The sequence below is a fragment of the Bradyrhizobium cosmicum genome, from assembly GCF_032290525.1.
Classification (GTDB): Bacteria; Pseudomonadota; Alphaproteobacteria; order Rhizobiales; family Xanthobacteraceae; genus Bradyrhizobium; species Bradyrhizobium cosmicum_A.
This window is the reverse complement of record NZ_JASXTA010000012.1, coordinates 219,656-264,078: the sequence shown is the minus strand read 5'-3', so window position 1 is coordinate 264,078 and position 44,423 is coordinate 219,656. Positions and strand designations below refer to the sequence as shown.

At 64.1% G+C, this 44,423-nt stretch carries 50 protein-coding genes, 4 tRNA genes and 3 pseudogenes (1 of these 57 cut by a window edge); 38 read left to right on the top strand and 19 right to left on the bottom strand.

Going from position 1 to position 44,423, the window contains the following annotated elements; translation table 11 throughout:
- Positions 1-69: 69 nt before the first annotated feature.
- Together QSV46_RS22815 and QSV46_RS22810 are read right to left on the bottom strand one after the other, a co-directional pair.
- Positions 70-831, bottom strand: a pseudogene (locus QSV46_RS22815) (serine hydrolase domain-containing protein); the annotation flags it as partial.
- 109 nt (positions 832-940) lie between these two features.
- On the bottom strand, positions 941-1,483 hold the full coding sequence (locus tag QSV46_RS22810; RefSeq protein WP_314956988.1) for a tetratricopeptide repeat protein: 543 nt from the start codon (positions 1,481-1,483) through the stop codon (positions 941-943).
- A 249-nt stretch (positions 1,484-1,732) separates the two neighbouring features.
- Between QSV46_RS22810 and QSV46_RS22805 the strand changes: the two genes are divergently transcribed.
- The 4 genes from QSV46_RS22805 to QSV46_RS22790 all read left to right on the top strand — a co-directional run bounded on the left by QSV46_RS22805 (position 1,733) and on the right by QSV46_RS22790 (position 4,220).
- Positions 1,733-2,113: a His-rich protein BRANT gene (locus QSV46_RS22805; RefSeq protein ID WP_314956986.1), complete on the top strand. Its 381-nt coding sequence runs from the start codon at positions 1,733-1,735 to the stop codon at positions 2,111-2,113.
- A gap of 210 nt (positions 2,114-2,323) precedes the next feature.
- On the top strand, positions 2,324-2,746 hold the full coding sequence (locus QSV46_RS22800; RefSeq protein ID WP_409997195.1) for a hypothetical protein: 423 nt from the start codon (positions 2,324-2,326) through the stop codon (positions 2,744-2,746).
- Between the two features lie 285 nt (positions 2,747-3,031).
- Entirely contained in the window at positions 3,032-3,739 is a 708-nt protein-coding gene (locus QSV46_RS22795; RefSeq protein ID WP_314956982.1) for a porin family protein, read from the top strand.
- Positions 3,740-3,977: 238 nt separating this feature from the next.
- Complete coding sequence (locus tag QSV46_RS22790) at positions 3,978-4,220, top strand: DUF6719 family protein (protein ID WP_314956980.1); 243 nt, start codon at positions 3,978-3,980, stop codon at positions 4,218-4,220.
- 57 nt (positions 4,221-4,277) lie between these two features.
- Here QSV46_RS22790 and QSV46_RS22785 read toward each other — a convergent pair whose 3' ends face one another.
- Together QSV46_RS22785 and QSV46_RS22780 are read right to left on the bottom strand one after the other, a co-directional pair.
- Complete coding sequence (locus tag QSV46_RS22785) at positions 4,278-4,535, bottom strand: hypothetical protein (RefSeq protein ID WP_314956978.1); 258 nt, start codon at positions 4,533-4,535, stop codon at positions 4,278-4,280.
- Positions 4,536-4,873: 338 nt separating this feature from the next.
- On the bottom strand, positions 4,874-5,263 hold the full coding sequence (locus QSV46_RS22780; RefSeq protein ID WP_314956976.1) for a hypothetical protein: 390 nt from the start codon (positions 5,261-5,263) through the stop codon (positions 4,874-4,876).
- Positions 5,264-5,364: 101 nt separating this feature from the next.
- Between QSV46_RS22780 and QSV46_RS22775 the strand changes: the two genes are divergently transcribed.
- Entirely contained in the window at positions 5,365-5,529 is a 165-nt protein-coding gene (locus tag QSV46_RS22775) for a hypothetical protein (RefSeq protein ID WP_314956974.1), read from the top strand.
- A gap of 3 nt (positions 5,530-5,532) precedes the next feature.
- Here the strand turns inward: QSV46_RS22775 and QSV46_RS22770 are convergent, their stop codons facing one another.
- A complete protein-coding gene (locus QSV46_RS22770) occupies positions 5,533-5,751 on the bottom strand; it encodes a hypothetical protein (RefSeq protein ID WP_314956972.1) in 219 nt (72 codons plus the stop codon).
- Between the two features lie 219 nt (positions 5,752-5,970).
- Here QSV46_RS22770 and QSV46_RS22765 point away from each other — a divergent pair, with 219 nt between their 5' ends.
- From QSV46_RS22765 to QSV46_RS22745, 5 genes and pseudogenes are all read left to right on the top strand, one after another.
- Complete coding sequence (locus tag QSV46_RS22765) at positions 5,971-7,668, top strand: HAMP domain-containing methyl-accepting chemotaxis protein (protein WP_314956970.1); 1,698 nt, start codon at positions 5,971-5,973, stop codon at positions 7,666-7,668.
- Between the two features lie 240 nt (positions 7,669-7,908).
- On the top strand, positions 7,909-8,628 hold the full coding sequence (locus QSV46_RS22760) for a class I SAM-dependent methyltransferase (protein WP_314956968.1): 720 nt from the start codon (positions 7,909-7,911) through the stop codon (positions 8,626-8,628).
- A gap of 72 nt (positions 8,629-8,700) precedes the next feature.
- Entirely contained in the window at positions 8,701-9,447 is a 747-nt protein-coding gene (locus tag QSV46_RS22755) for a class I SAM-dependent methyltransferase (protein ID WP_314956966.1), read from the top strand.
- A 67-nt stretch (positions 9,448-9,514) separates the two neighbouring features.
- Positions 9,515-11,350, top strand: a complete 1,836-nt coding sequence (locus QSV46_RS22750) for a PQQ-binding-like beta-propeller repeat protein (protein ID WP_314956965.1) — start codon at positions 9,515-9,517, stop codon at positions 11,348-11,350.
- A 73-nt stretch (positions 11,351-11,423) separates the two neighbouring features.
- Positions 11,424-11,838, top strand: a pseudogene (locus QSV46_RS22745) (GFA family protein).
- Between the two features lie 17 nt (positions 11,839-11,855).
- On the opposite strand, the gene QSV46_RS22740 reads toward QSV46_RS22745, so the two are convergent.
- Both QSV46_RS22740 and QSV46_RS22735 read right to left on the bottom strand, forming a co-directional pair.
- A tRNA-Thr gene (locus QSV46_RS22740) sits at positions 11,856-11,930 on the bottom strand.
- A 167-nt stretch (positions 11,931-12,097) separates the two neighbouring features.
- Positions 12,098-12,577: a hypothetical protein gene (locus tag QSV46_RS22735; RefSeq protein WP_314956963.1), complete on the bottom strand. Its 480-nt coding sequence runs from the start codon at positions 12,575-12,577 to the stop codon at positions 12,098-12,100.
- Positions 12,578-12,857: 280 nt separating this feature from the next.
- On the opposite strand from QSV46_RS22735, the gene QSV46_RS22730 reads away from it, so the two are divergent.
- Both QSV46_RS22730 and QSV46_RS22725 read left to right on the top strand, forming a co-directional pair.
- A complete protein-coding gene (locus QSV46_RS22730; RefSeq protein ID WP_314956961.1) occupies positions 12,858-13,343 on the top strand; it encodes a hypothetical protein in 486 nt (161 codons plus the stop codon).
- Between the two features lie 70 nt (positions 13,344-13,413).
- Complete coding sequence (locus QSV46_RS22725; protein ID WP_314956959.1) at positions 13,414-13,914, top strand: hypothetical protein; 501 nt, start codon at positions 13,414-13,416, stop codon at positions 13,912-13,914.
- A gap of 61 nt (positions 13,915-13,975) precedes the next feature.
- On the opposite strand, the gene rlmB is transcribed toward QSV46_RS22725, so the two are convergent.
- Positions 13,976-14,806: a 23S rRNA (guanosine(2251)-2'-O)-methyltransferase RlmB gene (rlmB, locus tag QSV46_RS22720; RefSeq protein WP_314956957.1), complete on the bottom strand. Its 831-nt coding sequence runs from the start codon at positions 14,804-14,806 to the stop codon at positions 13,976-13,978.
- Between the two features lie 207 nt (positions 14,807-15,013).
- On the opposite strand from rlmB, the gene QSV46_RS22715 reads away from it, so the two are divergent.
- Together QSV46_RS22715 and QSV46_RS22710 are read left to right on the top strand one after the other, a co-directional pair.
- Positions 15,014-15,099, top strand: a tRNA-Tyr gene (locus tag QSV46_RS22715).
- A gap of 95 nt (positions 15,100-15,194) precedes the next feature.
- On the top strand, positions 15,195-15,437 hold the full coding sequence (locus QSV46_RS22710) for a GIY-YIG nuclease family protein (protein WP_314956956.1): 243 nt from the start codon (positions 15,195-15,197) through the stop codon (positions 15,435-15,437).
- Between the two features lie 16 nt (positions 15,438-15,453).
- Here QSV46_RS22710 and QSV46_RS22705 read toward each other — a convergent pair whose 3' ends face one another.
- Together QSV46_RS22705 and QSV46_RS22700 are read right to left on the bottom strand one after the other, a co-directional pair.
- On the bottom strand, positions 15,454-16,485 hold the full coding sequence (locus tag QSV46_RS22705; RefSeq protein ID WP_314956955.1) for an LLM class flavin-dependent oxidoreductase: 1,032 nt from the start codon (positions 16,483-16,485) through the stop codon (positions 15,454-15,456).
- 87 nt (positions 16,486-16,572) lie between these two features.
- Positions 16,573-18,630 (bottom strand): ATP-dependent helicase, encoded by a 2,058-nt coding sequence (locus QSV46_RS22700; RefSeq protein WP_314956953.1) that lies wholly within the window; start codon positions 18,628-18,630, stop codon positions 16,573-16,575.
- A gap of 125 nt (positions 18,631-18,755) precedes the next feature.
- On the opposite strand from QSV46_RS22700, the gene QSV46_RS22695 reads away from it, so the two are divergent.
- A complete protein-coding gene (locus QSV46_RS22695; protein ID WP_314956951.1) occupies positions 18,756-19,346 on the top strand; it encodes a TMEM175 family protein in 591 nt (196 codons plus the stop codon).
- Positions 19,347-19,355: 9 nt separating this feature from the next.
- Here the strand turns inward: QSV46_RS22695 and QSV46_RS22690 are convergent, their stop codons facing one another.
- On the bottom strand, positions 19,356-19,736 hold the full coding sequence (locus QSV46_RS22690) for a YciI family protein (RefSeq protein WP_314957005.1): 381 nt from the start codon (positions 19,734-19,736) through the stop codon (positions 19,356-19,358).
- Positions 19,737-19,919: 183 nt separating this feature from the next.
- On the opposite strand from QSV46_RS22690, the gene QSV46_RS22685 reads away from it, so the two are divergent.
- The 3 genes from QSV46_RS22685 to QSV46_RS22675 all read left to right on the top strand — a co-directional run bounded on the left by QSV46_RS22685 (position 19,920) and on the right by QSV46_RS22675 (position 20,804).
- On the top strand, positions 19,920-20,141 hold the full coding sequence (locus QSV46_RS22685; protein WP_314956949.1) for a hypothetical protein: 222 nt from the start codon (positions 19,920-19,922) through the stop codon (positions 20,139-20,141).
- Positions 20,142-20,170: 29 nt separating this feature from the next.
- Positions 20,171-20,374, top strand: coding sequence for a hypothetical protein (locus QSV46_RS22680; RefSeq protein WP_314956947.1), 204 nt, complete (start codon positions 20,171-20,173; stop codon positions 20,372-20,374).
- Between the two features lie 356 nt (positions 20,375-20,730).
- Positions 20,731-20,804 (top strand) — tRNA-Gly (locus tag QSV46_RS22675).
- 124 nt (positions 20,805-20,928) lie between these two features.
- On the opposite strand, the gene allE is transcribed toward QSV46_RS22675, so the two are convergent.
- Positions 20,929-21,726 (bottom strand): (S)-ureidoglycine aminohydrolase, encoded by a 798-nt coding sequence (gene allE / locus QSV46_RS22670; protein WP_314956945.1) that lies wholly within the window; start codon positions 21,724-21,726, stop codon positions 20,929-20,931.
- Positions 21,727-21,986: 260 nt separating this feature from the next.
- Here allE and gmd point away from each other — a divergent pair, with 260 nt between their 5' ends.
- The 6 genes from gmd (at position 21,987) to QSV46_RS22640 (ending at position 26,280) form a co-directional block, all read left to right on the top strand.
- Entirely contained in the window at positions 21,987-23,057 is a 1,071-nt protein-coding gene (gene gmd, locus QSV46_RS22665; protein ID WP_314956943.1) for a GDP-mannose 4,6-dehydratase, read from the top strand.
- A complete protein-coding gene (locus QSV46_RS22660; protein ID WP_314956941.1) occupies positions 23,038-23,997 on the top strand; it encodes a GDP-L-fucose synthase in 960 nt (319 codons plus the stop codon). Before gmd ends, QSV46_RS22660 begins: the two co-directional genes overlap by 20 nt.
- Positions 23,998-24,119: 122 nt before the next feature.
- Positions 24,120-24,512: a DUF2231 domain-containing protein gene (locus QSV46_RS22655; RefSeq protein ID WP_409997197.1), complete on the top strand. Its 393-nt coding sequence runs from the start codon at positions 24,120-24,122 to the stop codon at positions 24,510-24,512.
- Positions 24,509-25,846 (top strand): sorbosone dehydrogenase family protein, encoded by a 1,338-nt coding sequence (locus QSV46_RS22650; RefSeq protein WP_314956937.1) that lies wholly within the window; start codon positions 24,509-24,511, stop codon positions 25,844-25,846. Before QSV46_RS22655 ends, QSV46_RS22650 begins: the two co-directional genes overlap by 4 nt.
- Positions 25,847-25,864: 18 nt before the next feature.
- Positions 25,865-26,068, top strand: a complete 204-nt coding sequence (locus QSV46_RS22645) for a hypothetical protein (RefSeq protein ID WP_314956935.1) — start codon at positions 25,865-25,867, stop codon at positions 26,066-26,068.
- 41 nt (positions 26,069-26,109) lie between these two features.
- The gene (locus tag QSV46_RS22640; RefSeq protein WP_314956933.1) at positions 26,110-26,280 is read left to right on the top strand and encodes a hypothetical protein; all 171 of its coding nucleotides are present in this window, start codon (positions 26,110-26,112) and stop codon (positions 26,278-26,280) included.
- Positions 26,281-26,353: 73 nt separating this feature from the next.
- Here QSV46_RS22640 and QSV46_RS22635 read toward each other — a convergent pair whose 3' ends face one another.
- Together QSV46_RS22635 and QSV46_RS22630 are read right to left on the bottom strand one after the other, a co-directional pair.
- A complete protein-coding gene (locus tag QSV46_RS22635) occupies positions 26,354-26,737 on the bottom strand; it encodes a type II toxin-antitoxin system VapC family toxin (protein WP_314956931.1) in 384 nt (127 codons plus the stop codon).
- Positions 26,734-26,991: a type II toxin-antitoxin system prevent-host-death family antitoxin gene (locus tag QSV46_RS22630; RefSeq protein ID WP_314956929.1), complete on the bottom strand. Its 258-nt coding sequence runs from the start codon at positions 26,989-26,991 to the stop codon at positions 26,734-26,736. The genes QSV46_RS22635 and QSV46_RS22630 overlap by 4 nt, the downstream gene beginning before the upstream one ends.
- A gap of 180 nt (positions 26,992-27,171) precedes the next feature.
- Here QSV46_RS22630 and QSV46_RS22625 point away from each other — a divergent pair.
- The 4 genes and pseudogenes from QSV46_RS22625 (at position 27,172) to QSV46_RS22610 (ending at position 30,655) form a co-directional block, all read left to right on the top strand.
- Positions 27,172-28,364: pseudogene (locus tag QSV46_RS22625) on the top strand (MFS transporter).
- Positions 28,365-28,543: 179 nt separating this feature from the next.
- Positions 28,544-29,773: a CaiB/BaiF CoA-transferase family protein gene (locus QSV46_RS22620; RefSeq protein WP_314956926.1), complete on the top strand. Its 1,230-nt coding sequence runs from the start codon at positions 28,544-28,546 to the stop codon at positions 29,771-29,773.
- A gap of 163 nt (positions 29,774-29,936) precedes the next feature.
- Positions 29,937-30,152: a hypothetical protein gene (locus QSV46_RS22615; protein ID WP_092192602.1), complete on the top strand. Its 216-nt coding sequence runs from the start codon at positions 29,937-29,939 to the stop codon at positions 30,150-30,152.
- A 110-nt stretch (positions 30,153-30,262) separates the two neighbouring features.
- Positions 30,263-30,655 (top strand): RidA family protein, encoded by a 393-nt coding sequence (locus tag QSV46_RS22610; RefSeq protein WP_314956924.1) that lies wholly within the window; start codon positions 30,263-30,265, stop codon positions 30,653-30,655.
- A 2-nt stretch (positions 30,656-30,657) separates the two neighbouring features.
- Here QSV46_RS22610 and QSV46_RS22605 read toward each other — a convergent pair whose 3' ends face one another.
- Positions 30,658-31,320 carry a TetR/AcrR family transcriptional regulator gene (locus tag QSV46_RS22605; protein WP_314956922.1) on the bottom strand — a complete coding sequence of 221 codons (663 nt, stop codon included), beginning with the start codon at positions 31,318-31,320 and terminating at the stop codon, positions 30,658-30,660.
- 214 nt (positions 31,321-31,534) lie between these two features.
- On the opposite strand from QSV46_RS22605, the gene QSV46_RS22600 reads away from it, so the two are divergent.
- Complete coding sequence (locus QSV46_RS22600) at positions 31,535-32,770, top strand: acyl-CoA dehydrogenase family protein (RefSeq protein WP_314956920.1); 1,236 nt, start codon at positions 31,535-31,537, stop codon at positions 32,768-32,770.
- Between the two features lie 161 nt (positions 32,771-32,931).
- Positions 32,932-33,990 (top strand): phosphotransferase family protein, encoded by a 1,059-nt coding sequence (locus tag QSV46_RS22595; RefSeq protein ID WP_314956918.1) that lies wholly within the window; start codon positions 32,932-32,934, stop codon positions 33,988-33,990.
- Positions 33,991-34,052: 62 nt separating this feature from the next.
- Here the strand turns inward: QSV46_RS22595 and QSV46_RS22590 are convergent, their stop codons facing one another.
- From QSV46_RS22590 to QSV46_RS22580, 3 genes are all read right to left on the bottom strand, one after another.
- A complete protein-coding gene (locus QSV46_RS22590; RefSeq protein ID WP_314956916.1) occupies positions 34,053-34,349 on the bottom strand; it encodes a GIY-YIG nuclease family protein in 297 nt (98 codons plus the stop codon).
- 239 nt (positions 34,350-34,588) lie between these two features.
- Positions 34,589-35,761 carry an acetylornithine deacetylase gene (gene argE, locus QSV46_RS22585; protein ID WP_314956914.1) on the bottom strand — a complete coding sequence of 391 codons (1,173 nt, stop codon included), beginning with the start codon at positions 35,759-35,761 and terminating at the stop codon, positions 34,589-34,591.
- Positions 35,762-36,675: 914 nt separating this feature from the next.
- On the bottom strand, positions 36,676-37,461 hold the full coding sequence (locus QSV46_RS22580; RefSeq protein WP_314956912.1) for an SDR family oxidoreductase: 786 nt from the start codon (positions 37,459-37,461) through the stop codon (positions 36,676-36,678).
- Between the two features lie 132 nt (positions 37,462-37,593).
- On the opposite strand from QSV46_RS22580, the gene QSV46_RS22575 reads away from it, so the two are divergent.
- The 3 genes from QSV46_RS22575 to QSV46_RS22565 all read left to right on the top strand — a co-directional run bounded on the left by QSV46_RS22575 (position 37,594) and on the right by QSV46_RS22565 (position 41,263).
- Positions 37,594-38,292, top strand: a complete 699-nt coding sequence (locus QSV46_RS22575) for a histidine phosphatase family protein (protein WP_314956910.1) — start codon at positions 37,594-37,596, stop codon at positions 38,290-38,292.
- Positions 38,293-38,407: 115 nt separating this feature from the next.
- Positions 38,408-39,175, top strand: coding sequence for an SDR family oxidoreductase (locus QSV46_RS22570; protein WP_314956908.1), 768 nt, complete (start codon positions 38,408-38,410; stop codon positions 39,173-39,175).
- Positions 39,176-39,295: 120 nt separating this feature from the next.
- Positions 39,296-41,263, top strand: coding sequence for an AI-2E family transporter (locus tag QSV46_RS22565; protein WP_314956906.1), 1,968 nt, complete (start codon positions 39,296-39,298; stop codon positions 41,261-41,263).
- A 4-nt stretch (positions 41,264-41,267) separates the two neighbouring features.
- Here QSV46_RS22565 and QSV46_RS22560 read toward each other — a convergent pair whose 3' ends face one another.
- Entirely contained in the window at positions 41,268-42,491 is a 1,224-nt protein-coding gene (locus QSV46_RS22560) for a serine hydrolase domain-containing protein (protein WP_314956904.1), read from the bottom strand.
- A gap of 165 nt (positions 42,492-42,656) precedes the next feature.
- Between QSV46_RS22560 and QSV46_RS22555 the strand changes: the two genes are divergently transcribed.
- The 5 genes from QSV46_RS22555 to rplA all read left to right on the top strand — a co-directional run.
- Positions 42,657-42,732: transfer RNA gene (locus tag QSV46_RS22555), tRNA-Trp, on the top strand.
- A 341-nt stretch (positions 42,733-43,073) separates the two neighbouring features.
- A complete protein-coding gene (gene secE, locus QSV46_RS22550) occupies positions 43,074-43,265 on the top strand; it encodes a preprotein translocase subunit SecE (protein WP_007602984.1) in 192 nt (63 codons plus the stop codon).
- Positions 43,265-43,822, top strand: a complete 558-nt coding sequence (nusG, locus tag QSV46_RS22545; protein WP_015685389.1) for a transcription termination/antitermination protein NusG — start codon at positions 43,265-43,267, stop codon at positions 43,820-43,822. The genes secE and nusG overlap by 1 nt, the downstream gene beginning before the upstream one ends.
- Before the next feature lie 129 nt (positions 43,823-43,951).
- On the top strand, positions 43,952-44,380 hold the full coding sequence (gene rplK / locus QSV46_RS22540; protein ID WP_007602986.1) for a 50S ribosomal protein L11: 429 nt from the start codon (positions 43,952-43,954) through the stop codon (positions 44,378-44,380).
- 6 nt (positions 44,381-44,386) lie between these two features.
- Positions 44,387-44,423: the beginning of a 50S ribosomal protein L1 gene (rplA, locus tag QSV46_RS22535; protein WP_314956894.1), read on the top strand. It continues 656 nt past the right edge of the window; only the first 37 of its 693 coding nucleotides appear in the window; it begins with the start codon at positions 44,387-44,389; the stop codon falls past the right edge of the window.

Genomic DNA, 44,423 nt, shown 5'->3' with positions numbered 1-44,423 from the left:
CCAGCCAGCATGGTGAATCAGAAATACACTGATTTGGGAATCCCAAATCGATTCAGACTAAACTCATCCCGCTTTAGGCGCGAGCTGCGCGAAGAAGCGGGCGGTATCGCCGGCGGTGGCGACGAAGCCCGCGGCTGATGCCATCGCTTGGGCCGGATTGTCACCCGGGATCACGCAGCGCTCGCCCAGCGGCACCTTTCGCGTATGGCCGCGCGCGAACGCCGCGCTCTTGGGAAGCGGCGCGTCCGGCTCGGTCTCGCGCAGGCCTGCCGGCTCGATGATCTCGCGCTTGATCCAGGCGGAGTAGGGCTCCTTCGTCACGGCTTCGATGACGAGGCCGATCAGGCCAAAGCCGTGATTTGAATATTTGAAGCGCGTGCCGGGCTCGATCGCGGTCGGCAGCTTCAATTCCGCGAGCAGCTCCCTGGCGTCGAGATAGGGACGGCTGTCAATGAACTGGCCGGAATCGGCGCCGTCGCGCGTCAGCCCGGCGCTGTGCGAGAGCACTTGCGCAATCGTCGTCTCGGCGACGCGCGGATGCAGGCCGCCGACATATTGGCCGATGGGATCGTCGAGCCGGAGCTTGCGCTGCTCGCGCAGCTTCATGATGGCGGCCGAGGTAAAACTCTTCGAGTGCGAGGCGATGCGGAAGCGGTGGCGCGGGGTGAGCTTTTCGCCGGTGTCGAGATTGGCGAGGCCGAACGCACGCTCGGCGACGACCTCGCCGCGATGGACGAATGCGACGATCACGCCCGGCTGCTGGATTGTCGTGTGCTGGAATTCGATCCAGGAGCCGATGTAGTCGATCGCGGATCGCAGCCACGTGTCCATTGCGCACCAGTTTGCAGGGGGAAGATGGTGCGAGAGGCTAACCGAGAAAACCGAACGGGCACAACCCGAAAGGTCGTGCCCGTTCGTTTCGTTCGAAGATGCGATGTCTTCAGTAGACCAGCGTTGCGCCAGTTGGCTTGTCGAGCGCCGCGGCGAGCGAGCGATATTCGGAGCTGTCGGTGCCGGCGAGTGAGGCGATCTTGTTCAGATGATACTGCGCCTGTTCGCGGTTGCCCTGCTCGAGCTGCCAGAGGCCGTAATACTGCCAGGTGCGGACATGGTTCGGGTCGTCCTTCAGCGCCAGCTCGTAATAGACCTTCGAGGACCGGTAGTCGCCGAGCTTGCGATAGGAGTAGCCGATCAGGTTCGCAACATCGGCGACGTCGTCGCGCTTGAGCGACTTCAGTTGGCCGATCGCGCCGGTGTAGTCGTGGTTGTCGTAGATCGTGGTGTAGGCTGTGCGATAGGCCGCGAGGAATTTGGGATCGCTGACGGAGGAGCTCTTCTTCTTTTTTTCCTTCTTCGTCGAACTGTCCGACTTCGGCGGCGAGGGCTCGTCGCTGCCCGCGGCATAGGCGCTGGTCAGCACCGGCCCGGCTGCCAGCGTCATGGAAACGAGTCCCGGCACCAGAAGCATTGAGAATTTGCGCATCTAAGTTCTCCCGTATGAAACGTGGCGATCCTACACGATTGCCCGAATACCGGAACACCCATCGGGCGAAAACATTCCCGGCTGGCCCGGTGTATTCGCCTGCCGTCAGATGACAAACGTGTCATCGAGATGAACGGAAGCCTGCTAGAGGCTTCAGACTGGGTTCAGTGCGCGCCGCCTAGGCTCCGACCCATGATCGAAGGGATGGCAAAGGGCGCCGCCTCGAGATCCTTCACAGAGGAGACCACCATGTTGAAGACCATTTCCGCAGCCTTGCTTGCAGCGTCCGTCATCGCAGCCCCGGCCTTCGCGGCCGAGACCGGCAAGACCACCACGACGGCGCCGGTGATCAAGGCGGACCAGAGCCAGACCAAGGCGTCGACCACCGCCGCGAAACCCGAAGCCGGCGTCAAGGCCGACACGAAAGCCGCCGACGTCAAGGCGGATGCCAAGGTGGACACCAAGACGGATTCCAAGTCGAAGGCGATGAACGCCAATGCCGCGGTCACGCCCGACGAGCACAAGGCCGTGCGCACGCATCGCCATCACCACAAGCATCTGTCGGCCAAGAAGTCGCTGAAGGCGCAGCCTGACGTGACCAAGCCGGCGACCACCGACAAGCGCAGCTGACGACTGATCCCGCGCGGCGGCGTCCAGCATTGCCCCGCCGCCGCGTGCGGAATCCAGGCCCGGCCCGTCCGTCATGCCCTGTGCGTAAGCGCGAGGTATCGACGGCGGGCCGGGTACGCCATTGGCCTCCGTGCGGGCATCGCAAGCGAATTCACTTCGCGCAACCTTGGGGCTAGAACGTCTCCGAGTCTGATCGGTGGAGTGAGGCCTGTGGGGCGGTTCGTGAGATATGCGGTGGTCCTGGCACTGCCGCTGGCGCTGGCGGGATGTTTCGGCGGCGAGGGCGATCGTCCGACCCTGATGGGCGGGGGCCAGGCCGGAGGGCCGCAGCCTTATCCCGACAATGTCCGCAGCGACACGCTCGCCTTGATGCGCGCCTATCTCAACAACCCGGTCGGGGTGCGCGAGGCTAGCATGGCCGAGCCGGTGCAGCGCGAGGTTGGCGGGAGACAGTTCTACGTGAGTTGCCTGCGCTTCACGCCGCGCGAGACGGACGGCAGCTACAAGGGTATGCGCGAGCGCGCCGTGGTCTTCGTCAACGGACGGGCGGATCGCGTCCTCGATCGCGCCAGCGAGCTCTGCGCCGGCGCGGTTTACGCTCCCTTTCCGGAATTGGAAAAGATGACGCGGTAGGGCAAAGCCCGCCTTCATGGCTTGCTGTTAGGACAGAAGGCGCCGGAGCCGCTGGATCACATTTTGGCGAGCTTTGAACGGGGCGGTGTCGCCTTGCGACAGATCGTTACGGCAGGTCTTGCGCCAACGACAAATCGGTCGGCGCAAGCAGCGGTGACGGAACAAGATCGCGATGTTGCCGTCCCGTCACAGTATCGAACGATCAACGTTCCGGCATCGCCGCGAAGCAACCTAATTCACGCCACGTTGTTTCCTGAGTGTCGATTTGAAAGAACGGGGATGACCATGAAAACGATTTTGCTGGGCGCTGTCGCTCTGCTGACGCTGGCTGCCCCGGCCGCGGCAGCCGACGTAAAGCCGCGCCCCTACACCAAGGCACCCGCCTATACGCCGCCGCAGGTGATCTACAACTGGACCGGTTTCTACATCGGCGGCCATGTCGGCGGTGCGTTTGCCGGCGACAGCAGCTTCCAGTCCAGCGACGCCCGCTTCCTGGGCGGCGTGCAGGGCGGCTTCGACTACCAGTTCGCGCCCAACTGGGTTGTGGGTATCGAGGCCCAGTATTCCTGGCTGCCGACCAATAATAATGGTGTCACGTTCCCGCTGGGCACCCAGGTGACGTCCAATACCGACCAACTCGGGTCGGTGACCGGCCGCGTCGGCTATACCTGGGGACCGGCGCTGCTTTACGCCAAGGGCGGTTATGCCTGGCGCAATGGCGGCCTTGGCGTGAACGTTGCCGGCGTGCCGCAGACTTTCACCACCACTGGCAATAGCAAGGACGGTTACACCGTCGGCGCCGGCCTCGAATACATGTTCGCGCCGAGCTGGTCGGCCAAGGCCGAGTACCAGTACTACAACTTTGGCAGCACGACCTTCACCTCCGGTCCGGCCGACATCGTCGGCGTCCGGGGCCGGGAGGACGAGCATACCGTCAAGGTCGGTGTGAACTACCGCTTCGGCTGGGGCGGTCCGGCAGCCTCGCGCTACTGACCGTCCGCGCATGACCACGATCTGACAAAGGCCGGCTTCTGCCGGCCTTTCGTTTGCCTGCCGCTTGTTAGCCTTGCGTGAACCATCTGGCGCGTCATTTGCAGGCAAACAGCCGGGCGCGCGCCCTTCTCACGGGCGTCATGGGACTGCCGTAAAGCAAAAATAATTTTTGCCGCTTACGGAACTGGCGCTCCGGAACACGTTATATGAGAATTACCGGGCTGGTGGGACGACGGACATGCGTATCTTGGTGTCGGCAGGTGTGCTCTCGTGCTTCATTTCCATGCCGTGCTCTGCACAGACAATCCTCAAATCCGAGCCTCTGATGTTGGCACCGTATGAGGTCGCCTTCGTCAAGGACGCCGCCTGCCCATCGGGCAAGGTGCTGAAGGTGACCGGCGCGATCCGCGGGCTGCACCGCCGCAAGGCCTGCGTGGCGATGGCCGGCGAGCAGGCTTCGCTCGCGACAGCGACTCCCTGATATTCCCTTCCCAGATCGCTCGGGTTGGCCAGATCGCTCGCGCTTGCCGGCCGGGCCTCAAGAACTCAGCTCAAGCTCCATCCTGGATTGCTGTTCGGCCTCCGCCTTGTTCTTGGCGGGATCTTCGCCTTGGGCTGCCCGGCAGGGCTTGATCTCGTAATCATTGTCGAGCACACGACGCGGCCCGGGGCGCTCGTCACCGTCGGCGCCGATGTCCACGACCAGTCCGCTCCGCTGCGCGAGCTTCCAGATGTCGGCCTCGTCAGGATAAGCCTTGCTGATTTGGGCGTCGTTGCAGAACAGGGCGTACGGCATTCTTTCCGCTCCGGGAGAACGCTTTAACGAGTTCTCGGGGCAAGGGGTTCCGACCGAGGAAAGGGGATCACGGGGCAGTGATCGGGCGACTGGACTCTGAGTCCTTAACGAGTCCTGAATCCTCCAAAAAAGAAACCCTGGGACTCCTTCGCCGGAATCAGCGGATGTTTCCGGCCATGACGACCGACCTCAAAACCTGCTGCGGGCACATGCTGCTGCCACTGACGCTGGCACTGTTCGGCGCCTGTGCGGCCAATCTCTGGCTGGTCTGGTCCTGGCTATAAGGCCCGTGGCCATAGGGCCTTGGTTATTGGCCTGGTTGCGAGGCGATAGCCGCCTCACTTCTTCGCTGCGGGACGGGGGGCGACGTCGCGGATGGCGGCTCGCAACTTGGTCAGAGTGGCCGCGCAATATTCTTCGCGCTCGCGCTCGAACCGCTCCTGATGCCTGCGGAAATTGGCGATGCGGGCCTGCATCTCGGAGCGGAAATCGCCGCTTGTCCGCGCCGGCGGAATCATGACGGGCGAAGGCGGGGCAGCCTGCCGCGGCTGGACCTGGATCGCGAAGGTCTCGACGGCAACGGTCTCGACGGTGACGCTTCCCACCGAGACTTCCGGTACGGCCGTAGGGGTCTCCGGTGGATGGAAGCCATCCTTTTTGCCGGTTACCGATTGGACGAAGGCCATTGTTTGCGCGATCAGTGCGTCGCGCTCTCTGATCCACTTCATGGTCCACCTCTGTTCGACCTATTCCAGCAAAGCCGGCCGGCCGAATCAAGAAGATCTCCGATGGGGATTGCATAATTTTCCCGCTCGCCCGACAGTGAGGAATGGACGCCAAAAGCAACCAGTCGGAGGAAGCGCAGGGCCTGAGGCTCGTCCGCGCGTTCTTGTCGCTGTCGCCCGAGAAGCGGGCGGAGGTCATCGCATTCGTCGAGGAATTGGCGCGTGCCCAGGGCCGGCCCGAAGCGGGCACGGAGGCATCGCCGAGGTGAGCGCTATCGCTCGCGCGGGTTGACGTTGGGCGCGAACGGCGCCCCGACCACCCGGACCGCTGTCGGAGCCGTCGCGTCGGCTGCCGCCCGCTCGGCGACCTGTGTTGCCGGAGCTTGCTCGAATGCCGGTTCGAACAGCGCAATGGTGCAGGCCACGGCGGCACAGCACAGCGTCACTGTCGCCAGCAGAACCATGTTTCGGTTGTCTTCCTTGATCCGCATGGGCCGGCAACGGCCGACGCCGGCGACCGGTTCCGGCCGTCCAGGCCGGATCTCGCCCCGAAAACAGGCCGAAGCTTACGCGAAGCTTACGTCGGCGCCCCAAATGGTTAGTTTTCCGTAAGACTACTCGGGGCATTCGGCATCAGATCTTAACGTCCGCCGGTTCCAATGCACGTCGCTAGGATTATGCATCGGCAGAAAATCGTTGAGGCGGCTGGAATGGGCTTTTTGAACAATCTGAAAATCGTCTGGAAGGTCGCACTGATCGTGGCCGTGATGGGCTGTGCGATGGTTGCCGTCGCCGCCTTCGGTACGCGCGAACTCTCCGCGACCGCCGACAGCTTCGCCGAGCTCTCCGCCTCGCAATCCTCGGCGCTCAACCTGGCGCGGGCCCAGCGCCGCGCCGAGACCTATCATGCCGCCCTCTATGCGGTCTTCACCGAGGCGACGGAGGCGGGTAACGCCAACCGCCTCAAGACCGCGACCCAGAACCGCGACGAAATCCGCCAATTCCTGGATGCCGCCGAGCAGGATGATCCGTCGCGCGCGAGCCAGATCAAGAGCATCGGCGACCAGTTGAAAGCGGTGTTCGCCGGCTGCGACCCGGTGCTGAAGGCCGGCTCGCAGGCGAGCAGCCCGGAAGAGAATGCCAGGGCGGCCGACCGCGCGCACAAGGAGTGCGATCCGCTGATCGACGCGGCCCTGGTGCGCATCGCCCAGTTCACGACCGAGACCGGCAAGCTGGTCGCCAAGCGCAAGGACGCCATCGAGCGGGATGCCAAATCCGCGACCTGGACCGTGGTCGGCGTCAGCGCCGGCGGCCTCATCGTCGGCATCGCGATTGCGCTGTTCGTCGGCCTCAAGGCAATGTCGCAGCCGGTCGCGCGGCTCAAGCTCGCCATGGAAAGCCTCGCCCGCAACGATTTCAAGATCGAGGTGCCCGAGAAGGATCGCCGCGACGAGATCGGCGACATGGCCAGGACCGTCGAAATCTTCAAGACCAACGGGATCGAGGTCGAACGTCTCAAGGCTGCGCAGCTCGAAGCGGAGAAGCAGGCCGCCGAGCAGCGCAAGCGCGACATGTTCAATCTTGCCGACGGCTTCGAACGTGCGATCGGCGAGATCATCGAGACGGTGGGCTCCGCATCCACCGAGCTCGAAGCTTCCTCCTCGACGCTCGCCACCACCGCGCAGCGTGCGCAGGAGCTGACCTCGGTCGTGGTGATGGCTTCGGGCGAAGCCACCGGCAACGTGCAGTCGGTCGCGACCGCCACTGAAGAGCTGTCTTCCTCGGTCAACGAGATCAGCCGGCAGGTGCAGGAATCCGCGCGGATGGCGGGCGAAGCCGTCACCCAGGCCCGCACCACGACCGAGCGCGTCAGCGAGCTCTCGGTCGCGGCAACGCGCATCGGCGACGTGGTCGAGCTGATCAACACCATCGCGGGCCAGACCAACCTTCTGGCACTGAATGCCACCATCGAGGCGGCACGTGCCGGCGAGGCGGGCCGCGGTTTCGCGGTCGTTGCCTCCGAGGTGAAGACGCTGGCCGAGCAAACCGCGAAGGCGACCGGCGAGATCAGTCAGCAGATTTCCGGCATCCAGACCGCGACCCAGGAATCCGTCAGCGCGATCCGCGACATCTCCGCGACGATCGAGCGGCTGTCGGAGGTCTCCTCCACCATTGCCGCGGCCGTGGAGGAGCAGGGCGCCGCGACCCAGGAGATCTCGCGCAACGTGCAGCAGGCCGCCCACGGCACCCAGCGGGTCTCCACCAACATCACCGACGTGCAGCGCGGCGCGGCCGAGACCGGCTCGGCCTCCTCGCAGGTGCTCTCGACAGCCAAGATGCTGGCGAGCGACAGCAACAGGCTGAAGGACGAAGTCGGGAAATTCCTGCGCACGGTGCGAGCGGCGTAAGGTTGCGCGGCGGCGATCGCCCGCCGCGCGTCCTATCGTGCCAGCAGGAAGCCGAGCGCGAGTACCAGCAGCACGGCGGTCATGACGACAGCCGTCACCGCTCCGGCGGCGATCCTGGCCTTCTCCCTGGCGGTGGTCGAGCGCATCGGCGCAATCTACCTCATGTTGAACTCTGGTCCAATCTGTGGTCAGTAGCGCGCCCGCGAGACGCGGCGCACATCAATTTCCGAAGGTGAATTCATGAGCGAGGATGTCAGCGACGGCTGGGCCGCGTCCGCGGCCGCCTGGATCGTCGAGCAGGGGGAGGACGGCGACTATGGCCGCCGTTTCGTGCTGGATGCGCCGATGCGGAGCCGGATCGAAGGACGCGGCTTTCGCAATGCGCTCGATGTCGGCTGCGGGGAGGGGCGCTTCTGCCGTATCATGCAGCGCGCCGGCATCCGCACCACGGGCATCGATCCGACTGAAGCGCTGCTCGCGCGTGCCAGGGAGTTGGACCCGAACGGCGATTATCGGCTCGGCCACGCCGAGACGATGGAGGCCGATGCGTCCTATGATCTCGTCGTCAGCTATCTCAGCCTGATCGACATTCCCGATCTCGCTGGGGCGATCGCGAAGATGGTGGCGGCGCTACGGCCTGGCGGCACGCTGCTGATCGCCAACCTGACCAGCTTCAACACCGCCGGTCCGCCCGAAGGCTGGATGCGTGACGGGGACGGCGCCTTGCGCTTCATCATCGATCATTACATGGACGAGCGGCCGAACTGGGTCAGCTGGCGCGGCATCCGCATTCAGAACTGGCATCGTCGGCTCAGCACCTACATGACGCTGCTGCTCGATCACGGCCTCCAATTGCGCCTGTTCATCGAGCCGCAGCCCACGGGCGGCGACCCCGACAGGAATGCCCTTCATCGGCGGGTGCCTTACTTCCACATCATGGAGTGGCAGAAGCCGGCTTGAGGAGGGGACGAGATTTCGGATCCAAAGCATGAGCTGTTAGTGTGCTCACGACGGAATGTTGAGGTCCGCCCGATGATCGCCAATCGTCCTCCCGTGCTCGCTCATGAACGCTTCGTCGCCGACCGCGACAATTTCGCCGGCCTCGACCTCGCCGCGCGGTTCGAGCGGATCCAGCGGACCAACCTGTGGGGCGCCGCCACTTCGGTGTCGGGCCTCGGCTCGGAGCACGGCGCCACCGCCGCGATCGGCGAGGCGCTTCCTGCACTGCTGCAACGGCTCGGCGCGCGCTCGCTGCTCGATGCGCCCTGCGGCGACGCGGGCTGGATCGCCCGCTTGAAGCTCGATCTCGATTACACCGGCATCGACATCGTGCCGTCGCTGATCGCGGCCAACCGTCAGCGTGTCGCGGACGGCGGAGCTTCCGGCCGGTTTCTCATCGCCGACGTCACGCGCGATGCGCTGCCGCGCGCGGATGTCATTCTCTGCCGGGACTGCCTGGTTCATCTGAGCTTCGACAATATCGCCCGCGCCGTCGCCCGCTTTCGGATCAGTGGCGCGCGCTTCCTGCTGGTCACGACGTTTCCCGAATGGCCCGACAACGGCGATTGCGAGGACGGCGACTGGCGCGCGCTCAACATGGAGAAGGCGCCGTTCAACTGGCCACCGCCGCACGCGTTGATCAACGAGCGTTGCGAGGAAGGCGGCGCCGGCTGGCACGACAAGAGTCTTGGGCTGTGGCGGCTGGATGAATTGCCCGATCGCGCCCGCATCGCCACGGCTATGTGGCAGACGCAGGCGGAAAGTCCGTTGCTTCGATAATAGCGGGCGCTGTATACTTATGGTTGTGGAAAGCCATCGCGCATTGCGATGACGATGGGAGCACGCCATGAGGCCGAGTGTTGTCGTAGCCGCCATGTTGATGTGCTGCTTCGCGCCGGCACTCGCGCAGCAGGACGGTGCTGCGCTCTACGCAACGCACTGTGCGCAATGTCACGATGCCGGCAGTGCCCAGAGCCGGGTGCCGGGCCGCAGCGCCATGCAGGCGATGTCGTTCGATCACGTGCTGGGAACGCTGACCTCCGGCAGCATGGTGGCGATGGCGAAGGAGCGCAGCGACGACGAACGCCGCGCGATCGCTGCCTTCGTCACCGGCAAGGCCGCAATCGGCGTCGCCGCCGACGTGAAGGGCCGCTGCACGCAGCAGGCCGGCGGCTTTCCGCAGCCGCTCGATGGCCCGCGCTGGAACGGATGGGGCGTCGATGTGGCCAACAGCCGTTTCCAGACGGCCGACATGGCAGGGCTGACCGCGGAGCAGGTGCCGCGCCTGCGGCTGAAATGGGCTTATGCCTTTCCCGGCGCCTCAGTGTCCTTTGCGCCGCCGACGATCGTGGGCGGCCTGTTGTTCATCGGCGGCACCGACCGCAAGGTGCACGCGCTCGACGCGCGGAGCGGCTGCACGCTATGGACGCTCGCGATCGACGCCGCGGTGCGCGCCGCGATCAGCTTCGCGCCGCTTCCCGGCTCCGATCAGTTCGCAATCTTCTTCGGCGATCTGCGCGCCAACGCCTACGCCGTGAACGCGCTGACCGGCGCACTGATCTGGAAGACCAAGGTCGAGGAGCACGCGGCCGCGCGCATCACCGGCGCGCCGACGCTGCATTCTGGCATCATCTACGTGCCGGTATCCTCGCTCGAGGAGGCCGCCGGCTCGCAACCCTCTTATGAGTGCTGCACCTTCCGCGGCAGCGTGGTGGCGCTGGAGGCTGCGACCGGTAAACCGGTCTGGCAGACCTATACGATCCCCGAACTGCCGCATCCAACCGGCAAGAACGCCAGGGGTACGCAGCTCCATGGTCCCTCCGGAGCCGCCGTCTGGTCGGCGCCGACGATCGATGTGAAGCGCAGTGCGATCTATGTCGCGACCAGCAATTCCTATTCCAACCCGCCGTCCACGACGAGCGACGCGATCCTCGCTCTCGATCTTGCGACGGGAAAGCTGCTCTGGAGCCAGCAGGCCACGCCGAAGGACGCCTATGTCGTCGCGTGCTACAGCGCGGACAAGACCAATTGCCCTGATGACCACGGACCCGACCACGATTTCGGCCAGTCACCGATCCTGGTGACCTTGCGCGACGGCCGACGCATTCTTGCCATCGCGCAGAAATCCGGCGTCGTGCACGCGCTCGATCCCGACGACGGCGGCAAGATCCTATGGCAGACGCGGGTCGGGAAGGGTGGTGCGCTTGGCGGCAGCGAGTGGGGCTCGGCCGCCGATCAGGATCGCATCTATGTCGCGAACTCCGACGTGCGCTTCAAACGCGACGGCACGCGTCAGCTCGATTCCACTCAAGGCGGCGGCCTGTTCGGCCTCGATCTCGCCAGCGGAAAGATCGCGATGGAGGTGCCTCCGGTCGCCTGTGGCGATCGCCTGCAATGCAGCCCCGCGCTTTCGGCGGCGGTCAGCCTGATTCCGGGAATCGTGTTCTCCGGCAGCGTCAGCGGCTTCCTGCGCGCCTACGCCACGGCCGACGGCAAGCTGTTGTGGGAGTTCGACACTGCGCAGGACTACAAGGCCGTCAACGGCGTGGCGGCCCATGGTGGGGCGATCGACGGTCCTGGGCCGGTCATTGCCGGCGGCATGCTCTACACCAATTCCGGCTACGGCCAGTGGAGCGGCGTCGCCGGCAACGTGCTGCTGGCCTTCGAGGTGGGAACGGAGTGAAGGCCATCACGCGTTCGCTCTCGTGTCCCGAACGCCACGCTTCCCCATCGAAACGAGAGAGGAGCGAATCCCGATGATCAATGCCCAATGCAACTGCGGCGCTCGAGCGCTCTCGTTGCCGGGACCATCCCGCCTCGTCGTTGCCTGTCATTGCATTGACTGTCAGCGACGAACCGGCGCGCCGTTCGGCGTCGGTGCCTTCTATCCCGCGGACGTCGTCACGGTCAGGGGAATGCCGAAGGAATACACTCGTGCCGCTGCGAGCGCCGGCACGGTCCATAACTGTTTCTGTCCCGACTGCGGCTCGACGGTGTATTGGACGGCGGACAATTTGCCTGCGATGATCGGTGTTGCCATCGGCGCGATAGCGGCCGCAGACAACCCAGCTCCCGTCAAAATCGGTTTTCGAGCACTCGAAGCATGCCTGGGTAGAGATCCCCGGCGCAGAGCACTTTCAGCAAAGCAGCGCGCCGAAGAATTCGAGTTGAAGCCGCGGGTCAAAAGCTGGTGCCGGCTGAGGGGATTGAACCCCCGACCTTCGGTTTACAAAACCGCTGCTCTACCGCTGAGCTAAGCCGGCGACGCCTGGAAGCGGGCAGGGCCGGCACGCGCCGAAGCCGTCAGTCCGCTCGCGCATCGCAATACCAGACTTGATCGGAAAGTGCCAGAACCCGCGATCACGGTCGCCGACATGAATCAGGCGGCCCCGAAGGGCCGCCTGACGTGTTGCGTTCGAGCTAACCCGCCTTACTGGCAGATGTGCCGGCGGCCGTCTGCACCCTTGAAATAGGTGCCTGGCTCGCAGACGAAGCCGTTACGCTGGGCGTAGGTGCGCGTGTCCCAGCTGCGATTGTCCCAGCCGCGGTTGTCCCAGGAATTATCGTAGGCATAGGAATTGTCCCAGGCGCGGAACGGCGCGGTAGCGATCGCGCCTGCCGTTCCGATGGCGGCACCGGCTACACCCGTTGCGACATCGGTCGGCCAGAAGCCGGTGCGGCTCCTGTTCCAGTCGTTATTCCAATCGCCATTGGTCTGGCGGTAGGAGACGCGGCGCTGGCGATAGCCGCTGTCGGTGTACGGGTTTCCCGCACCGAGATTCTGGCAGTTGGCGTTGGGGAATTGTGCCGAGCAGCGCGCCGGATTGTTCACCACGGCCTGCGCCATGGCGGGGCCTGCGAGAGTGGTCGCTGCGATCGCGGCCGCACCGAGGAGCTTCAGCTTTGTCATGGTTGTCTCCCTTCTGTTTGACGGGGAGCTAAACACTGGAGGCGCTCGCCGTTCCGGTGAAACAAGGGGATTTTCGCGACTCGAAGGTCAAACGGATGTGAGCGCGTGGAACGAGTTCCGGGCGCGAGCCGCGCACGTTAACGCTTCGCTAGCGCCTCATGCAGCATTTGAACGACGCGCAATCCTTACACATTAGGCTTACCGGAAGTTGGTGAGCGGGCCTTAACCCTCTCTGCGTCGCAATCGGATAGGTTGCCCCCGCATAATCGGGGTCCCTCTCATGCGCGCATTGGCGCTCGCCGCCTTTCTGATCGGATTGCCCGCGACGGCGTTTGCCGGCGGCGGCTTCGATATCGTCGTTCCCGGCCGCCCGGGCGTGCCGATCATCATCAACAATATCGATGCGTCCTACAGCGTGGTCGAGGGTGTCTGGGGCCTGGGGAAGAACGTCCAGGTACAGCCGACGATCTATGGCGGCCGTTACATCGCCGAGCGTCAGCCCGACGACGTCGGCCATTATTACCCCACGATGGGCCTGCGGCCCGGCTACGGCCGGCTCGAAGTGGAGCCGCCCGCGAACCGCAAATTGCCGAAGCCCGCCGAGAGCTACTACCAGAGCTGGGGCGCGCAATCGGCGCCGCTGCCGCCGCAGATGGACGTGCCCGTCAATCCGCCGCCGGTGATTCTCGCGCCTGAGATCTACGACCATCCGCGGCGGCCTCGGCCGCGGCCGCGTGCAGAAATGCCCGGCGGGCCGCCGGGATAAGAAACGTCAACGATCCAAGCTAAAAATCCAAGACAAGATCCAAAAATACGAAAATCAACAGGAGAGAGTAATGCGTCAGATGATTTCGGGACTGGTCGCGGCGGCTGCCGTGATGTTCGTGGGGGCTGCGCCCGCCGCGGCTTGCGGTTTCAACCCGTGCCAGCCGGTTGCGCCGGTCTATTCCGGCTGCAACACCGGGTGCGGCGGTTATGGCTACGGCGCCTATGAGCGTCTCGCCGAGCCGACCACGCAGTATTACTACGTCAACCAGGGCCCGACCTATACCGGTCCGGGCGCCTTCGCGCCGTATCCGACCTACCGTGAGGACGCGGTCGTTGCGCCCGCCAATTACGGCTACGGTCATGGCTATCGCGCCGCTGCGGTCGAAGCACCGGCGGCCTATCCCTATCGCCACCCGTATTACCGTCCGTATCGCTACGGCTATGGCCCGCGCGCCGGCTATCTGCCGCGCACGCATTACGGTTACGGTCCGCGCTATGGCTACGCCCAACGCCGCGCGCCGGCGCCGTACTATTACGGCGGCCACCGCGTGCTGCGCCGCTATTACTGATCTCTGATCGGCTGAGCCGACGAGACGCCCGTCCGCGCCATGCGGGCGGGCGTTTTGTTTGTTATCGCTTCATCAGCCCGAGCCGGCTCGCGCCGACATAGAGCGAGAGCACCGCGGCGTTGGACACGTTGAGGCTCTTGATCTCGCCGGGCATGTCGAGCCGCGCCACGACGCTGCAGGTCTCGCGCGTCAATTGCCGCAGGCCCTTGCCTTCGGCGCCCAGCACCAGCGCGAGCGGCTCGCGCAGCGTGACATCCGAGAGGTCCTCGGTGCCTTCGCTGTCAAGCCCAACGGTCTGGAAGCCGCGCTCGTTCAGCTCGGTGAGCGCTCGGGCGAGGTTCTGCACAGTGACCATCGGCACCAGTTCGAGCGCGCCCGAGGCGGCCTTGGCCAACACGCCGGTCGCTTCCGGACTGTGGCGCGCCGTGGTGACGATCGCCTTCACCGCGAACGCTGCTGCGGATCGCAGGATGGCGCCGACATTGTGCGGGTCGGTGATCTGGTCGAGCACCAGCACGATCCCGTCTTGCTCCAGGTCCTCGATATCAGGCGAGGGCAGGGGATCGGCCTCGGCGAGCAGGCCCTGGTGCACGGCGTCGGGCGACAGCAGGCGGTCGATCTCCGGGGGCCGAACGATCTCGGGGGTGACGCGGGTCTCAATGTTCTCGTCCGCCAGACGCCTTGCGGCGTTCTCGGTCAGCGTCAGCTTGCGGATCTGCCGCTGGGGGTTGGCGAGCGCCATGGTGACCGTGTGCCAGCCATAGAGGATGACGGGCCCGTCAGGGCCCGAATCGCGTTCGCGCCAGGCCGGCCGGCCTGTCGATTTTCCGGGCTTGTTGAAGGGCTTAGCCCCGCTGCGGGACCCCCTCGGGGTGAATTTTCGATCCTTCATGGGCTCGCTTGTGTCACGGGTCCCGGAATATGGCAATTTGGGTGCGACCGGGGGCGATTTTAGCTGTTCGCCTCGGTTGACTTTACCCCACCGCTTCGCCGATAACCGCGCCCGGTCGCGCCCCCATCCGGGCTGTCGCGGCCTTCACGTTCCATGGCCGTCTTCGGTCCGCCGGCAAGGTCCGGCCCGATTGTGCTGCCGTCGAGCGGGGGAGTGTCCCGAGTGGCAAAGGGAGCTGACTGTAAATCAGCCGCCTCATGGCTTCGCAGGTTCGAGTCCTGCCTCCCCCACCATCCTGCTTCGCGCTGACGCGCTTCGCAGGATTTGCAGCCTTTCACTGCGCGAAGCAGGATGCCCTCCGAAGCCTTGGCGAAGGAGGGCGGCGTCCATGCACTATGTCTATCTTCTGGAAAGCGAAGCTTTCGGAGGTCAGCGCTATATTGGCCTGACGACGGATCTCAGGCAGCGACTGGCGGATCACAATGCCGGTAAGTCTCCACACACCTCAAAGTACACTCCTTGGCGCCTGGTTACGTATGTGGCCTTTTCCGACATCGAGAAAGCGCGATCTTTCGAACGTTATTTGAAGTCCGGCTCGGGACACGCCTTCGCGAAAAAGAGACTCTGGTGAGCCGACGGACTGCCGCTCACCCCATCATCTCCCGCACCATCGGCACCACCTTCCGCCCGTAAAGCTCGATGCTCTGCATCAGCTTCTCATGCGGCAGCGGCCCCGCCGAATACTTCAACTGGAAGCGCGCAACGCCAAGCGCCTTTGCGGTTGCAGCGATTTTTCGCGCGACGGTTTCCGGCGAGCCGACATAGAGCGAGCCGTGCTCGGCTTCCCTGACGAACTCGTCGCGGCCCATCGGCGGCCAGCCGCGCTCCTTGCCGATGCGGTCACGCATCGCCTTGTAGTCGGGCCACAGCTCTTCGCGCGCCTGCGCATCCGTTTCGGCGACGTAACCGGGCGAGTGCACGCCGATCGGCTGTGCCGGGCGGCCGAATTCCTTGAACGCGCGGTGATAAAGATCGACGAACGGTGCAAAGCGCGCGGGATCGCCGCCGATGATCGCGAGCATCAGGGGCAAGTCGTAATGCGCGGCCCGCACCACCGATTGCGGGCTGCCGCCGACGCCGATCCAGGTTTTGAGCTGGCCGTTCTCGACCGGCGGATAGACCAGCTGGTCCTTCAGCGGCGGGCGCAGCTTGCCTTCCCAGGTCACCGGCTTCTGCGACAACAGCGCTGCAAACAGGTCGAGCTTCTCCTCGAACAGCGCTTCGTAGGCGCGCAGATCAAAGCCGAACAGCGGAAAGGACTCCGTGAACGAGCCACGGCCGAGGATGACCTCGGCGCGCCCGTTGGACAGTGCATCCAGCGTCGCAAAGCGCTGGAACACGCGGATGGGATCGTCCGAGGAGAGCACCGTCACGGCCGAGCCGAGATGGATGCGCCTGGTGCGCGAGGCGATCGCCGCCAGCACGGTCTCGGGCGAGGAGATCGCAAAATCAGTTCGGTGATGCTCGCCGAGCCCGATGAAATCGAGGCCGAGCTCGTCGGCCAGCACCGCCTCGTCGACGACGTTGCGGATCACCTGCGCATGCGCAAGCATGGCGCCGGAAGCGTCCTTGGTGACGTCGCCAAAGGTATCCAGTCCGAATTCAAGCGGTGCGGTCATCGATCAGGTCTCTGTGGGAGGATCGACCGGATTTAATGGACCGCAGCCTCGCGACAAGATGGCTTTCGGAAATGCTCGGTTTCCATTTTACCGCCACATCCCCCGCATCTTCGCCCCGATGTCGATCTTCGGCCCCTGCGCTGCATTGCGCGCTGCGCCGGCCGCGGCCTTCGGCCAGGCGGTACGCTCGAACAGATAGACCAGAGATTCCGGGATGAAGCGGGTGCGCGAGGCGTAGACATGGCGATCGCCCCTGGCGGCCTGGCCGTGGATGAAGAAGCGCTGCGGCACGACGAGGTGGAGATCGTCCTTGGCGCGGGTCATCGCGACATACAGCAGTCGCCGCTCCTCCTCGAGCTCGGCACTGGTGCCGGCACCGAGATCGGAGGGCATGCAGCCATCGACGACATTGAGCACGAACACCGACTTCCACTCCTGGCCCTTGGCCGAATGGATGGTGGAGAGAATCAGATAGTCCTCGTCGCGCAGGGGCAGTCCGGATTTGTCGCTGGTCGCATCCGGCGGATCGAGCGTGAGCTCGGTGAGAAACTTCTCGCGCGAGGCATAGCCGCTCGCGATCTGCTCGAGCTGCATCAAATCGGCGCGACGCGTCTCGGAATCCTCATGGATGCGGTCGAGATGCGGCTCGTACCAGAGCCGCACGCGCTCGAGATCGGCCGGCCATTCCGAATAGCGCAGATTCTGGGTCGTGCGGACGAAGTCGGTCCAGTCGGCGCCGGTGCGCGCCGGCACCGGAAGCTGGCCGAGCGCGGCGAGCGGATCGGCGCTCTCCGCCATCTGGTCGAGCACGCGCTGCGCGGTCGCAGGTCCAATGCCCGGGAGCAGATGCAGGATGCGGAAGCCGGCGACGCGGTCGCGCGGATTTTCGGCAAAGCGCAGCAGCGCCAGCACGTCCTTGACATGCGCGGCGTCGAGGAATTTCAGTCCGCCGAATTTTACGAACGGAATGTTGCGGCGGGTGAGTTCGATTTCGAGCGGGCCCGAATGCGACGAGGTGCGGAACAGCACCGCCTGATGCTTCAGCAGTGCGCCTTGCTCGCGGTTGGCCAGCACCTCCTCGACGATGTAGCGCGCCTGGTCTGCCTCGCCGTGCACCGTGACGAGCTGCGGCTTGTGCGAGGAGATGCGGTCGGTCCAGAGGTTTTTTGTGAAGCGCTCGCGGGCAAGACCGATGACGCCGTTGGCCGCCGCCAGCACGGGCTGCGTCGAGCGGTAGTTGCGGTCGAGCGTGATCATCTCGGCCCGCGGCGAGAAGCTTTGCGGGAAGTCCAGGATGTTGCGCACGGTGGCGGCACGGAACGAGTAGATCGACTGTGCGTCGTCGCCGACGACGGTGAGGCCGCGTCCGTCCGGTTTCAGTGCCAGCAGGATCGAGGATTGCAGGCGGTTGGTGTCCTGATATTCATCGACCAGCACGTGGTCGAAGCGGCCGCCGATTTCTTCCGCGATCAGCACATCGCCCATCATCTGCGACCAGTACAGCAGCAGGTCGTCGTAATCGAGCACGTGCTGGGCCTGCTTGGCTTCGACATAAGCGGCGAACAGGCCCTTCAGTTCGGCGGCCCAGCCCGCGCACCAGGGATAGTGCGCCCCCAACACCTTTTCGATCTCCATCTCGGCGTTGACGCAGCGCGAGTAGATCGACAGGCAGGTGCCCTTGGCCGGAAAGCGGCTTTCCGTTTTCGACAACCCGCGCTCGTGCCGGACCAGATTCATCAGGTCGGCGGAATCTTCGCGGTCGTGGATGGTGAAGGCGGGATCGACGCCGATCCGCTCGGCATATTCGCGCAAGAGCCGCGCGCCGATGCCGTGGAAGGTGCCGGCCCAGGTCAGGGCATCGCGCATGATCGCGGCGTTGTTCTCGCCCAGCACTTTTCGGGCGATGCGCTCGACCCGGCCGGCCATCTCGGCGGCGGCACGGCGCGAAAACGTCATCAGCAGGATGCGGCGCGGATCGGCGCCGGCGACGATCAGATGCGCGACGCGGTGGGCCAGCGTGTTGGTTTTACCGGAGCCCGCGCCGGCGATGACGAGCAGGGGGGCGCCCACGGTCGCGCCATCGGCCACGCCATGCTCCACGGCGCGGCGCTGCTCCGCATTGAGCGTGTCCAGATATGTCGCCACGAATCGCCCCGGTGAAAGGACGAGAGTCGGCTATCCCGTTGCGAATCGCAATGCGGCTGGACGGAACCGGTGTTAAGACCTAGGGACAAGACGACCGCAGGTTCCAGCCCGCAAAGTGACCCGGCATGACCGAGCTCAAACCCGACCAGTTCGAGATGCGGCGTCTGGAATCGCTCAGCAACACCATCTTCGGTGTCGCGATGACGCTGTTGGCCTACGATCTGCCCAAGGCCGCAGTGTTCACCCGCGCGCCCGACTGGAGCGATCTCGCCCATGTCTATTCCGGCAAGCTCGCCGGCCTCGCGCTCAGCTTCATCATCGCCGGCGTGTTCTGGATCAGCCATCACCGCCGGCTGGCGCGCCAGCCGGTGGGGAGCCGCGGCGCGGTGATTCTCAACCTGTTCTTCCTGCTGTCGATCGTGCTGCTGCCGGTGACCAACGGCCTCTACACCAACTACCCCATGAGCAGCGCGGTCGCCGTGCTCTACGGCCTGCACCTGACCGCGATCGCCGGCCTCAATGCCTGGCTGTGGTGGAGGATCCTTGGCGGCTGGCGCCACGAGATCATGGCGTCGATGTTTCCGCTGCTCGTGTTCATCCCGGGCACGATTGTGGCGGCCTTCGCACCGCATGTCGCGCCCTTCGTCTGGTTCATCGCCTTCGGCGGGCTCCTGATCCAGCGCTTCTATGTCGCGCCGGCCGGGAGGGATGCATAAGGCTTCAGCTCACGCTTTTGTCGCGCCAAACCCGTCGGCCGGCACGTAAAGCTTGACCGGGCGGATTTCGTAGACCGCCGACGGGTTGACCTGGCGCAGCGTCCGCGCCGCCGCGATCGCCTCTTCCTCTGTGTCGTATTCGACGAGGTGGAAGCCGAGAAGCTGCTCCTTGGTTTCGGCAAACGGTCCGTCCAGCACCATGCCCGCGCCGGGGCCGCGCAGGGTGCGGGCCTTTCGGGTCTCATCGAGGCGGGCGGCCGGCCCGAAATGCCCGCTTGCCCGCAAGGGCGCCTGAACCTCGATGACCTTGGCCACCACGGCGGCGTCCTTCTCCGGCGTCCAGGACAAGACCTCGTCTTCCACATGATAGGCCAGGATGGCGTAGAGCATCGTCACCTCGTTGATTTTGGCGCTCGTTGATTTTTTGTCGCGCACGTCCAAAGGACGTATCACGGCGGCCGCAACCGACAATCCCCCTCCGGAAAATATTGCGTCGCGCAGGCCTCGACGAAACCATCCTGAAACCCGATTGCAGCCCGGCCGGGTGAACGCCGCCGGAAGCGGTCGCGACTGATGACCACTGAGAACAAGGTCATGCTGGAGGCGGCAATGTCGGGTCAGACCACCAAGATCATCTGCGACGCGCGGCGGGCGGCACAATCGGAGCCTGCCGATCTGCACGATCAGAGCGGCCACCACCGCTATTACGGCAGCTCAGCCGAGAACGGCGGCGAGCGCATCGTTGAAAGCCGCCGCGGCAAACGCCCGCGCGCGCAGAACATCTGCGGCTTTTGAGATTTCGCGCGACGAACATGTTTTCGACAATGAGCGCCTTGCAAATGTCGATCGCCGCACTGCCGTTCCTGCTCTCGCTCGTAAGCCGGACGAGCAAGGCGATCGCGCCGTGCCTGATTGCGAGCCTCTTCACCGTGCTTCTCGGCGGCGAGCCGCCACGGGCGGCCGTGGCCTGGTGCATCGGCCTGCTGATCGCGGCTGTTGCGGTGCGCGAACGGCTCCGCGCGACCTGAGACAGTCCTCCCCATCAAGGCGAATCCCAAAAGAAAAGGCGCGGCGGGGAAAACCCCGTCGCGCCCGATTTCTTGCTCGCTGGTCCAGGGCTGAGAGCGCCCCGATGCCAAGCCCTACTCAAAGCTCAGCGGGCGATCCCAGCGAGGTGACAGCGCTTGGTAAGAGACACTGGATCACCTCCTTTCGTTGGTTGCGGAAGATTCCAATATAGGCCGGGAGGCCGCGCCTGTTAAGGGGAGGCGTCGAGCGGCGGAACCGGGCTGTGCGCAAGAGGTCTGGAGGCCCCCGAATGCCTCAAGATGCCGCCCTTGGGGCAGTTGAGACCGCCGCCCGGCCGTGTTAGGGAGCCCCAGACGCGGGTGTAGCTCAATGGTAGAGCAGCAGCCTTCCAAGCTGAATACGAGGGTTCGATTCCCTTCACCCGCTCCAACGATTTCGCGCGATCGCGCTCGCCAAACCGCGTTTTTTATACCTCAAAGAGTAATCCCGCAAAACCGATCGGTGTCGGCTTCGGCCAACTGCCAGCAGGCGACCGGCAGATCCGCAGCGCTCATCAGAGCACAACATCTCGGTTGACGTTCTTGTACAACAGATAGATCGACTGGCTCGCACCCGTGGGATAGAACTGTTGCGGACAGAACGATCCCATCCAGATGAAGTCATCGACCCAGATTTCGTGCCAGCTATCGCCGAGATAATACAGACCTTGCCCCTCCAGCATGAGCAATCCGTGCTCCATGATGTGGGTCTCGACGGCCGGAAAACAGACGCCGGGCTGGAAGAACATCAGGTTCATCTCGAAGTCGAACCGGAGGTCGCCCATTGGCAGCAGGTGCTTGAAGCCGCGCCCCTGCAGTCCGGTATGGTTCGTCATCGGCATCGCTTGCTGTTGACCGACGATGGCCGTCGGCGCCGCTACGCCCTCAGCCGTCTCATAACGTTTTTTGACCGCGATGACGCGGGCGGGCGCAGCGGGATGGCAGGACATCGTGAACGACGTGCCCGGCGGAACATAGGCAAAGCCACCTTCCGTCAGCGAGGTCGGAGCTTCGGTGCCAATGCCGATGCTGACGGCTCCCGTCACGACGTAAAAGAAATGCTGAAGATCCACGCAGATCGGGTTGGTGGTGCCGCCCGTGGGCTCGATTTCCAGCATGAACTGGGCAAACTCGGCTCCGAGCGACGGCGCCGCCAAAAAACGTACGGTGGTTGACGACCACGCCGGCAGCCGGCTCTTCAACACGCCTTCAGGCGGCATGAACGCGAAATTGCGGCCGACGACTGCGCGGCTGTGGCCGATCGCGCCAGGACGAACGACGCCGGCTTGGGCGGGCAGGTCGGTGGGGTGCATTTGGGATTCCATGGTCAGTTCGCAACGTTGGTAGCCGCGAAGCGTTAGCTGAACCGGAAGGGTTGCGACACAGGCCAGTTGTGGCTCTGTTCATGCCGGCTTCTTGAAATTTGATAAATGAGAGCGAGTGGCATCGCAACGGCGGTCGGCCGATGCCTGCCATACCGGGTTGACCCCGGCGGCCGTTCTGTCAAAGAAGGCGGGGTTCGGTCGGAATTCCAGCCGCCGTTCCTTTGGCAGTGTTGGGAGCAAATGCGGACATGGCTGAGCGGATCGCTCTGATCACCGGCATCACGGGCCAGGACGGCGCCTATCTCGCCGAATATCTGCTGTCGCTCGGCTATGTCGTGCACGGCATCAAGCGACGCTCGTCCTCGTTCAACACCGCGCGGGTCGATCATCTCTACCAGGACCCGCATGTCGGCAACGTGCCGTTCCTGATGCACTACGGCGACATGACGGACTCGACCAATCTGATCCGCCTGGTGCAGCAGATCCGGCCGACCGAGATCTACAATCTCGCCGCCCAAAGCCATGTCGCCGTCAGCTTCGAGAGCCCGGAATACACCGCCAACGCCGACGGCATCGGCGTGCTGCGGCTGCTCGAGGCGATCCGCATCCTCGGCATGGAGAAGCAGACGCGGTTCTACCAGGCCTCGACCTCGGAGCTCTACGGTCTTGTCCAGGAGATCCCGCAGAAGGAGACGACGCCGTTCTATCCGCGCTCGCCCTACGGTGTCGCCAAGCTCTACGGCTACTGGATCACGGTGAACTACCGCGAGGCCTACGGCATGTTCGCGTCGAACGGCATCCTGTTCAACCACGAGAGTCCGATCCGCGGCGAGACGTTTGTGACCCGCAAGATCACCCGCGGCGTGGCGCGGATCGAGGTGGGACTCGAGGACACTCTTTATCTCGGTAATCTCTCGGCCAAGCGCGACTGGGGCCACGCGAGGGACTATGTCGAGGGCATGCACAAGATCCTGCAAGCCGACAAGCCCGACGATTTCGTGCTCGCCACCGGCGAGATGCACTCGGTGCGCGAGTTGGTCGAATTGTCGTTCGCGCAGGTCGGCCGCCGCATCGCCTGGCGCGGGGCGGGCGTCGAGGAGGCCGGCATTGATGAGAACAGCGGCAAGACCGTGGTGAAGATCGATCCAACTTATTTCCGGCCGACCGAGGTCGATCTTCTGGTCGGCGATGCCGGCAAGGCGCGAAAAGTGCTCGGCTGGACGCCGAAGCGAACGTTCACCCAGCTGGTCGAGGAGATGATGGCGAGCGATCTGGCGGAAGCAAAACGGGACGCGGCCAGTGGCAAGCGCAGCGTTTGAGCTCAAGGGCAAGAGCGTCTACGTCGCCGGCCATCGCGGCATGGTCGGCAGTGCGCTGGTGCGCCGGCTGGCGCGCGAGGACGTCAGGCTGCTCACCGTGGACCGGCGCGAGGTCGACCTCTGCAACCAGGCCGCCGTGTTCGACTGGTTCGCCAAGGCGCGGCCGCAAGTGATCTTTCTCGCCGCGGCGAAGGTCGGCGGCATCGTCGCCAACGACACGCTGCGCGCCGAGTTCATCTACGACAACATCGCGATCGCCGCCAACGTGATCCAGGCGGCGCATCAGACCGGCGCCGAGAAGCTGATGTTCCTGGGCTCGTCCTGCATCTATCCGAAGCTGGCCGCGCAGCCCCTGCGCGAGGACTCGGTGCTGACAGGCCCGCTGGAGCCGACCAACGAGCCCTATGCGATCGCCAAGATCGCCGGCATCAAGATGGCGGAGGCCTATCGCAGCCAGTACGGATCCGACTTCATCAGCGTGATGCCGACCAATCTCTACGGCCCCGGCGACAATTATCACCCCGAGCTGAGCCACGTCGTCGCCGCGCTGATCCGGCGCTTTCATGAGGCGAAACTTTCGGGCGCGACGAGCGTCGTGGTGTGGGGCACCGGCACGCCGCGGCGAGAGTTCCTCTATGTCGACGACATGGCGGATGCCTGCGTGCATCTGATGAAGAGCTATTCCGGCGCGGAGCTGATCAACGTCGGCACCGGTGAGGACATCACCATCGCCGAGTTCGCGCGCGTCGTCGCCGAAATCGTCGGCTATAGCGGCGAGATCAGCTTCGACACCTCGCGGCCCGATGGAACGCCGCGCAAGCTGCTCGACGTCAGCCGTCTCGAAAGGCTCGGCTGGCGCGCGACGACGTCGCTTCACGAGGGCTTGAAGCGAGCGTATGCGGCGTATCAGGCCGACGCGCAGGTTCCTCCGCACCGCTAGGAACCATCATTTCCAGCGCGAGTTTGCCGGTCGGGCAGGGTGAAAGTCACACGAGGCCGACCGTGCAAGAAGACGTGCACGCACGTTCCAGCGCGCAAATCGCGGATCATCCAATTCATCCGATGCTGGTGCCGATACCGATCGCGTGCTTCATCGGAGCATTGCTGACCGACATCACCTATGTCGTCAGCACCGAAATCATGTGGGCGAATTTCTCCGCCTGGCTTCTGCTGGTCGGCGTCATCTTCGGCGTGCTCGCGGCGATCGCCGGCCTGATCGATTTTTTCGGCAACCGCCTGGTGCGGACGCGGCCGCCAGCCTGGCCGCATCTGCTCGGCAACGCCCTGGCGCTGATCCTCGCCACCGTCAATGCGCTGATCCACACGCGCGACGCCTGGACCTCGGTGTGGCCGACCGGGCTCATTCTCTCGGTGATCACCGTCCTGATCCTGCCCGTCACCGGCTGGCTCGGCTGGGCGATGGTATACCGCCACGGCGTGGGAGTTGCGCGATGACGTCCTTGCTTCTCCGCGCGTTGCTGTGCTCTTCGCTGCTCTGTCTTGCCGGTTGTGATGACGGCAGCGGCGATCCCAAGGCGCAGATCGGCGCCAATCCAAAGCTGCCCGACATTCAGCAATATTGGCTGCCGCCGGTGCACATCGCGCGCATCGTCGGCTGGAAGAAGGACGAGACGCCGACCGTGGCACAGGGTCTGCAGGCCAAAGCCTTTGCGACCGGCTTGCAGCATCCGCGCTTCCTCTACGTGCTTCCCAACGGCGACGTGCTGGTGGTGGAATCCAAGGCGCCGCAGGGCGCCCCGATCAAGCGGCCCAAGGAAATCGTGATGGGCTACATCGAGTCCTGGGCAACATCAGGTGGCGATGATACGGGCCCGAGTAACCGCATCACGCTGCTGCGCGACAGCAACGGCGACGGCGTGCCGGATACGCAAAGCGTCTTCCTCGACCATCTCAACTCGCCCTTTGGCGTCGCGCTGGTCGGTAACGATCTCTATGTCGCCAACACCGACGCGATCGTCAGATATCCCTACACGGAAGGTGACGCGAAGATCACCGCGCCGGGCACGGTGCTGACACCGTTGCCGGGCGAGCCGATCAATCATCACTGGACCAAGAGCCTGGTCGCCAGTCCCGACGGTTCAAAACTCTATGCCGGCGTCGGCTCCAACAGCAACATCACCGAGAACGGGATGGAGGCCGAGCACAATCGCGCCGCGATCCTCGAGGTCGATCGCGCCAGCGGCCGCTGGCGGATCTTTGCGAGCGGCCTGCGCAATCCGAACGGCCTCAGCTTCGAACCGCAGACCGGCGCGTTGTGGACGGTGGTGAACGAGCGCGACGAGCTCGGCCCCGATCTCGTGCCCGACTACATGACGTCGGTGAAGGACGGCGGCTTCTATGGCTGGCCCTACAGCTATTACGGCCAGCACGTCGATCCCCGCGTCAAGCCGGAGCGCCCAGATCTCGTCGCCAAGGCGATCGCGCCGGACTACGCCCTGAGCTCGCATGTCGCTCCGCTCGGAATGGCTTTTTACACGGGTACCAGCCTGCCGGCCGCCTACCGCGGCGGCGCCTTCGTCGGCGAGCACGGCAGCTGGAACCGGCAGGTGCTGAACGGCTACAAGGTGGTGTTCGTGCCGTTCACGGACGGCAAGCCGAGCGGCCCGGCGCAAGACGTCGTCACCGGATTTCTCAATGGCGACAACCAGGCGCGCGGCCGCCCCGTCGGCGTCGCCATCGACAAGACCGGCGCGCTGCTGGTCGCCGACGATAGCGGCAACACCGTGTGGCGTGTGAGTGCCGCGCATCCGCAGCTCACGCAGCAATAGACATCGAGGAGTCGAACGATGGGCCTTGCTCAATACACGATCGTGCCGGTGCAGGACCAATGGGGCGTGCTGCACGACGGCAACGTCAACAACAAATACGCCACCAAGGAAGCGGCGTTCGAGTCGGCGGTCGCCGCAGCATCGCTGGCCCTTCGCGAGGGACATGAAGTCCATGTCAGCGTGCCCGGCCGCGAAGCCGGGGAAAATGCGCTCGGCGTATAAAGCGCCGGGCTACGGAACAGCATTGAGCGAAGGAGGCCATGATGACCAAGCCTCGCGAGCCAAACGGTGTCGAGCCGCCTCGGTCCGAAGACGACATCCAGCGCGATCAGCTCGGTCCGCGCGGGGTGCCCGGTGCGCCGGATCCGGCCAAAATGACGCCCCAGCGCGACAAGAAGACGCCGAAGCATATCGATCCCGGCCACACCTCCTGAGTGGGCTGAGCGAAAAGCTCCGCTGCGCTTGGTCCGCCGGTGGATAACGTCGCGGTATGGGCAAGGGAGCAACTTAAGCTGCCCCTGCAATATCCGTCCTTGCAAAGTCGTCACCGACATAGAGTAGTGCGCAGCCGTGCTCCTTGGCGACGTCGTATGCGAAACAATCGCCAAAATTGAGGCCGGCAAGATGAATACCCTTGCCCCAGCGCGCGTAGATTTGCGCCACGCGTTCGGCGGTGGCTTGGGTCACTGGAATCACGTTCAAGCCGAGATCGCCGATCAGGCTCTTGACTTCGTCGTTCACGCCGCGCCGTCCGGCGACGACTAGGCTCTCTGCAACGCTGGCGGCGGAAATCAGAATTTCGTCGGCGGCCTCGAGCGCGGCGATGCAAGCGTCGGCTTGCGGCTCGTCGAGCACGATGGCCATCAGCGCGGTCGTATCGACCGCGATCATTCCGGCAGTCCATCGTCGCCAAAAAGAAAGTCCTGACTGCGCGCCGCGTCCGGACCGGGAAGAGCCTTGGCCGCGCCGTTTTTGCGCGCCGCCTCGAGCACGGCGCGCCGGGTTGCGCGGTCCGGTCGAAGCTTGATCGGAACGAGCCGCACCGCGGGATGTCCGTGCCGCGTCAAGATCACCTCGTCGCCAGCTTCCGCACGGCGGACGAGATCGGTCAGTTGCCCCTTGGCGTCGCTGACGGAGACCCGCATCTCTTTGTCCCTTTTGCGCCCCTTAAAATGGACCATTGAATGGTCCATGTCAATCGTGCAGGGCTCTCCGCTCTGCGGAGGAGGCCTCCAAGCTATTCGGAACTGGCATTCCTCGACTCTGCGAACGGCCGCTAAGACATGTGGGCTGGCGCGCTCTGCGTCTGGCCGGGCGGGCATGGAATGCGGTTTCTGAAATCTGACGGCAGGCTCATCGGGGTCCTGCTGGTGCTTGCGATCACCCAACTCATCGGATGGGGTACGATTGGCCTTCCGGCCGTCGTCGCGCGCGAGCTTGCGGACGGCCTCGGCATGAGCCTGCCGGCGGTGTTCGCGGGCAGTTCGGTCCTTTATGTCACGATGGGACTGTGCGCGCCCTGGCTCGCTAAGGCCTTTGCGCGACACGGCGCGCGCAAGGTGATGATGGTGGGCACGGTCGTATCCGCGCCGGGCTACGTTGTTCTGTTTTTCGCGCGTGAGCCGATGCTGTATTTCGCTGGCTGGGTCATTCTCGGCATAGGCGGCAGGCCCACCTTGTCGACCGGCGCCTACATCATGCTCAACGAGGTCGCGGGGCGGGGCGCCAGGAATGCCATCGGTGCTCTGATGCTGGTGACGGGCCTGTCCAGCAGCATCTTCTGGCCGACCACGTCGTTCCTGAGCGGCTTGCTCGGCTGGCGCGGGACATGCCTCGTATACGCGGCCATGTTGCTCGTCATCAACCTTCCGCTTTATGCGTTTCTCGCACCGCGCCGACAAACTGTCGGGGGTGATGGTGGTGAGCCGGTCAAGGCTGCGGCTCCGCCGGCAATTCCAAGGAGCACCTTCAAACTTGTCGTCTGCGCGATCGCGCTGAATGCTTTCGTCAATTTCGGCATCGGTGCCATCTTGATCGAGCTGCTTCGGGCGGAAGGGCTGGCGCCGGCCCAGGCCATCGCCTTCGGCTCGATGCTCGGCGTGATCCAGGTCAGCGCCCGCGGGCTCGACTTTCTCGGCGGTGGGCGGTGGGACGGGATCACGACCGGGCTTGTCGCCGGTACGGCGCTCCCCGTCGCCATGCTGCTGCTGGCGCGACCTGGGCGGTCGCGGTCTTCATCCTGCTCTATGGCGCGGGCAGCGGAGCGATGGCGGTGGCGCGGGCAACGATTCCGCTCGTGTTCTACGACCAGGCGGAGTTCGTCAGGGCGATGTCGATGATCGCGCTGCCGCTCAATCTCGCGTCCGCGATCTCGCCGCCGCTCCTGGCCGGCCTGCTGACCCAGTTCGGCAGCCGCCGTGCGCTGGGTCTGACCTTTGTCTTCTCCTGCGCGACGGTGCTGATCCTGGTCCTGCTCGGCCGCCGGCGGCCGCAGGTGGCTGCGGCGGCCGCCACCTGAGTCTGACCAGGTAAATATTCGCAGCGCGGAATTCGCCGTCGCGGGCTGCCGCCGCTGCGGGACAGCAGATAGCCTTATGCCCAGCTTGCAGTGCTCAGCACCCGAAAATGGTGTATCCGCAGGGAGCGCGGTCCGGGATCTCGCCGCCCGCGCCAATTCCAGTTCCCGGAGGAAGCTACATGTCGGCCCTGCCGCTTTCAGGCATCAAGATCCTTGACCTCACCCGCGTGCTTGCCGGACCCCTGTCGGCCCAGATGCTGGGCGATCTCGGCGCGGAAGTGATCAAGATCGAGCGGCCGGGCACCGGCGACGACGCGCGCGCGTTCGGCCCGCCCTACCTGACCGATCCCGAGGGCAAGGCGAACAACAACAACTCGTTCTACCTCTGCGCCAACCGCAACAAGAAGTCGGTCACGGTCAACATCGCCAAGCCCGAGGGGCAGGCGATCATCCGCGAGCTCGCCAAGGACGTCGACGTCTTCATGGAGAACTACAAGGTCGGCGATCTCAAGCGCTACGGCCTCGACTACGAGACGATCAAGGCGATCAATCCGGGCATCATCTATTGCTCGGTAACCGGTTTCGGCCAGACCGGGCCTTACGCGCCGCGTGCCGGCTATGATGCCATCCTGCAGGCGATGGGCGGCCTGATGAGCGTCACCGGCCATATCGACGGCGAGCCGGGCGAGGGCCCGATGAAGGTGGGCCCGTCGATCGTCGATTACATGACCGGCATGAACACCTCGATCGGGATTCTCTCGGCGCTCTACCATCGCGACGTCAATGGCGGCACGGGACAGCACATCGACGTCTGCCTGTTCGACACCGTCATCGCATCGTTGTCGCACTGGCTCCAGATCTACCTCGTCAACGGCAAGACACCGCCGCGCCGCGGCACCTGGGGCAATGGCGGCATGCCGGCCGGCGTGTTCCGCTGCACCGACGGCGAGCTGATGCTGGTGGTCGGCAATGACGGCCAGTTCCAGCGCACTTGCGCCGTGCTCGGCGCGCCCGAGCTTGCGAGCGATCCGCGCTTCATCAAGAACAACGACCGCGTCGTGCATGGCAAGGAGATCATGGCGATCTTCGCCGGCCTGTTCTTGAAGCAGCCGGTGGCCTACTGGCTGGACAAGCTGGAGGAGGCCGGCGTGCCGTCGGGTCCGATCAACAATTTCGAGCAGGTGTTTTCCGACCCGCACGTGCAGTCGCGCGGCATGCGGGTGAAGGTCAACCACCCCTTCGAGCCAGATCTCTCGCTGATCCGCAACGCCCTGACCCTCTCGGAGACCCCGATCAGGGATTACCGCGCCCCGCCGCTGCTCGGCGAGCACACCCAGGAGGTGCTCGGTGGCAAGCTCGGCTATGACGCCGGGAAGATCGGGGAGCTCAAGCAGCAGGGCGTGATCTGACGCTGGCGGGCGCAATAGGTTGGTGGCAGCAGTGTGACGCTCGCGTGGCCTTGCGCGGGGCTTGCGCGCAATCCCCAGATAAACCCTGTCCGTACTCGCACAGGCTTCCGCTTCGCGCGCGACTCTGATTCGATCCTTCGCACTCAAGTCCGGGAGGGAACGAATGTCCTACACGATCGGGTTTCAGGCCAAGAACCAGAAGGCAGTTCTGGCGACCGAGGCGGCAACAGCCAATCAGGCCGTCGCCATCATTGCCGCGCTGCGGCAAAGTGCCGACGAGATCAAGTTCATCCGCTCGCCCCAGGAAGGCGAGATGGGCATCGAGATGCTGTTGCTGCTCGCCAAGGAAGAGGCTGAGGAGATGCCGCAGCGGGCCTAACCCGCCGCCACGTCCACACTTCGACCAGAAGCGAAGCATGCCGGCTGCAATATCATGTAGCAAGGCGGCACTCCTGCTCGAACCGAAGGTGGCCGCCCATGAAAGGCGAAATGAAACGCGAAGCACTCCGCGTCGAACCGATCTCGTCCTTTCTCGACCGTGTGAAGGCGCCGACCTCGCCGGTGACGCGCGCCGGCAACATGATCTTCGTCGCCGGCCTGCCGCCCTTCGACCCCAAGACGGGCGAGATCGCGGAAGTGCCGATCGAGCGGCAGAGCGAGCTCATCATGGAGCAAATGAAGCTGTGCCTGGAAACCGCGGGCGCGTCGCTGGATAACGTCATGAAGTGCAACGTCTACTGCACCTCGACGAAACATTTCTCCGCGTTTAATACGGTCTATGCGCGCTATTTCCCCAAGGATCCGCCGGCGCGGATCTTCGTCTGCACGCCGGAATGGTTCGGCCCCTTCGACGTCGAGATCGACTGCATCGCGATGATGTGACGTTAGCGCGCCGCCATCTTTGACGGCGCGTTCGTCTCTGTCCGTCCCGCCGTCAGCGCCATCGTCGCGACGCTGACCACGCGCGCGACCACGTCTTCGACGTCGTCGAGGTCGCATTTGCCTTCCGACAGTTTCGTCAGCCGTTCGCTCTCGCGGATGGTGTGGTGCGCCATGGCGAGTGCGAAGTTCAGGCCCCAATAGATATCGACATCGCTGCGGTCGGGCAGGGACCGCCGCATCGCGCCGGCGAATTTCCGCAAATGGTCAATCTCGCGGTTCTTGATGCGGCGGATCGGCGGCACGGATTCGATCGAGGCGCGGATCATGAAGCGCGCCGCGGTGGAGCGCTGGTTCTCGGGACCCAGGCAGCCGCGCAAGGTCGGACCGACTAGCGCGCGCAGGATCACCTCGATCGGCGCGCGCCCGCCGCCGTTTTCTTCCGCCGCCTTCAGCTCGCGCAAGCGTTCGCGATTGGTCGCGATCGAGCGCGTGACGAACAGCTCCGCGATCAGCTCATCCTTCGAGCCGAAATGATAGTTCACTGCCGCGAGGTTGACGCCTGCCTCCGCGACGATGTCGCGCAGCGTCACGTCGCCAAAACCGCGATCGGCATAGAGCCGTTCGGCGGCGGCGAGAATGGCAGACCTCGTATGATCGCTGGCCATGGATGCCCTCAGGGAGGGAGTTGCAATTCAAACACTTGTATGAAACTATCGTTTGAAGGCCGGAGAAAGTCAATCCGCAATCGGGACTCGTTCGCAGCTGCGATCTGGTCCCCCGCGGCTCGCGAAGCGCATGCATTCGCGCTTGCAGGCGGTGCGCGGCGGGAGGACAGTCCGGCGCAAACAGTTTCGCAAAGAGAGAAACGAGGAGCGTCCCATGGATTTCGATCTGTCCCCCAAGCAGAAGGAATGGCTCGACCGCGTGCGGTCCTTCATGGCCAAGCACGTCCGTCCGGCGGTGCCTGTTTATGACCAGCAGGATCGCACCGGCGAGCGCTGGAAGGTTATTCCCGTGCTCGAGGACCTCAAGAAGAAGGCCAAGGCCGAAGGCCTCTGGAACATGTTCATGCCGCCGAACGAGCATGAAGACGATGAATTCCGCGGCGCGGGACTGACCAACCTCGAATATGCGCTGCTGTCCGAAGAGATGGGCCACATCACCTGGGCCTCGGAAGTGTTCAACTGTTCCGCGCCCGACACCGGCAACATGGAAGTGTTCATGCGCTACGGCTCCAAGGAGCAGAAGCGCAAATGGCTGCGGCCGCTGATGGAGGGCGAGATCCGCTCCGCCTTCCTGATGACGGAACCGGCGGTGGCCTCGTCGGACGCGACCAACATCGAGACCCGGATCGAGAAGGACGGCGATCACTACGTCATCAACGGCCGTAAATGGTGGTCGTCCGGCGTCGGCGATCCCCGCTGCAAGATCGCGATCCTGATGGGCAAGACCGATTTCAAGGCGGCCAAGCACCAGCAGCAGTCGCAGATCCTGGTTCCGCTCGACACTCTCGGCATCAAGGTCGAGAAGATGCTGCCGGTGTTCGGCTTCGACGACGCGCCGCACGGCCACGCCCAGGTGCTGCTCGAGAACGTGCGCGTGCCGAAGGAGAACATCCTGCTCGGCGAAGGCCGCGGCTTCGAGATCGCACAGGGCCGCCTCGGTCCCGGCCGTATCCACCACTGCATGCGCACCATCGGCAAGGCCGAGGAGGCACTGGAGAAAATGGTGAAGCGGCTCACCTCGCGCACCGCGTTCGGCAAGAAGATCGTCGAGCACTCTGTGTGGGAGCAGCGCATCGGCGAGGCCCGCACCAACATCGAGATGACGCGCCTGCTCTGCCTCAAGGCTGCCGACATGATGGACAAGGTAGGCAACAAGACCGCGCAGGCCGAGATCGCCATGATCAAGGTCGCCGCGCCCAACATGGCGCTGAAGATCATCGACGAGGCGATCCAGTCCTTTGGCGGCGCCGGTGTCTCCGATGATGCGGGCCTTGCCAAGGACTATGCCCACATCCGCACGCTGCGCCTCGCCGACGGTCCGGACGAGGTGCACAATCGCGCCATTGCAAGGCTCGAAGTTCGGAAGTATGCAAACTCTCCCAGTCATTAAGAAGGGCGGAGAGGGCGAGCGCGCTCTCCTCACCGTCATTCCGGGGCGATGCGCAGCATCGAACTATGGTGCGCAATTGCGCACCTGAGAATCTCGAGATTCCGGGTTCGCGCTTTGCGCGCCCCGGAATGACGGACAATGAAAAAAGAGGGAGCGTCACATTGGCTGACGGCGTCAGGAAAGACGAGGAGTTCTCGGGCACCAAGCCGGTCGAGGAGCGTCACCGTATCGACGAGATGCGGCTCGAAGCCTGGATGCGCGACAACGTCGAAGGCTATCAGGGCCCGCTGGTGGTCCTCCAGTTCAAGGGCGGCCAGTCCAATCCGACCTACCGGCTGGACACGCCGAACCGTTCCTACGTGATGCGCAGAAAGCCGTTCGGCAAGCTGCTGCCATCGGCGCATGCGGTCGACCGCGAATACCGCGTCATCGCAGCCCTTGGAAAGCAGGGCTTTCCGGTCGCGCGCGCCTATGCGCTGTGCCAGGACGACGGCGTCATCGGTTCGGCCTTCTACATCATGTCGATGGAAGACGGCCGGGTGTTCTGGGATCCGACGCTGCCGAGCCAGGATGCCGATGCGCGCCGGAAGATATTCACCAGCAAGATCGAGACGCTGGCAAAGCTCCACATGTTCGATCCCGTCGCGATCGGCCTCGGCGAGTTCGGCAAGCCCGGCAATTATTTCGCGCGCCAGATCGACCGCTGGACCAAGCAGTATCGCGCCTCCGAGACCCAGCACATTCCGGAGTTCGAGAAGGTCGCCGAATGGCTGCCGCGGACTGTGCCGGAACAGGCCCGCGTCTCGATCGTTCACGGCGACTACCGGCTCGACAACATGATTTTCCACGCGACGGAACCGCGCGTGCAGGCCGTGCTGGATTGGGAGCTGTCGACCCTCGGCGATCCCATGGCCGACTTCACTTATCTGTTGATGCAGTGGGTGATGCCGGGCCTCGACGGCGCCGACCTCAAGGCGCTCAACATCCCGAGCGTGGAGGAAGCCGCGCAGATCTACTGCAACGTCACCAACATGACGGTGCCAGACCTCAACTGGTATTTTGCCTACAATTTGTTCCGCCTCGCCGGCATCACCCAGGGCATCGCCGGCCGCGTCCGCGACGGCACCGCCGCCAACGCCAAGGCGCTGGAGTCAGCCAAGCGCACCGTGCCGCTGTCAAAGGCCTCGTGGGAGTACGCGCAGAAGGCGGGCGCGGTTTAAGCCGCTCTCGTGTCCCGGACGCGGTGCAGCACGAAGTGCTGCTCCGCAGAGCCGGGACCCAGTCACGTCGCCAAGGTATTCAGCTCGTCCGTAAGATCGCGCCAATCTGGATTGAGCTCTTCGATCAGCTTGAGCTTCCACGCGCGCCGCCACCGTTTCAGCGAATGCTCGCGTGCACGTGCTTCGAGGATGAACTCGAATGTTTCGAAGTAGACCAGCATTGTAACGTCGTACTGCCGCGTGAAGCCGGGGATGAGCTTGGCCTTGTGCGCCGTGATGCGTCGGGTGAGATCGTTCGTCACTCCAATGTAAAGAGTGCCATTTCGTTTGCTCGCTAAGATGTAAACGAAGTAGGGCATGGCTCCGCGATCAGCATTTTCGATTTTATCGACTTAAGATTGCACAATTGAACGAGTTCGCCAAGCACCTCTGGGTCCCGGCTCAGCGGTGCATCACTTCGTGCTGCACCGCGTCCGGGACACGAGATCGGATTTGCACGTGTACGATTTCGCCTCCGAGGGCGACCAGTGTCCCGGACGCGCTGCAACGCCTTAATCGTTGCTGCGCAGAGCCGGGATCCAGTATTTGCGAACTCGGGTCACCCCCTCACACAATGCGCGATCAGCTTCTCCACGAACCCCGCGCATTTCTCCAGCTCCGCCATCGCCACGAACTCATCCGGCGTATGCGCCTGCGCGATCGACCCCGGGCCGATCACCACCGACGGCACATCGGCCATGCTGGCGAACAAACTCGCCTCGGTGCCGAAGGCGACCTTGGCGTGGTCGTTGCGGCCCGCAAGGCTTTTGGCCAGGGTGACGATGGTCGCGTCGGCGGCGGTGTCGAGCGCGGGATAGTCGAGAATCTCCTCGAAATCGATGCCGCAGTCCGGATGCCGCGCCTTCATCGCCGGCTCGATCTCGGCCTTGGCCCAGGCGACGATCGCATCCGTCACCTCGCGCGACTCGGTGATGCCGATGCCGCGGCATTCAAAATCTACCGTGCAGGTGTCCGGCACGATGTTCAGCGCGGCGCCGCCATGCACGATGCTGGTCAGCAGCGTCGAATGCGGAACGTCGTAGAGACTGTCGGTCGCACGCACGGCTGCGAGTGCGACAGCGCGGCGGCGGATCTCGACGATCAGCTCGGCGGCATATTCGATCGCGTTGACGCCGTCGGGCGCGATCGAGGAATGGCGCGCGAGCCCCCGGAAGGTCGCGCGGACGCCGTGCTTGCCCTTGTGGCCGATGATGACTTTCATCTCCGTCGGCTCGCCGATAAAGGCGCCGAGCGGTTGGATCGGTTTCTTTGCGACCTCGCGCAGCATCGGCCGGACGCCGACGCAGCCGATCTCCTCGTCATAAGAAATCGCCAGATGAATCGGCGTTGCCAGCTTCGCCTCCAGCATCTCCGGCACCATGGCGAGGCACACTGCGACAAAACCCTTCATGTCGGTGGTGCCGCGGCCATAAAGCTTGCCGTCGCGCTCGACCAGCTTGAACGGATCGTGGCTCCAGTCCTGGCCGATAACAGGCACGACATCGGTGTGGCCCGACAGCACGAACCCCGGGCGATCCTCCGGCCCGATCGTGACCCAGAGCGAAGCCTTCTGCTTGGTGTCGTCGGTGATGCGCTCACCCTTGATGCCGAGCGCGGCGAGATAGTTTTCGATATGCGCGATCAGGGGCAGGTTGCTGCGGTCGCTGACGGTGTCGAAGCCGACGAGGTCGGCGAGGAGCTTGCGAATCCGGTCGGGTCTTGAGCTTGGCATTGTCACGTTCTTGTCAGGAGAAGAAGGAGGCTAGGTCGCCTGCATGAACCATACCAACGTGGCGGTCCGATGGGCAAATCAACACAAATCCGTAGTCCGTAGCCCGCTTCGTCCGGGCTACAAGATATCGCGTTGCCCGACGGGCAAAACACCCATTTGCCGGTCAATGCGCGACGCCAAAAATATTCGCCTTTACAGAAATTCGGAATAGGCGGATATTGCGCGCAACCCGGCCCAAGGAAGAGGGGCGTATCGCGATCGTCACGAACGCGGGTCGGACGGCGGTGGACGCAGGCCACATCGGCGCGAAGGGTTTCGCAGGGCGGGGAACCGTGAGCGAGGACGTCGCGCGCACGACCGGTGTGATCGGCGTACGGCAAAATCGTGTGGTCCTGACGCCCGGGGTCTGTGCGTCAAGTCTTGCGGTGATGTGGCGGCCCGACCGGGCCCGCGCATCAGTCATCTGCACGGCAACGGGGGCAATAGTGCATCGCTCCCCGGGGAGATCACGACATAAGCCGTAAAGCCACTGCGCAGGGAAGGCCGGATGTTTTGGCTACACCTGTATGCCGCTGTGCAAATTTTTCGACTGCAACGTCGCACAGTGGACCGCGGGTGCCAGCCGGCACCCGGTCTTCCCTGCGCCCTCTTTCATTTGAGGGTGAAGCGACGAAGCAAAGCTCGGGCGAAACAAGCCGCGAGGATGCGAGCCCATGTCAGTCGTTCAACAACACTCTCGTGCCCCGGACGCTGCGCAGCACGAAGTGATGCGCTGCAGAGCCGGGGCCCATGCAGCAGCGGGTGCCGTGGCCTGCTGGGTCCCGGCTCTGCGCCGCAACGCCATAGCGGGTCGAAGACGCGCGTCAACGCGCTTATGAGCGTTGCACCGCGTCCGGGACACGAGAGTGCGCGTGCTAAACTGGCTTGCCCGTATACGGCATCGACGCCGTCAGGCCGCCGTCCACGGGGAACGCCTGGCCGTTGACATACGAGGCCTCGTCGCTCGCCAAAAACAGTCCCATCGCCCCGAGCTCGTGCGGCTGGCCGGGACGCTTCAACGGGTTGAGCTGGCCGATCTTGTCCTGGGTGCCGCGCTCCTTGGCGCGGTCGAAGATCGGCTTGGTCATGCCGGTCTCGATCAGGCCGGGACACACGGCGTTGATGCGCACGTTGGTGCCGGTGAGCGAATAGGCCGTGGTCTGCACCAGGCTGATGACGCCGGCCTTGCTCGCCGCGTACGGATGTCCGCTGGCGCCGGCCTTGAGGCCTGCGACGGACGCGGTCAGCACGATCGCGCCGGACTGCTGCTTCACCATGTGCGGCATCGCGTGCTTCACCGCGAGAAACGGACCGATCAGGTTGACGCGCAAAACCTCCTGCCAATGCTCTACGGTCTGCTCGCCGAGCGGAACGAGCCCGCCGCTGACGCCGGCATTGGCCCAGATCACGTCGAGCCGGCCGTGCGTCTTCACCGCCTTGTCGATGACGGCCATGACGTCTGTCTCCGAGCCCGCGTCCGCGATCATCGCTTCCGCGATGCCGCCGGCCTTCTTCACCTCGTCGACGGTTTCCTTCACCGCCTCGGTGCGGTCGACCGCGATCAGCTTTGCGCCTTCCTTGGTGAACAGCAGTGCTGCGGCGCGGCCGATGCCGCTGCCGGCGCCGGTGATGATGACGGATTTGCCTTGCAGGCGGCCCATGCGTTTCTCCCTTTGTATGTGCGCGACGCTTGCCGCGCGACGGAATTTCAAACAGAATTTGAAACGGTAAAGTGTCTTGAGACACGTTCATACCTGACGTACAGCGACATCAAACGGGATGGAAGGGTTTCGATGGCAGGCGCAGACAAGCCCAATGTGGTCACGACACGCTGGTGGTGGGTCCGTCACGCACCGGTGCGCAATGACGGCGGCAATATCTACGGACAGTCCGACATCGCCTGCGACACCACCGACACCTATGTCTTCAATGCTGTTGCCAAGGTGCTGCCACGCAAGGCGGTCTGGTATTCGAGCAATCTGATGCGCACACACCAGACCGCCGAAGCGATCTGGGCGACCGGCTTCCCGCGGCCTGCATCCATGAAGTGGGAGCCGGACCTTGCCGAACAGAATCTCGGCCGCTGGCAGGGCATGAACCGTGCCCAGTTCATCGCCAGCCGTTCCGTCGGCACGAATTGGTTCGCCGACATCAACGAGCCCGCACCCGGCGGCGAAAGCTTCATGGATCTCTACAACCGCGCGCGCCGCGTCATCGATCGGATCAACGTCGAGGCGGCAGGCCAGGACGTGATCGCGGTCGCCCATGGCGGCACCATCAAGGCAGCGATCGGGCTCGCGCTCGACGGTCAGGTGGAGAAGGCGCTGTCGTTCGACATCGACAATTGCTCGATCACGCGGCTCGATTATTTCTCAAGCGCCGAACGCACGGTGTGGAGGCTGCCGATGGTGAACCAGCAGCCGTGGATCGCGGACGATGCGCATGCGGCAATGCACCAGCCGGCGGGTCCGGAAGTCAAGAAGCTCGCGTGACTGAGCCGTCATTCCGGGACGGTCCGCAGGACCGGACCCGGAATCTCGAGATTCCAGGTTCGGCTTCGCCGCCCCGGAATGACAATGAACACGAAGATCAATCTGGGAGAGAAACATGACCTTGTTCGACATGAAGGGGAAAGTCGCCGTCATCACCGGATCGACGCGCGGCATCGGGCTTGCGATCGCCGAGCGCATGGCCGAGCACGGCGCCAAGGTGGTGATCTCCTCACGTAAGGCGGATGTCTGCGAAGAAGTTGCCAAGGGCATCAACGAGAAGTTCGGCAAGGGCACCGCGGTCGCGGTCGCCGCCAACATCTCGTCCAAGGAGAATCTGCAAAACCTCGTCGACGAGAGCAACCGCGCCTTCGGCAAGATCGACGTGCTGGTCTGCAACGCCGCGTCGAACCCGTATTACGGTCCGCTCGCCGGCATCTCCGACGATCAGTTCCGAAAGATTCTCGACAACAACATCGTCGCGAACAACTGGCTGATCTCGATGGTGGTGCCGCAGATGATCGAGCGCAAGGACGGTTCGGTCATCATCGTGTCCTCGATCGGCGGCCTGAAGGGTTCGACCATCCTCGGCGCCTACGCCATCTCGAAGGCCGCCGACATGCAGCTCGCGCGCAACTTGGCTTGCGAATACGGCAAGCACAATATCCGGGTGAACTGCATCGCGCCCGGCCTGATCAAGACCGATTTTGCCAAGGCGCTGTGGGACAATCCGGAGAATTTGAAAGCGTCAACCTCGCGCTCGCCGCTGCTGCGCATCGGCATCCCCGACGAGATCGCCGGCGCCGCGGTGTTTCTGGGGTCGAAGGCCGGGGACTTCATGACCGGCCAGACCATGGTGATCGACGGCGGGGCTACGATCAGCTGAGCTCGCGCACGGATAGGGAAGATGGTGGGCGCCAGTCTGGCGCGGAACCAACCACTTCCCGGCCCGTTGGTCCTCGCATCGTCGTCACGGCGCGGCAGGCGAGGGCCGGAAGCGAGACAGATGATCCCTACGGTGATCAAGCCGCAATCTCCCGACGACGTCTCCGCGATGGTTGTCACGGTAGGCGCTGCCATCCTCAGCATCATCATCGTCGCCGCTCTTTATCTGGGCCGGGAAATCTTCGTTCCGGTCGCGCTCGCCATTCTGCTGAGCTTCGTCCTCGCCGCTCCCGTCAGGTTGATGCAGCGTCTTCACGCTCCGCGCGCGCTGGCGGTTGTGGGCGTCGTGATGTTTGCCTTCGCGATCATTTTCGCCCTGGGAAGCGTGATCGCGACGCAGCTCAATGGCCTGGCCGGCGATCTGCCCAAGTACCAAACGACGATCCTGTCCAAGATCCAATCGGTGCGTGGCGTGGCAGGCAGCAGTTCTACGCTCGAGCGTGCCGCAGAGATGCTTCAGGACCTTGGCAAGGAGCTGGACAAGCCCAAATCGGTCGCGCCCGCCAATCCGCTGACTTCCGGCACCCTGGCCCATTCCGGCGTCAAGCCGGTTCCGGTGGAGGTCTTGCAGCCTGATCCCGGCGCGCTGGAGAGCCTGCGCTCGCTGATCGCGCCCCTGGTGTCGCCGCTGGCAACGACCGGGATCATCGTCATCTTCGTGATCTTCATCCTGATTCAACGCGAAGATCTTCGAAACCGTCTGATCAGGCTGGCCGGCTCACACGATCTGCAGCGCACGACAGCGGCACTCGACGACGCAGCGGCGCGCCTGAGCCGGCTTTTCCTCAATCAGCTGATGCTCAACACGGGTTTTGGCGTGCTGATTGGTACCGGCCTTTGGCTGATTGGGATTCCCAGCGCGGCGCTGTGGGGCATTCTTGCGGCCGTGCTGCGCTTTGTACCCTATATTGGCTCGATCATAGCCGCCGCGTTTCCGCTCGCGCTCGCGGTCGCAGTCGATCCGGGCTGGTGGATGCTGGTGTGGACCGCAGCGCTATTCTTCGTCATGGAACCGCTGGTCGGGCAAGTGGTCGAACCTCTGTTGTACGGTCGCACCACTGGCCTTTCGCCCGTGGCAGTCGTCGTCTCCGCGACCTTCTGGACGGCGTTGTGGGGACCGATCGGGCTCGTGCTGGCCACGCCTCTCACCGTCTGTCTGGTCGTGCTGGGCCGCCACGTTGAAAGGCTGTCCTTCCTGGACGTCATGTTCGGCGATCGCCCCGCGCTCTCGCCTCCAGAGATTTTCTATCAACGCATGCTGGCCGGGGACCCGACCGAAGCCGCCGAGAAGGCCGAGCAATTTCTCAAGGAGAGGTCACTCGCGGCCTATTACGATGAAGTGGCGCTCAAGGGTATGCAACTGGCCCAGTCGGACCTTGACCGCGCTGCTCTGGACCAGACGAGGCTCGCCCGCATTCGCGACACCGTGGTCGAATTCGTCGATGATCTCTCGGACCAGGACGATGGCCGTCCTGTCGGAAATGAGCGGACCGTGGACGCCGAAGCGGTCGATGCCGTTGAAACCGTTGCGCCAGCCAATGACCAGCCGGACGTCCCTGTGCTCGATGCAGCGGCCCTCGGCGAGCGATTTCGCGGCGAAAATGCCGTGCTCTGCATCGGAGGCCGAACCATGCTCGATGAGGCCGGGGCCATCATGTTCTCACATCTGTGCCGCGCGCATGGCGTCGGCAGCCGTGTCGAAGGACCGGCGGCCTTGTCCACTGGCAATATTTTCCGACTTGAAACGTCAGGCGTGGCTTTGGTCTGTTTGAGTTATATCGGCATCACGAGCCCGGCGCATCTGCGCTACGCGGTGCGCCGGCTTCGCCGCAAGCTGCCGCAGGCATCCATCATGGTTGGATGCTGGGCGGAGGGCGTCGCAAACATCGACGAGTTGCGTGAGACGGCGAAGGCCGATCTGTTTGCCACCTCGCTGCGCGAGGCGGCGCAAATCGTCGTCTCCATGGCACAAGGCCAAGATGGCTCCGCGCCGCCTTTCGCAGAGCCTGCGTTGTTGGCGCGTGCCTGAAAAGCTATTCAACCGCCGCGTAAACCAGATCCCGCACCAAGGTCCGCGTGAAGTCGCGCTGGCCCGGGCCCTGGCTCATGAACACCGTGAACAGATCCTCCTTGGGATCGATCCAGAAGAACGTCCCGGCAATGCCGCTCCAGAAATACTGGCCGACGCTGCCTGGGAACGGCGCGATACCGGCTTCGCGGCGGACCGCGAAGCCGAGACCAAAGCCGTGGCCTGGCGAGAGCAGCGTGCCGTTGGTCACGACATCAGGCCCCAGGTGATCGGACGCCATCAGCTCCAGCGTCTTGCGGCCGATGATCCTGTTGCCGTCAAGCGTGCCGCCATTGCGCAGCATCAGGCAGAAGCGGGCGTAATCCATCGTGGTCGAGACCAGACCGCCGCCGCCCGACTCCATGATCGGCTGCTCGATCATGTTGAACAGCGCGACCTTGTCGCCGGTCCAGGGATCGGCCGCGAACGGCTCGGCGAGCCTGTTGGCATTGGCCTCTGAGGTCGAGAAGCCCGTCTCGGTCATCTGAAGCGGCGCGAGGATGCGCTCGGTGAGGTACGCGGCGAGCGACTTGCCGCTGACGACCTCGATGATGCGCCCGAGAATGTCGGTGGAGCGGCTGTAGTTGAACTCGTCGCCGGGATGGCAGACGAGGGGGAAGCTCGCCACCAGCGCAGCGTGCTCGGCATTGGTGATCTTGCGGCTGCGGACGCGGGACTCCTGGTAGAGCTTGTGCACGGGGCCGTCGCCCTGGTGCTCGTAAGTCAGGCCAGAGGTGTGGCGGAGCAGGTCCTGCACCGTCATCGGCCGCTTCGGTGGAACCAGCTCCAGCCCGCCGCCGCTGACCACGCCGACCTTCTGGTCGGCGAACTCCGGAATGAACTTGGCGACGGGATCGCCGAGCAGGAGATGGCCGTCCTCGACCAGCGCCATGATGCCGACCGACACGATCGGCTTGGTCATCGAGAAGATCCGGAAGATCGAATCAAGCGCCATCGGCGTGGGGCCCGCCGGGCTCTGCTTGCCGAGCGCCTCGAACCAGCCGACCTGGCCGCGCCGCGCCACCAGCACGGTCATCCCGGGAACGGTTCCCTTGTCGATCTCGCGCTTGAAAGCATCCGACATCGCCTGGAGGCGGAGCCGCGACAGGCCGAGCGTTTCTGGCGTGGCCTCGGGCAGGGGCGGGGTCGCGGGGCTGTTGGCGGGCTTGGCGGCGGTTTGAGCGGTCATGGGCACTCCCGGTTGCTTTTCATTATTCGGAGCGGAGAGTGGCCCAGAAAGTGCGGCACAAACAAGCGAAGCCGGCGCGCTTCACCCTTGCAATCCGTCCTTGCAAACCAGCCGTCCCCTGTGCTTGAAAGCGCCCCTGATCCGCGCGGTGACGTGAGGGTCCGTAGGAGTGTAGCTCAATTGGTAGAGCACCGGTCTCCAAAACCGGGGGTCGCAGGTTCGAGCCCTGCCACTCCTGCCAGCTATCCCAGACGATCAGGATCAACAGGCAGGACAGCGCCGAGCAAAAGCTCGGACCGAGGGTCATGAGGACCGGGTAAGCCCTTGATCCCGATCGGGTCCGTTGGCCACAGTCGCGGGTACCCCGGCCCGGTCACACCTTGACCTTTGGCCCCATCCGCAGTATCTACCCCGCACTCGCAGCCGGCCCGTTAGACGCGGATCTCCGGCGCGGCTTTGAAATCCCCGAACAATCGAGCCCGGTTTCCGGCTCATCCTTCGAGACAGAGGGCTGGGCCAACGGCGGCTGTTCGGGTCCCTGAAATTCATTCGCGTCTGGCGACGGACGTTGGACATCAAACGATGGCAGTCAGCCCGTTCAAGTTCTTGCAGGAAGTCCGCTCGGAGACCGCCAAGGTCACCTGGCCGACCCGTCGTGAGACCACGATCACCACCATCATGGTGTTCGTCATGGTCGCCGTGGCCTCGATCTTCTTCTTCGCCGCCGACCAGATCATCCGCGTCCTCATCACCTTCCTTTTGGGCATTCACTGATGGCTACAGCCGCTGCAACCCAATCGTCCGACAAGCGCTGGTACATCGTCCACGCCTATTCGAACTTCGAGAAGAAGGTCGCCGAATCGATCCGCGAGCAGGCCAAGCAGCGCGGGCTCGAGGAGCTGTTCGAGCTGGTGCTGGTTCCGACCGAGAAGGTCACGGAAGTGCGCCGCGGCCGCAAGATCGACGCCGAACGCAAGTTCTTCCCGGGCTACGTGCTGGTGAAGATGAAGCTGACCGACGAGGCGTTTCATCTGATCAAGAATACGCCGAAGGTGACGGGCTTCCTCGGCGCCGAGAACAAGCCGATGCCGATCTCTGAATCGGAGGCCATGCGGATCCTGCACCAGGTGCAGGAGGGCGTGGAGCGGCCGAAGGCGTCGGTGTCGTTCGAGATCGGCGAGAACGTGCGCGTGGCCGACGGCCCATTTGCCTCGTTCTCGGGTGTGGTCGAGGAAATCGACGAGGCGCGCTCGCGCGTGAAGGTCGCGGTGTCGATCTTCGGCCGCGCTACGCCGGTCGAGCTGGAATTCGGTCAGGTCGAGAAGGTCTGATCGAGACGCGGGAAGCGAAGCTTCGCGCGAAAATAGGCTGTGGGAGGAAGAGGGCGGTCGCCAGCCGCGCTCGATCCCAACCACGGAACCTGAAACCGCCGGCAATCGCCGGCACAACAGGAGTGATACATGGCAAAGAAAGTGACCGGATACCTGAAGCTTCAGGTCCCGGCCGGTGCGGCGAATCCCTCGCCCCCGATCGGTCCCGCGCTTGGTCAGCGCGGTCTCAACATCATGGAGTTCTGCAAGGCGTTCAACGCCCAGACCCAGAAGGAAGAGAAGAACACCCCGATTCCCGTCGTGATCACGATCTACGCCGATCGTTCGTTCACGTTCGAGATGAAGACCCCCCCGATGTCCTTCTTCCTCAAGCAGGCCGCCAAAATCCAGTCCGGCTCCAAGGCGCCGGGCCGCGACAAGGCCGGCGCGGTGACCAAGGCGCAGGTGCGCGAGATCGCCGAGAAGAAGATGAAGGATCTCAATTGTGATTCCATCGAATCGGCCATGAAGATGGTCGAGGGCTCTGCCCGTTCGATGGGTCTGGAAGTGGCGGGGTAAGCGGTCATGGCAATCGGAAAGCGTTTGAAGAAGGCCCGCGAAG

Excerpts from the sequence above, each read along its gene's own strand:
- QSV46_RS22710 (WP_314956956.1), top strand. The coding sequence starts at position 15,195 with ATGCACTATGTCTATCTTCTGGAAAGCGAAGCTTTCGGAGGTCAGCGC.
- QSV46_RS22730 (WP_314956961.1), top strand. The coding sequence starts at position 12,858 with ATGCGCGCATTGGCGCTCGCCGCCTTTCTGATCGGATTGCCCGCGACG.
- QSV46_RS22790 (WP_314956980.1), top strand. The coding sequence starts at position 3,978 with ATGCGTATCTTGGTGTCGGCAGGTGTGCTCTCGTGCTTCATTTCCATG.
- QSV46_RS22735 (WP_314956963.1), bottom strand. The coding sequence starts at position 12,577 with ATGACAAAGCTGAAGCTCCTCGGTGCGGCCGCGATCGCAGCGACCACT.
- QSV46_RS22770 (WP_314956972.1), bottom strand. The coding sequence starts at position 5,751 with ATGCGGATCAAGGAAGACAACCGAAACATGGTTCTGCTGGCGACAGTG.
- QSV46_RS22620 (WP_314956926.1), top strand. The coding sequence starts at position 28,544 with ATGTCGGCCCTGCCGCTTTCAGGCATCAAGATCCTTGACCTCACCCGC.
- rlmB (WP_314956957.1), bottom strand. The coding sequence starts at position 14,806 with ATGAAGGATCGAAAATTCACCCCGAGGGGGTCCCGCAGCGGGGCTAAG.
- QSV46_RS22755 (WP_314956966.1), top strand. The coding sequence starts at position 8,701 with ATGATCGCCAATCGTCCTCCCGTGCTCGCTCATGAACGCTTCGTCGCC.
- QSV46_RS22630 (WP_314956929.1), bottom strand. The coding sequence starts at position 26,991 with ATGCGGGTCTCCGTCAGCGACGCCAAGGGGCAACTGACCGATCTCGTC.
- QSV46_RS22810 (WP_314956988.1), bottom strand. The coding sequence starts at position 1,483 with ATGCGCAAATTCTCAATGCTTCTGGTGCCGGGACTCGTTTCCATGACG.
- QSV46_RS22780 (WP_314956976.1), bottom strand. The coding sequence starts at position 5,263 with ATGAAGTGGATCAGAGAGCGCGACGCACTGATCGCGCAAACAATGGCC.
- QSV46_RS22570 (WP_314956908.1), top strand. The coding sequence starts at position 38,408 with ATGACCTTGTTCGACATGAAGGGGAAAGTCGCCGTCATCACCGGATCG.
- gmd (WP_314956943.1), top strand. The coding sequence starts at position 21,987 with ATGGCTGAGCGGATCGCTCTGATCACCGGCATCACGGGCCAGGACGGC.
- QSV46_RS22795 (WP_314956982.1), top strand. The coding sequence starts at position 3,032 with ATGAAAACGATTTTGCTGGGCGCTGTCGCTCTGCTGACGCTGGCTGCC.
- QSV46_RS22680 (WP_314956947.1), top strand. The coding sequence starts at position 20,171 with ATGAGCGCCTTGCAAATGTCGATCGCCGCACTGCCGTTCCTGCTCTCG.
- nusG (WP_015685389.1), top strand. The coding sequence starts at position 43,265 with ATGGCTACAGCCGCTGCAACCCAATCGTCCGACAAGCGCTGGTACATC.
- QSV46_RS22765 (WP_314956970.1), top strand. The coding sequence starts at position 5,971 with ATGGGCTTTTTGAACAATCTGAAAATCGTCTGGAAGGTCGCACTGATC.
- QSV46_RS22725 (WP_314956959.1), top strand. The coding sequence starts at position 13,414 with ATGCGTCAGATGATTTCGGGACTGGTCGCGGCGGCTGCCGTGATGTTC.
- rplK (WP_007602986.1), top strand. The coding sequence starts at position 43,952 with ATGGCAAAGAAAGTGACCGGATACCTGAAGCTTCAGGTCCCGGCCGGT.
- QSV46_RS22785 (WP_314956978.1), bottom strand. The coding sequence starts at position 4,535 with ATGCCGTACGCCCTGTTCTGCAACGACGCCCAAATCAGCAAGGCTTAT.
- secE (WP_007602984.1), top strand. The coding sequence starts at position 43,074 with ATGGCAGTCAGCCCGTTCAAGTTCTTGCAGGAAGTCCGCTCGGAGACC.
- QSV46_RS22615 (WP_092192602.1), top strand. The coding sequence starts at position 29,937 with ATGTCCTACACGATCGGGTTTCAGGCCAAGAACCAGAAGGCAGTTCTG.
- QSV46_RS22635 (WP_314956931.1), bottom strand. The coding sequence starts at position 26,737 with ATGATCGCGGTCGATACGACCGCGCTGATGGCCATCGTGCTCGACGAG.
- allE (WP_314956945.1), bottom strand. The coding sequence starts at position 21,726 with ATGCACCCCACCGACCTGCCCGCCCAAGCCGGCGTCGTTCGTCCTGGC.
- QSV46_RS22600 (WP_314956920.1), top strand. The coding sequence starts at position 31,535 with ATGGATTTCGATCTGTCCCCCAAGCAGAAGGAATGGCTCGACCGCGTG.
- QSV46_RS22645 (WP_314956935.1), top strand. The coding sequence starts at position 25,865 with ATGGGCCTTGCTCAATACACGATCGTGCCGGTGCAGGACCAATGGGGC.
- QSV46_RS22805 (WP_314956986.1), top strand. The coding sequence starts at position 1,733 with ATGTTGAAGACCATTTCCGCAGCCTTGCTTGCAGCGTCCGTCATCGCA.
- QSV46_RS22695 (WP_314956951.1), top strand. The coding sequence starts at position 18,756 with ATGACCGAGCTCAAACCCGACCAGTTCGAGATGCGGCGTCTGGAATCG.
- argE (WP_314956914.1), bottom strand. The coding sequence starts at position 35,761 with ATGCCAAGCTCAAGACCCGACCGGATTCGCAAGCTCCTCGCCGACCTC.
- QSV46_RS22685 (WP_314956949.1), top strand. The coding sequence starts at position 19,920 with ATGACCACTGAGAACAAGGTCATGCTGGAGGCGGCAATGTCGGGTCAG.
- QSV46_RS22690 (WP_314957005.1), bottom strand. The coding sequence starts at position 19,736 with ATGCTCTACGCCATCCTGGCCTATCATGTGGAAGACGAGGTCTTGTCC.
- QSV46_RS22705 (WP_314956955.1), bottom strand. The coding sequence starts at position 16,485 with ATGACCGCACCGCTTGAATTCGGACTGGATACCTTTGGCGACGTCACC.
- QSV46_RS22650 (WP_314956937.1), top strand. The coding sequence starts at position 24,509 with ATGACGTCCTTGCTTCTCCGCGCGTTGCTGTGCTCTTCGCTGCTCTGT.
- QSV46_RS22575 (WP_314956910.1), top strand. The coding sequence starts at position 37,594 with ATGGCAGGCGCAGACAAGCCCAATGTGGTCACGACACGCTGGTGGTGG.
- QSV46_RS22610 (WP_314956924.1), top strand. The coding sequence starts at position 30,263 with ATGAAACGCGAAGCACTCCGCGTCGAACCGATCTCGTCCTTTCTCGAC.
- QSV46_RS22760 (WP_314956968.1), top strand. The coding sequence starts at position 7,909 with ATGAGCGAGGATGTCAGCGACGGCTGGGCCGCGTCCGCGGCCGCCTGG.
- QSV46_RS22565 (WP_314956906.1), top strand. The coding sequence starts at position 39,296 with ATGATCCCTACGGTGATCAAGCCGCAATCTCCCGACGACGTCTCCGCG.
- QSV46_RS22560 (WP_314956904.1), bottom strand. The coding sequence starts at position 42,491 with ATGACCGCTCAAACCGCCGCCAAGCCCGCCAACAGCCCCGCGACCCCG.
- QSV46_RS22750 (WP_314956965.1), top strand. The coding sequence starts at position 9,515 with ATGAGGCCGAGTGTTGTCGTAGCCGCCATGTTGATGTGCTGCTTCGCG.
- QSV46_RS22655 (WP_409997197.1), top strand. The coding sequence starts at position 24,120 with ATGCTGGTGCCGATACCGATCGCGTGCTTCATCGGAGCATTGCTGACC.
- QSV46_RS22590 (WP_314956916.1), bottom strand. The coding sequence starts at position 34,349 with ATGCCCTACTTCGTTTACATCTTAGCGAGCAAACGAAATGGCACTCTT.
- QSV46_RS22580 (WP_314956912.1), bottom strand. The coding sequence starts at position 37,461 with ATGGGCCGCCTGCAAGGCAAATCCGTCATCATCACCGGCGCCGGCAGC.
- QSV46_RS22605 (WP_314956922.1), bottom strand. The coding sequence starts at position 31,320 with ATGGCCAGCGATCATACGAGGTCTGCCATTCTCGCCGCCGCCGAACGG.
- QSV46_RS22775 (WP_314956974.1), top strand. The coding sequence starts at position 5,365 with ATGGACGCCAAAAGCAACCAGTCGGAGGAAGCGCAGGGCCTGAGGCTC.
- QSV46_RS22640 (WP_314956933.1), top strand. The coding sequence starts at position 26,110 with ATGACCAAGCCTCGCGAGCCAAACGGTGTCGAGCCGCCTCGGTCCGAA.